This is a genomic window from Algoriphagus sp. UBA3586, from assembly GCF_002376385.1.
GTDB lineage: Bacteria > Bacteroidota > Bacteroidia > Cytophagales > Cyclobacteriaceae > Algoriphagus > Algoriphagus ornithinivorans.
Window position 1 is genome coordinate 1 of record NZ_DFMT01000045.1, and the last position, 57,671, is coordinate 57,671.

At 38.9% G+C, this 57,671-nt stretch carries 46 protein-coding genes, 2 tRNA genes and 1 pseudogene (1 of these 49 running past the window's edge); 24 read left to right on the forward strand and 25 right to left on the reverse strand.

The features are described from left to right. Nucleotides 1-317: 317 nt before the first annotated feature. The gene (locus B2906_RS15630) at nucleotides 318-449 is read right to left on the reverse strand and encodes a hypothetical protein (RefSeq protein WP_286941542.1); all 132 of its coding nucleotides are present in this window, start codon (nucleotides 447-449) and stop codon (nucleotides 318-320) included. A gap of 444 nt (nucleotides 450-893) precedes the next feature. Between B2906_RS15630 and B2906_RS15635 the strand changes: the two are divergent. Further along, nucleotides 894-2,285 (forward strand): annotated as a pseudogene (locus B2906_RS15635) (Gfo/Idh/MocA family protein). A 172-nt stretch (nucleotides 2,286-2,457) separates the two neighbouring features. Here B2906_RS15635 and B2906_RS15640 read toward each other — a convergent pair. Next, the gene (locus tag B2906_RS15640; protein WP_286941543.1) at nucleotides 2,458-3,690 is read right to left on the reverse strand and encodes a M48 family metallopeptidase; all 1,233 of its coding nucleotides are present in this window, start codon (nucleotides 3,688-3,690) and stop codon (nucleotides 2,458-2,460) included. Nucleotides 3,691-3,699: 9 nt separating this feature from the next. Beyond that, nucleotides 3,700-4,746 (reverse strand): PorP/SprF family type IX secretion system membrane protein, encoded by a 1,047-nt coding sequence (locus tag B2906_RS15645; protein ID WP_286941545.1) that lies wholly within the window; start codon nucleotides 4,744-4,746, stop codon nucleotides 3,700-3,702. Nucleotides 4,747-4,829: 83 nt separating this feature from the next. Here B2906_RS15645 and B2906_RS15650 point away from each other — a divergent pair, with 83 nt between their 5' ends. The 5 genes from B2906_RS15650 to B2906_RS15670 all read left to right on the forward strand — a co-directional run bounded on the left by B2906_RS15650 (nucleotide 4,830) and on the right by B2906_RS15670 (nucleotide 18,980). Then, on the forward strand, nucleotides 4,830-10,349 hold the full coding sequence (locus tag B2906_RS15650; RefSeq protein WP_286941548.1) for a gliding motility-associated C-terminal domain-containing protein: 5,520 nt from the start codon (nucleotides 4,830-4,832) through the stop codon (nucleotides 10,347-10,349). Continuing rightward, a complete protein-coding gene (gene yaaA, locus B2906_RS15655; RefSeq protein WP_286941552.1) occupies nucleotides 10,349-11,101 on the forward strand; it encodes a peroxide stress protein YaaA in 753 nt (250 codons plus the stop codon). The genes B2906_RS15650 and yaaA overlap by 1 nt, the downstream gene beginning before the upstream one ends. Nucleotides 11,102-11,206: 105 nt before the next feature. Continuing rightward, the gene (locus tag B2906_RS15660) at nucleotides 11,207-14,713 is read left to right on the forward strand and encodes a gliding motility-associated C-terminal domain-containing protein (protein WP_286941554.1); all 3,507 of its coding nucleotides are present in this window, start codon (nucleotides 11,207-11,209) and stop codon (nucleotides 14,711-14,713) included. 179 nt (nucleotides 14,714-14,892) lie between these two features. Further along, on the forward strand, nucleotides 14,893-17,640 hold the full coding sequence (locus tag B2906_RS15665) for a hypothetical protein (RefSeq protein WP_286941556.1): 2,748 nt from the start codon (nucleotides 14,893-14,895) through the stop codon (nucleotides 17,638-17,640). 107 nt (nucleotides 17,641-17,747) lie between these two features. Beyond that, a complete protein-coding gene (locus B2906_RS15670) occupies nucleotides 17,748-18,980 on the forward strand; it encodes an MFS transporter (protein WP_286941559.1) in 1,233 nt (410 codons plus the stop codon). Nucleotides 18,981-19,011: 31 nt separating this feature from the next. Here B2906_RS15670 and B2906_RS15675 read toward each other — a convergent pair whose 3' ends face one another. Both B2906_RS15675 and B2906_RS15680 read right to left on the reverse strand, forming a co-directional pair. Next, complete coding sequence (locus tag B2906_RS15675; protein ID WP_286941561.1) at nucleotides 19,012-19,269, reverse strand: hypothetical protein; 258 nt, start codon at nucleotides 19,267-19,269, stop codon at nucleotides 19,012-19,014. A gap of 344 nt (nucleotides 19,270-19,613) precedes the next feature. Further along, a tRNA-Arg gene (locus tag B2906_RS15680) sits at nucleotides 19,614-19,687 on the reverse strand. A gap of 271 nt (nucleotides 19,688-19,958) precedes the next feature. On the opposite strand from B2906_RS15680, the gene B2906_RS15685 reads away from it, so the two are divergent. After that, entirely contained in the window at nucleotides 19,959-20,705 is a 747-nt protein-coding gene (locus tag B2906_RS15685; protein ID WP_286941564.1) for a porin family protein, read from the forward strand. 49 nt (nucleotides 20,706-20,754) lie between these two features. On the opposite strand, the gene B2906_RS15690 is transcribed toward B2906_RS15685, so the two are convergent. Both B2906_RS15690 and rpoN read right to left on the reverse strand, forming a co-directional pair. Continuing rightward, a complete protein-coding gene (locus tag B2906_RS15690; RefSeq protein WP_219956757.1) occupies nucleotides 20,755-21,375 on the reverse strand; it encodes a PA-phosphatase in 621 nt (206 codons plus the stop codon). Further along, nucleotides 21,375-22,829: an RNA polymerase factor sigma-54 gene (gene rpoN / locus B2906_RS15695; protein ID WP_219956758.1), complete on the reverse strand. Its 1,455-nt coding sequence runs from the start codon at nucleotides 22,827-22,829 to the stop codon at nucleotides 21,375-21,377. The genes B2906_RS15690 and rpoN overlap by 1 nt, the downstream gene beginning before the upstream one ends. A gap of 175 nt (nucleotides 22,830-23,004) precedes the next feature. Here rpoN and asnS point away from each other — a divergent pair, with 175 nt between their 5' ends. Then, a complete protein-coding gene (gene asnS / locus B2906_RS15700) occupies nucleotides 23,005-24,456 on the forward strand; it encodes an asparagine--tRNA ligase (RefSeq protein ID WP_286941567.1) in 1,452 nt (483 codons plus the stop codon). Between the two features lie 67 nt (nucleotides 24,457-24,523). On the opposite strand, the gene B2906_RS15705 is transcribed toward asnS, so the two are convergent. The 9 genes from B2906_RS15705 to B2906_RS15745 form a co-directional block, all read right to left on the reverse strand. Further along, on the reverse strand, nucleotides 24,524-25,366 hold the full coding sequence (locus B2906_RS15705) for a DUF3667 domain-containing protein (RefSeq protein ID WP_286941570.1): 843 nt from the start codon (nucleotides 25,364-25,366) through the stop codon (nucleotides 24,524-24,526). A 68-nt stretch (nucleotides 25,367-25,434) separates the two neighbouring features. Further along, nucleotides 25,435-26,622, reverse strand: coding sequence for an MFS transporter (locus B2906_RS15710; RefSeq protein WP_286941572.1), 1,188 nt, complete (start codon nucleotides 26,620-26,622; stop codon nucleotides 25,435-25,437). Nucleotides 26,623-26,683: 61 nt separating this feature from the next. After that, nucleotides 26,684-28,156, reverse strand: coding sequence for an NAD(P)H-hydrate dehydratase (locus tag B2906_RS15715; protein WP_286941576.1), 1,473 nt, complete (start codon nucleotides 28,154-28,156; stop codon nucleotides 26,684-26,686). Nucleotides 28,157-28,159: 3 nt separating this feature from the next. Then, entirely contained in the window at nucleotides 28,160-29,473 is a 1,314-nt protein-coding gene (locus B2906_RS15720) for an MFS transporter (protein ID WP_286941580.1), read from the reverse strand. A gap of 143 nt (nucleotides 29,474-29,616) precedes the next feature. Then, on the reverse strand, nucleotides 29,617-30,081 hold the full coding sequence (locus tag B2906_RS15725) for an ExbD/TolR family protein (protein ID WP_091648824.1): 465 nt from the start codon (nucleotides 30,079-30,081) through the stop codon (nucleotides 29,617-29,619). 1 nt (nucleotide 30,082) lies between these two features. Next, nucleotides 30,083-30,712, reverse strand: coding sequence for an ExbD/TolR family protein (locus B2906_RS15730; protein ID WP_091648820.1), 630 nt, complete (start codon nucleotides 30,710-30,712; stop codon nucleotides 30,083-30,085). A gap of 2 nt (nucleotides 30,713-30,714) precedes the next feature. Then, complete coding sequence (locus tag B2906_RS15735; RefSeq protein WP_091648817.1) at nucleotides 30,715-31,044, reverse strand: hypothetical protein; 330 nt, start codon at nucleotides 31,042-31,044, stop codon at nucleotides 30,715-30,717. A 56-nt stretch (nucleotides 31,045-31,100) separates the two neighbouring features. Next, the gene (locus B2906_RS15740) at nucleotides 31,101-31,907 is read right to left on the reverse strand and encodes a MotA/TolQ/ExbB proton channel family protein (RefSeq protein WP_091648814.1); all 807 of its coding nucleotides are present in this window, start codon (nucleotides 31,905-31,907) and stop codon (nucleotides 31,101-31,103) included. Nucleotides 31,908-32,365: 458 nt separating this feature from the next. Continuing rightward, nucleotides 32,366-32,593 carry a DUF3820 family protein gene (locus B2906_RS15745; RefSeq protein ID WP_286941584.1) on the reverse strand — a complete coding sequence of 76 codons (228 nt, stop codon included), beginning with the start codon at nucleotides 32,591-32,593 and terminating at the stop codon, nucleotides 32,366-32,368. 303 nt (nucleotides 32,594-32,896) lie between these two features. Here B2906_RS15745 and B2906_RS15750 point away from each other — a divergent pair, with 303 nt between their 5' ends. Further along, nucleotides 32,897-35,113: a carbohydrate binding family 9 domain-containing protein gene (locus tag B2906_RS15750; RefSeq protein ID WP_286941587.1), complete on the forward strand. Its 2,217-nt coding sequence runs from the start codon at nucleotides 32,897-32,899 to the stop codon at nucleotides 35,111-35,113. 35 nt (nucleotides 35,114-35,148) lie between these two features. On the opposite strand, the gene B2906_RS15755 is transcribed toward B2906_RS15750, so the two are convergent. The 3 genes from B2906_RS15755 to B2906_RS15765 are packed head-to-tail and all read right to left on the reverse strand — an operon-like array spanning nucleotide 35,149 to nucleotide 36,618. Continuing rightward, nucleotides 35,149-36,096 carry a HipA domain-containing protein gene (locus tag B2906_RS15755; RefSeq protein ID WP_286941589.1) on the reverse strand — a complete coding sequence of 316 codons (948 nt, stop codon included), beginning with the start codon at nucleotides 36,094-36,096 and terminating at the stop codon, nucleotides 35,149-35,151. Further along, the gene (locus tag B2906_RS15760; protein ID WP_286941592.1) at nucleotides 36,093-36,407 is read right to left on the reverse strand and encodes a HipA N-terminal domain-containing protein; all 315 of its coding nucleotides are present in this window, start codon (nucleotides 36,405-36,407) and stop codon (nucleotides 36,093-36,095) included. The genes B2906_RS15755 and B2906_RS15760 overlap by 4 nt, the downstream gene beginning before the upstream one ends. Beyond that, complete coding sequence (locus tag B2906_RS15765) at nucleotides 36,379-36,618, reverse strand: helix-turn-helix transcriptional regulator (protein WP_091648791.1); 240 nt, start codon at nucleotides 36,616-36,618, stop codon at nucleotides 36,379-36,381. The genes B2906_RS15760 and B2906_RS15765 overlap by 29 nt, the downstream gene beginning before the upstream one ends. A 486-nt stretch (nucleotides 36,619-37,104) precedes the next feature. On the opposite strand from B2906_RS15765, the gene B2906_RS15770 reads away from it, so the two are divergent. From B2906_RS15770 to B2906_RS15840, 15 genes are all read left to right on the forward strand, one after another. Then, nucleotides 37,105-38,436, forward strand: a complete 1,332-nt coding sequence (locus B2906_RS15770) for a site-specific integrase (RefSeq protein ID WP_286941595.1) — start codon at nucleotides 37,105-37,107, stop codon at nucleotides 38,434-38,436. A 50-nt stretch (nucleotides 38,437-38,486) separates the two neighbouring features. Beyond that, complete coding sequence (locus B2906_RS15775) at nucleotides 38,487-38,681, forward strand: hypothetical protein (RefSeq protein ID WP_286941598.1); 195 nt, start codon at nucleotides 38,487-38,489, stop codon at nucleotides 38,679-38,681. Between the two features lie 122 nt (nucleotides 38,682-38,803). Continuing rightward, nucleotides 38,804-39,463 carry a hypothetical protein gene (locus tag B2906_RS15780; RefSeq protein WP_286941600.1) on the forward strand — a complete coding sequence of 220 codons (660 nt, stop codon included), beginning with the start codon at nucleotides 38,804-38,806 and terminating at the stop codon, nucleotides 39,461-39,463. 121 nt (nucleotides 39,464-39,584) lie between these two features. Next, a complete protein-coding gene (locus B2906_RS15785) occupies nucleotides 39,585-39,875 on the forward strand; it encodes a helix-turn-helix transcriptional regulator (RefSeq protein WP_286941602.1) in 291 nt (96 codons plus the stop codon). Next, a complete protein-coding gene (locus B2906_RS15790; protein ID WP_286941604.1) occupies nucleotides 39,872-40,420 on the forward strand; it encodes a hypothetical protein in 549 nt (182 codons plus the stop codon). The genes B2906_RS15785 and B2906_RS15790 overlap by 4 nt, the downstream gene beginning before the upstream one ends. Continuing rightward, on the forward strand, nucleotides 40,417-40,905 hold the full coding sequence (locus B2906_RS15795) for a hypothetical protein (protein WP_286941606.1): 489 nt from the start codon (nucleotides 40,417-40,419) through the stop codon (nucleotides 40,903-40,905). The genes B2906_RS15790 and B2906_RS15795 overlap by 4 nt, the downstream gene beginning before the upstream one ends. Beyond that, entirely contained in the window at nucleotides 40,889-41,614 is a 726-nt protein-coding gene (locus tag B2906_RS15800; RefSeq protein ID WP_286941608.1) for a hypothetical protein, read from the forward strand. Before B2906_RS15795 ends, B2906_RS15800 begins: the two co-directional genes overlap by 17 nt. A gap of 439 nt (nucleotides 41,615-42,053) precedes the next feature. Then, the gene (locus tag B2906_RS15805) at nucleotides 42,054-44,852 is read left to right on the forward strand and encodes a DEAD/DEAH box helicase family protein (protein WP_286941612.1); all 2,799 of its coding nucleotides are present in this window, start codon (nucleotides 42,054-42,056) and stop codon (nucleotides 44,850-44,852) included. Nucleotides 44,853-44,856: 4 nt separating this feature from the next. Next, nucleotides 44,857-46,122 (forward strand): DUF6161 domain-containing protein, encoded by a 1,266-nt coding sequence (locus B2906_RS15810; RefSeq protein ID WP_286941615.1) that lies wholly within the window; start codon nucleotides 44,857-44,859, stop codon nucleotides 46,120-46,122. After that, the gene (locus B2906_RS15815; protein ID WP_286941617.1) at nucleotides 46,119-47,660 is read left to right on the forward strand and encodes a restriction endonuclease subunit S; all 1,542 of its coding nucleotides are present in this window, start codon (nucleotides 46,119-46,121) and stop codon (nucleotides 47,658-47,660) included. Before B2906_RS15810 ends, B2906_RS15815 begins: the two co-directional genes overlap by 4 nt. Further along, nucleotides 47,657-49,282, forward strand: a complete 1,626-nt coding sequence (locus tag B2906_RS15820) for a hypothetical protein (RefSeq protein ID WP_286941619.1) — start codon at nucleotides 47,657-47,659, stop codon at nucleotides 49,280-49,282. Before B2906_RS15815 ends, B2906_RS15820 begins: the two co-directional genes overlap by 4 nt. Nucleotides 49,283-49,284: 2 nt before the next feature. After that, complete coding sequence (locus B2906_RS15825; RefSeq protein ID WP_286941621.1) at nucleotides 49,285-50,799, forward strand: HsdM family class I SAM-dependent methyltransferase; 1,515 nt, start codon at nucleotides 49,285-49,287, stop codon at nucleotides 50,797-50,799. Nucleotides 50,800-50,926: 127 nt separating this feature from the next. Then, nucleotides 50,927-51,655 (forward strand): DUF2971 domain-containing protein, encoded by a 729-nt coding sequence (locus B2906_RS15830; RefSeq protein WP_286941623.1) that lies wholly within the window; start codon nucleotides 50,927-50,929, stop codon nucleotides 51,653-51,655. A gap of 22 nt (nucleotides 51,656-51,677) precedes the next feature. After that, nucleotides 51,678-52,196 (forward strand): hypothetical protein, encoded by a 519-nt coding sequence (locus tag B2906_RS15835; protein WP_286941624.1) that lies wholly within the window; start codon nucleotides 51,678-51,680, stop codon nucleotides 52,194-52,196. 100 nt (nucleotides 52,197-52,296) lie between these two features. Beyond that, nucleotides 52,297-52,707 carry a terminase small subunit gene (locus B2906_RS15840; RefSeq protein WP_286941626.1) on the forward strand — a complete coding sequence of 137 codons (411 nt, stop codon included), beginning with the start codon at nucleotides 52,297-52,299 and terminating at the stop codon, nucleotides 52,705-52,707. Between the two features lie 144 nt (nucleotides 52,708-52,851). Here the strand turns inward: B2906_RS15840 and B2906_RS15845 are convergent. The 6 genes from B2906_RS15845 to B2906_RS15870 all read right to left on the reverse strand — a co-directional run. Beyond that, nucleotides 52,852-52,939: transfer RNA gene (locus B2906_RS15845), tRNA-Ser, on the reverse strand. Nucleotides 52,940-53,034: 95 nt separating this feature from the next. Further along, entirely contained in the window at nucleotides 53,035-54,102 is a 1,068-nt protein-coding gene (locus B2906_RS15850) for an asparaginase (protein WP_091648789.1), read from the reverse strand. Next, nucleotides 54,092-54,874, reverse strand: a complete 783-nt coding sequence (locus B2906_RS15855) for a TatD family hydrolase (protein ID WP_286941628.1) — start codon at nucleotides 54,872-54,874, stop codon at nucleotides 54,092-54,094. Before B2906_RS15855 ends, B2906_RS15850 begins: the two co-directional genes overlap by 11 nt. Next, on the reverse strand, nucleotides 54,871-55,974 hold the full coding sequence (locus B2906_RS15860) for a glycosyltransferase (protein WP_286941631.1): 1,104 nt from the start codon (nucleotides 55,972-55,974) through the stop codon (nucleotides 54,871-54,873). The genes B2906_RS15855 and B2906_RS15860 overlap by 4 nt, the downstream gene beginning before the upstream one ends. Further along, the gene (locus B2906_RS15865) at nucleotides 55,975-56,598 is read right to left on the reverse strand and encodes a polysaccharide deacetylase family protein (protein ID WP_286941633.1); all 624 of its coding nucleotides are present in this window, start codon (nucleotides 56,596-56,598) and stop codon (nucleotides 55,975-55,977) included. It abuts the gene before it with no gap. Further along, nucleotides 56,598-57,671, reverse strand: partial view of a PP2C family protein-serine/threonine phosphatase gene (locus B2906_RS15870; protein WP_286941636.1) — the 3' portion only. Its footprint extends 150 nt past the window's final position; 1,074 of the gene's 1,224 nt are visible here — the last part of the coding sequence; its start codon lies beyond the right edge, outside the window — the gene reads right to left on this strand; its stop codon occupies nucleotides 56,598-56,600. Before B2906_RS15870 ends, B2906_RS15865 begins: the two co-directional genes overlap by 1 nt.

Sequence of the window (57,671 nt, forward strand, 5' to 3'; positions counted from 1 at the left end):
CCTATTTTTGGGGAAGCTTACAAATCCACTTACAATTACTTTCGAAAAAATAAGTTCTTCGCCATTTGAGGAACTGAGGTCATGAACAAAGAAACCTAGTAAGCAGAGAAAAATTCCACCTAATAATTTACCTAATTGTTTTTTCATAATAAGATTATTTAATTTTTATAAAATAATAAAGAAAAGTAATTCTATGTATTGCTACCTCCTCCACAAGTTGCTGCGAAGCATTCATCTGCATTAATATTTGCACAACAATACCTCGTTCCAGAAGAATTCCCCATTAAAGGGCCGCAAATATCTGGCAACTTCTGTTGCTAGAAACCGCTACTAACCACATTGGCTAAGAATAAACCCTTTTCACCTTCTGGGTTTATCAATTCCATTGTTAACATCAGGATAATAGATAAGCCAATCATACCTGACAATTGAAATAATCTCTTTCTCATAATTAATAATTTATAAGTGTAACATACTTAATTATAGCTACTTAAAACTAACTCTCCAAATTTACTAAATTCTAGATCCTTTTGTTTTAGTTAAAATTGTACTTTTGTAAGGGTTGAATTCAAATGAATATTTTGTTTTTTTAGTTTACCCCCCCTCTGACCAATTAAAGTGACAGTTAAAATGCCTTAAACAAAATTTTAAACTAATTTTCATTTTTTATAAATTATTTTCAGTGCAATTTTAATTAGTTTGAAATTGCCTCTCTAATCTAACTCGCTTCGATATCGATTCCGCTGATTTCCAAAATGCAATGACCGATTTTAATATTTCCTTCCTAGCTTAGAATTGCTTATAGAACGAGAAATTCGATCCTCCAATTCCCCAAAGAACCTAATAGAAAAACCAATCGAAAAAACTTTCTCAAGACCGGAGCCTCTGCTGCTATGGGTCTTTCCGGACTGACGCTGATCTCTCCTCATGTACAAGGCAAATCCATGAGCTATGCAGCTCCTTCTGACAAAATTAATCTTGCCTGTATTGGAATTGGCAATCGAGGCGCTGAGATCATCAAAGAACTTTATACGACTGGTCTTTGCAATGTCGTAGCTCTTTGCGCCGTGTATATGGGAGCCAAGCAGACTCTTCAGATCATGGAAATGTTTCCTCAGGCCAAACGCTTTATGGATTTCAGAAAGATGTTTGATCAGATCAGAGGAGAGTTTGAAGCAGTAAGCATTGCCCCGCCGGATTTTTCGCATTTTCCGGTGACTATGATGGCCTTAAAAGAAGGCAAGCATGTTTATGTGGAAAAGCCAATGGCTCGGACTTTTCAGGAAGTCGATCTGATGATGGCCGCCGCGAAGAAATACCCAAAACTGGCGACTCAAATGGGGAATCAGGGACATTCAGAAGGAAATTAATTTTAGTTTAAAGCCTGGAAGGACGCCGGAATCATTAAAGATGTGACCGCTATGACTGCCCATATGAATAGCAGAAGGAGAAAGCATGATTGGAATACCATTATTAAATATTTTCCAGCGGCAGAGCCCATTCCCTCAACGATGATCTGGGATGTTTGGACATCCCAGGCTCAGCCGCATGCTTTCAACAAAGATTTTCACAACGGACAATGGCGCTGCTGGTATTACTTTGGAATGGGAGCCTTGGGTGATTGGGGAGCGCATATCATAGATACCGCACATCAATTTCTAGATTTAGGATTACCATATGAAATCAATCCGACCAAACTCAGCGGACACAACTTGTTCTTTTTCCCGATGTCCACTACTTTGGAATTCAAATTCCTTTCTCTTGGCACAATGCCTCCGATGACCATTACCTAGCAAGATGGCTTGGAAAATATCCCGTCCATTCCGGATGGCTATGGCGTCTCCGAATTGGATCCGAATATCCCACCACCAAGCAACGGAAAGATCCAACCTGCAAAACTGAACCCGGGAAAAATCATTTACAGCAAAGAATTGATTTTCAAAGGAGGTTCATATGGAAGCACTTTATCTATCATTCCTTCAGAAAAAACAAAAGAATGGGAATCGAAACTCCCTGAAGTCCCTCAAAGTCCATCCAGCCATTTTGCCAACTTCCTAAAAGCTTGTAAAGGTGAGGGCAAAACAAGATCTCCTTTTTAGATCGCCGGACCTTTGAGTCAGGTATTTTGTCTAGGAGTGATGGCCCAGCAAATGGGTACCAAATTAGAATTTGATCGGGAAACTCGTCAAATCACCAATAATCCACTGGCAAATCAAGTCTTATCCGGAATGCCGCCAAGAAAGGGGTGGGAGGAGTTTTATAGAGTTTGGAAGCTAGAGTCTTGAATCTAGACCCAAGAATCTAGAAGAAGAATTAGAATCAAAGAAGCCATCTGGATAGTGATCTGGGAGGTTATTTTTTGTTTTTACTGGTACAAAGTCAAGATTATAGAAATTCAATTTTAAAAAAACGATTTGATCAAAACCTTATCACTTTACAACTTTCCCACCTTACAACTCACTTCTCCAACTTTTCCAATCTATCCAAAAGAGGCGGATGAGAATAGTTCACAAACACGTACCAAGGATGAGGATTGATATTGCTTAGCGTTTTTACTGAAAGAGTTTTCAATGCTTCTGCCAAAGGCTTTCCTTCAAAAGTTTCTTTAGCAAAAGCATCTGCTTCAAACTCATTCTTTCTACTAAGCCAATTCATCCCAATCCCAATTATCATGGAAATAGGTGAAAATAACATGGTAAATCCTATGATATTCAATTGGGCAGACCACCCTGACCCACCTAATGCTAGGCTCATATTTTCTGAAAAAATAAATTGAGACAGCAAAAATAACAGTAAGCCAACCTGCAATACAGAGGTCAACATGCCCAAAATGATATGCTTTTTCTTGTAATGCCCAACTTCATGAGCCAAAACAGCGACCAATTCATCTGGAGGATGCTGTTCTAATAATGTATCATACAGGACTACTTTTTTTCTCTTGCCAAAGCCTGAGAAAAAGGCATTGGCTTTGGCTGATCTTTTACTTCCATCCATCACCAGAATATTTTCCAGAGGAAAAGAAACTGATTGGGCATAATGAATGATTTTTTGCTTCAATTCTCCATCTTCCAAAGGAGTTAATTTATTGAAAAGGGGAAGTATCCAAGCAGTATAAAATAAATTGACCAAAACCATGAACACAGCTGCCACTGCCCAGAAAATCCACCAAAAATGAGGTCCCATCTGATGGATTAACCATAAGAAAACTAGTAATAAGCCACCGCCAACAATCAGGGAAAGAATATATCCTTTCAGCTTATCTGAGAAAAAAGTACCTAAACTGGTTTTATTAAAACCGTATTTTTCTTCAATGACAAAGGTGCTGTAATAATCAAAAGGCAAGCTGATCAAATCAGATCCAATAAATATAAGGGCAAAAAAGGCTACAGAATGAAAAAGAGGATTGCTGATATAGTTGCCAATCCAATCATCAATCCAGCCAAACCAACCCATATAGATAAACAGGATTGTCAAAGCGAAAGAAAAAATACCTGTGACCAGGCCAAAGTTGTAATTTTCACGCTGATAGGCTTTGGCTTCCAATAACTTTTCTGAACTGAGATACTGTCCCAAAGTTTCTGGTACTTTGGGTACCGGTCTTTGGATATTGAGGTAGCTTAAAATTTTCTCAAGCAAAAAGCCAAAGCTCACCACTCCTATCAAGAGGTATTTTAAAGTCTCAGGACTCATGTAAAATGTTTAGAATTTAGGACAAGGCAGGATGGTATCCCTTCTGGAGGGCTTGCCTTGGTAATTATTAGGAAGTGTCCACGAAAGGCTTAATTCGTGAGCTCCTCCAGACTGTATTCCCAATTGAGATACAGTGTAATCGAAACTATAACCGATATTCAAGCCGCTCAGTAGATTTACTCCCACCATCAGTACAACTGCATCACGGTTGCTTTGGTTATTAACTGGCTTATAAGGAAGTCCTCTATACCACAAACCCAAGACTAAGGGCTCTACATAAAAATAAGCTCCTACATCCAACTGCTCAAAAGGCCCCTGCCTTTTGTAATTGAAGGTGGGAGTCAGATAGCGTTGCTTTCTTATGTGGGTAAAATCCCCCCGGAAACTTCCCTCACCCAAGGAAATTCGATATCCTCCGTGCAAGGAAAATTTTGCAGGCAGTGGACTCAAACCATCTATAAATGACTGATTGGGCTCATTCACATGATGTGCAGCCAATCCAATCCAGAAGTTTTCTGTAAAAAACATCCCTCCCAATGAAAGAGAAAGCATACTAACAGGATCACCAAGACCCGGAATATCAGATCCGGGAAGGGTTGGGCCAAAAGGATCACTAGGATTGATCTGGTTGGCAAAGATGAGGTTTTCATAAAAACCGATTTCCCTGCGAATATAACTTGCTTGAAAACCAGGTCTGAAATAAGAATTTTCTCCCAACTTCAATTCATAAGAAAAAATACCGGAAATAGTCGTAGACCGGAGTTTAGCGGCTCCTTCCGTATCCTGCATGACGTGAAAGCCTACCCCTGCATTATAATCCGGAAGATAAGTATCATAAAATGCAGAGAAGGTGGTGAACTGGGCATCTATACTTGGCCATTGGTTTCTGTAATTGAAACCTACCCTACCCGTGAGTTCTCCCCCAGCCATCGCGGGATTCAAATAAAGAGGGGCTGCATAATATTGGCTATATTGCGGATCCTGCGCAAAGGCAGAATGGCTCAGGCTTAAAACCAGAGTTCCAAAAAAAACTATAAGCAGCGAAGACCGTAACAAGGATTTGTTCGTTTATTTGAATATTCAGTCAGCATCTAAAACGTTTCTTCTTCTAGGTTGTTTTAGATAGCAGTTCGAAAAATATGAAAAGCAACTCGTATTCCATACATAAAATCCTTTTTTTCACCTTATTAAGCGCATTTTTCTGGGCTGGAAGTGCAGCTGTATCTCAAGCTCAAGGTTTTAATGACAATGAATGGATTTTTGGATACTGCGGTTCTGGCACTCCAAATAATTATTTATCCTTCGGAAAAGGACAAAATCCAACTGTTCAAAGTCTTCCCGGCTCGATCATTTTGGATAAATTCAGCAATTCTGTCACGATTGATCCTATTACAGGTCAACCCTTGTTTTATTCGAATGGCTCCATCGTGTATGATTACAGTGGAGCACCTATCCAAGGACAAGTGGGCAATCTCAATGGCCCAATTGATACTCGACAGCAAGTGGCTTCAGGTTTTTTGGAATACGAGCCGGATGGCAACAAGCTCTTTTATTTGTTTTATGTGTCTCCGGGAGGGCAGCTGCTCTATACCTTGATTGACATGAATAGGCCCGGGCAAGCTACCGGAAATGAACGTCCTTTGGGTGAAATCGTGGAGCAAGATCAAGCCATAGGCAATGCTCAAGGAGCAATTTTAGTGGTGAAATCTCCTTCTTCCCCCTCTTATTTGATCAGTTTCAATGGAGGGAATCTGATCTCTAGGAGAATCGAAGGTACAGCAGGTAATTTCACCCAGACAGACACTCAAGCCTTACCATTCACTCCAAAAGCCATCGTATTTGATGTCGATAGTGGTAAGTTAATTTTAATTCCAGAAAATCCGGGTGAGGATATTGTTGTCATGGACTTTGATACCTCTTCAGGTAATTTTGGCAATGCAACTCCCATTTCTCAATCGGGGGGGTCTGACAGCATTGAAGGAGCGACCTTTTCTCCAGATGGTAATTTCATTTATTTCTCCAGAGGAAGTCAACTTTTCAGAGTTCCAAGCAATGATCTCACGGCAACTCCAGAGGAAATTCCTTTAGATCCTCAACCTTCAACAGTTTATGATTTGAAAGTTGGGCCTGATGGAGAACTCTATTTTATTTATGAAGAAACCACTGGAGGACCACAACTCATAGGGAAAGTTACCAATCCAAATGAAGAGGAGATTGATGACATCAATGTAGAAATTGATCCTTTCGCCGGTGCTGACTTTTGTGGTACTATCTTTCCAACTTTTGCTCCTAACGCAGATATTGATGCAACGGTGGACTTTGACTGGGATCCAGATATGCCTTGTGCCAACAATCCTGTTCAGCTGACCAGCGAAATTACGCCGGAAAATTACAGACCTGTTTCTTTCAGTTGGGAATTCAATCCTCCTCTAACTGATTCTGACGGCAATCCTTTACCTGCAGATTATGCGCAAGAGCACTTTTTGATTCCAGCGGATGCTGCTCAAGGACAAAGTGTGTCAGTGACACTTACGGTAACATTTGCAGATGGGGAAAGTCAGACTGTTACCAAGGATATACCATTGACAGAAAATAACCTAGAGGCAAACTTTACGCCGCAAGACACCACCATCTGCGAGGGTCAATGTGTGGATATTGCAGCACTTCTTGAGGCTCAAAACTCGGCTGGTCAACAGGACGGGGAAGCACCTCCGGGCGGAGGTGATCAATACGAATATTTCTGGTCAAATTACCGGGATGAAGGCTGGGGTACAAGGCAGGAGAATGAAGTATGTCTTCCAGGGCTATACTGGGTTTTGGTGAGAGAGCCAGGTTCGGAATGCTATGCCTATGCCGAAATCCGAGTCAAGGTCTGGGACCTGCAAGATCAAAGCAATAATATCTGGTATTTTGGAGATGGAGCAGGGATAGACTTTAATCCGGATCCAAATGATCCGAATGCACCTGTTCCGAGACCCATCGCCCAAAGGCACCCTCAAAATATTCCGGCAGGTACAACCACCATTTCAGATGAAGCCGGTCAGGTATTGTTTTATACAGACGGGGAGTCTGTCTGGGATTTAAACGGAGACTTAATGGCTAATGGAGATGCCATTGGTGGAGATAATGGATCTAGCCAGGGTGTCATAGCCGTTCCTGTTCCAGACGAACAAACTTTATTTTATCTCTTTACTACTCAAAGAAGTGCAAATGGAAGTAACCAGGTAAAATTCTCCTTGGTAGATATCAAATCAGATAACCCAACAGGAGTGGGTAATGTGGTTACAAAGGACAATTTCCTATTCAGTCCCTCCACCGAGCATTCTGCAGCTTTTAACAACGGGGATACTACTTGGGTACTTTTCCATGAATTGGGGAACAACACCTTTAGAGCTTATCCTGTATCCTCACAGGGAATAGGACAACCTGTGCTCAGTTCGGTAGGAAGTAATCATGGATTCAACTCAGGGGTCGGCGCCATGAAATTCAGCCCTGATGGAAGTAAAGTAGCTGTCACAATCTCAGAGGGAGGCTGTAATAAATTAGAAATTTTTGATTTCAATGCTAGTACAGGCAGAATGACAGAATATGCCCGAATCGATTTGGGCTGTAATGGAGATGTGTATGGCTTGGAATTCTCAGACAGCGGGGAAAAAGTCTTTGTGTCTTACAGAAATGGAGGACCTGGAGTGGAAGAATTTACCATTCAACCTGTGGATAATGATGATCCTAATGCTGCCACATGTCCATCCTGTTTTGGTAATGCAAATACGCGCCCTCAAAGAGAAGCTTGTATTCTTTCCACTCGAAACCAAATAGGGGGCACTTCCGGGCTCAACTTGGGAGCCCTACAAATCGGTCCTGATGGCAACATCTATGTTGCTGTAGTAGGAAGCAATCAAATTGGACAAATTGCAGTTGGCGCAGGTTGTAATTCCAGTAGTACATTCAACCAGAATTCAGTTGAGCCCATGCCAGGGACTGCAAATTTGGGACTTCCTTCCTTTGTCCAAAATAGCGGAAGCTCAATTCCTGAACCTTCCTTACTCGCACCAGAGAGATTATGTCTAGACCCTGTGAATGGAGCTGGAGCATTGATTGAGGGTGGCGGAGAACCTGACATTGATTCCTATTTCTGGACGATTACCAGAGATGACGGCACAGTGATTTTGGATAATTTCGGTGGCCCTGGAGATCAGTTTCAGAATTTGGATCAACTATTCGATGAGCCTGGTTTGTATACAGTAGAGTTGAATGTAACCAGATGTGCGACAGAGAATTACTTTGTAGATAGCTTACAAATTCAAGTGGATGCTCCACCAACTTTAACATTGGAATCTGATGCCACTTTATGTTCTGGAACTCCAGTAGTTTTAACAGCAATTGATGGTTATGATCCAGCTGAAGGATTGTATGATTTTCAGTGGACCAATGCAGCAGGTCAGGTATTTGGAGATCAAAATTCCAATACAATTACGGTTGATGAGGAAAGTATCTACACAGTAGTAGTAAGCTATAGAATTCCTGACGGATTAAGTGATGATGAAATCGCCCTTTATGAAACATGCCCTGCCACGGCTGAGGTGTTTGTTGGTCCTGCCTTTGAATTTGATATCAATCAGGATGCCCAAGAGGTTTGCTTTGAAGATGTGCTTGTCAACTTTACACCTGACACACCAATCAGCGGAGAATGGTATTATGAAAGAGATCAGGATGGAAATAGAGTTCTTTTAGGTGAGTTTTTTGAATTGGAATTATTTGTTAATACTCTTCCTGGTCCTGGAAATTATGAAATCATTTTTATTACTGAAGACCCGATTTTAGAAGGATGTCAGGTTGAGAAAAAAGTTGATCTAATAGTTAACGAGCTTCCGCTATTTACGGTAGTTCAAACGACTCCAGCAACTGATTGTACAACTGCTGATGGGTCCTTTGAAATTACCATGCAGGCAAATGCTGCTACAGTCACTGTCCAGGAAACCGGGGAAGTTTTCACCAATGTCAATGCTGGTGATGTGATCGCAGTAAATAATTTATTACCGGATGTATACACCATTGAGGCAGAAAATGTCTTCGGCTGTTTTTACATTGCCACTGTGAGCATTGAAAACAGTAACCCTCCAGCAGGATATGAATTTTCAGTGACCTCAACCGATGAAACATGTGGCCCTAATGGAGTTGAGCCAGGATTAATTTCAATCACTTTTACTGGCGGGTCTCCTGTAAATGGTAGTTATCAAATTACCCGACAGGGAAATGGTCAAGTCTTTTCCGGAACTTTAGCAAATGTGAATTCTGTGGACATTCCAGTTCCATACGGGGAGTATTCGGTTGAAATTATAGACCCTAGTAACTGTGCTATTCCAGACCCTCAGTTGTATACGGTTGAACAAAAATTCTTGGTACAGTTCTCAGCACCAAGCAATTTTACAGCGTGTGAAAGCTATACCTTCAGCCCTACCCCATCCGATGGGCTTACTTTCACCTTGACTGGCCCTGGTGGCAATACCATACAACCAGATTCAGATGGGTCTTTCACTATCACTCAAACAGGCACTTACACCCTTCTTGGCCAAGATCCAAGTGGAGAAGATTGTCCTAGGGAGATAAACATCAATGCTACCATAACTCAGCCCATTGACTTTGAATTGGTAGGTCCGATTGACGATTGTCAGGTGGGCATTAGATATGAAGCACAATTGAATAACGCGGTTCCAGCTGATGTCATCTTTTTATGGAAAGATGCCGGGGGAGTGATTGTAGGAAGGCAACAAAGTTTTGCTCCACCGAGAGATGGAGACTATAGCTTAGAAGTACAGCCTAGGAGTGGAGGTTTATGTACCACACCTCCGATTAATTTCACAGCTGAATTTCGAGAGCTTACTGTAGATGTGGAATTGGATGTAACTCCTTTCTGTATAGATCAGGCATCTACCAACCTAACAGTTGTAGCTGATCTAAGTGATGTTGCGAACATTGAATGGTATTCTGTTCAAGGTGGGACTAGAACAAGGTTGTTCCAGTTTGACGACCTACCAATTATTGAAACCAGCTTAGAAGGGACCTATGAGGTTTTATTAAGAAGTGCCGCGGGATGTGATCTTGGCAGAGCAGCCGCTCAGGTTGCAAAGTCCATTATTATCCCACCTGTGGTCCCTACTGAGTTTACTATCTGCGCCGTTGAAGGAGTAACCCAAAGCATTAATCCGGGAGATTATGATAATTATTCTTGGGTATTGAATGGAGAGGAGGTTTCTCAGGATGCAATTTTCACACCTACTCAACCAGGTATATACGAATTAACAGTATCTGATAATTTGGGTTGCTTTTACGTCGAAACCTTTGAGGTTTTAGAAGACTGTTCTTTGAAGGTTTCTTTCCCAACAGGTGTTGTTTTAAATGACCCATCCAGAAACTTCATTCTTTATGCCAATGAATATATTGATGAAGCGGAAGTATTTGTATTCAATCGATGGGGAGAGCTTATTTTCTATTGTGAGCATCAAAATCTTGAGCCCGCTCAGCCGTTCTGTCCTTGGGATGGTGTTGTAAATGGAAAATTCGTTCCAAACGGAACATATGCCATAGTTGTAAGGTTTACTAGTGTAGATCAGAACAAAACCGAACAAATAACCAAAGCAATAACGATTATACAGTAATGTTAATTTTAATTTCTCCTGCAAAAACTTTAGACTACAGCACTCCAAATTTCCAAGAATACAGCCAACCAGAATTCACTTCTGATATCAAATCTTTGGTATCAGTAATGAAAAAGAAAAGTTCGAAGGACATCGCAGACCTAATGAAAGTAAGTGATAGCTTGGCGAACTTGAATGAAGAGAGATTTAAAACCTTTCAAAAGGAGTTTACTCCTGACAATTCCAAGCAAGCGCTTTTAGCATTCAAAGGAGATGTTTACACCAAAATTGATGTTGACAATTACAGTGAAGAGGAATTCGAATTCGCTCAAAATCATTTAAGAATTCTTTCAGGATTATACGGGCTATTAAAACCTCTAGACTTAATTCAGCCTTATAGACTGGAAATGGGTACTCGACTGGAAACTAAAAAAGGAAAAAATCTTTACGAATATTGGGATACTAAAATTGCGAAAGCAATCAATCAAGTAGCGGCCGGAAAACCGGTTGTTAACTTGGCCTCTCAGGAATATTTCAAGGCAGTTGATTTAAAGACCTTGAAATCGCCAGTAATCAATATTCATTTCAAGGAACATCGAGAAGGAAAATACCAGGTAATTGGCTTGTTTGCAAAGCAGGCAAGAGGTTTGATGACTGACTTTGCCATAAAAAATAGAATTACATATCCTGAAGATCTCAAAACCTTTAATGTAGAAGGCTATGAGTTCTCAGAGCCTTTGAGTGATCATAGCGATTGGGTATTTGTGAGATAGTGAAATGAATAAACCTTAAATTCAAAGTTAATCGAGGCTTAATTTTTTGGTAGTCAGGGAATTTGGTAGATTTACGTTCCAAAATAGTGGTTGACTCCAATAAAAATGCATCTGAATAAATTGAAAGACTTACACTCCAACTATAGAGCAACAATTTTGCTCTTGTTAGGAGTGTTTTTTTTTTCAATTATACTCACACCTAGCAGCGCTAATTTTTCAGAAGATGAATTTGATTTCCCATTAGTAAATCAACCCGATCTTCAAGGTCCTGAAACACTATGTTTTCCACTGGGCGGAGAAAGTGTAATTGGAACTTTTTCTGGGGGAGGTATACCGGCTGCTGATGTTTATTCTTGGAAAATATTTGGCCCAAACAATTCTCTATTACTATCTATTTCTGGGGGTGCTCTCCTACAAACAATCAATTACACCTTTTCAATTCGAGGAGTTCATCGGGTAGAACTTTCTGTGAGAAGAGGCGTCTTGGTCTTTCCTCTTCAAACTCTCAATGTATTAGTCCAGGACAGACCCACTCCTGCCTTAAAAGCTAAATATTCTCTTTGTGGAACAGACCCATTAAATCTTACAGCCATTAATCCTTCATCTCCAAACTTTGCCTCTTATGAGTTTATTTGGAGAGATGAATCGGGAAATGAAATTGGGAATGCTAATAACTTAACTGTCGTTAATTCAGGAAAATATTTTGTTATTGTATTCGTCCCAAATAGTTCTGGGAAATCTGAATGTGTCACTAACCTTTCGACCGAAGTTAACAACTCATCTGATATAAAAGTTGAACAAAGTTTAAGTTCTATTTGTGAAGATCAAGGAATTACTTTTTCAACTAATCCAAGTAGCGTTGGAAACTGGTATTTAAACAAAGTTGGGGAAAGCTCAAGAACATTTTTAACCACAAGTGAATCTCTCTTTATTTTTCAAAACCAACTTAATGATGGTTTTGGAGATTACGAAGTCACCTATGAGGTTATCAATCCTGATGCAGTAGATTGTGAAATATTAATCCAAAACACATTCACATTTAATCCAATCCCAGACTTTACAATCATAGGCTCAATTGGATCGAGTGGTTGTAACATACCCGATGGAGGAGTTCAAATTAGGGCAAACACGAAGATCGATTATATCATTGTAGAAGGAACTTCTGTCGTGTCTCCATCCCTTGAGCCGGGGGATATATATACTTTATCTGGATTAGAGTCAGGGGCATATAATTTGATAAGCTTTTTAGGAAATTGTGGGAATTCTTATGCCTCAGTTGTCCCATTAGATAATCCTCCAACCGAACTAAATTTCCAAATAACAGATGAAAAGGGGGAAACATGTACGCTTGATGGAAAGCTTAATGGTAGCTTCAAGGTCAACTTTCTCAATGGCCCTATAGATGGTTTTTATCGAGTTTTAGGTGAGAAAGGAGCTATTTATAAAAATGAATCCTTTTCAGATAAATCAGATTTATTGATAGATGTTCCGGGAGGAAAATTTGTCTTCGAACTTTATAATCAAGATTCCTGCTCACTACCCAAAAAAGAGTTTGTTGAAATTCCCGGAAAAGAGCTTGTTAATTACTCCATCCCAGGTGATCTTTTTATCTGTCAATCTTTTGAACTCACTCCTCAAACTACCCAAGCACTAGAATTTGAGTTAATCAGTCCCTCCAATAATTCAGAGTTCAGGAACGTAAACCAGCCATTCACTATAACAGAAGAAGGAACTTATAAGATTATAGGGCGGCTTCCAAATCAGGATGATTTATGTCCTGTTTCCCAAACTTTCCAAGTCACTTTGGTAGATCCTGTTGAATTTGAGGTGGTACTTAACGAAGAAGACTGTTTAGGAAATAGAACCTATAAAGCTGAGATTTATGATAGGGACTCTACCTCTGTAATATTTACTTGGTACAATGAAAATGACGAGGTGGTAGGGAATAACCAGTTTCTAAATCCGACAAGCACCGGTACATTTAAGCTAGAAGTTCAACCTGCCAATAGCTCCTCTTGCCCTATTCCACCCAAAGAATTTGAAATAGAAGATCCTGTTTTGTCGGTAGATGTTACACTAACTACTACCAAGCTTTGTGAATTCGGCCCTGAAGCCATGATTACTTTGGAAACTACTTTTCCAGATGCAATAACAGATATTGAATGGAGGCGATTTGATGAAAATGGAGATATTATTGAGCTACCAGAATTAAAAAATCAAACTGAAATTACTACTCGAGTCGGGGGAACTTATGAAGCTTCAGTGTTCAGCATTATTCCTGATATAAACAAAAATTGCGAACTTGGAAGATCCTCTGTTGAACTAGATCTTACTCCGGAAAAAGTTCTTTTCGACATTCCTCAGGAAATTACAATATGTGAAAGCTACAATCTTATCCCAACCACAAATCAAAATCTGATATTTTTCGTAACCACGCCTTCGGGTGAAGAGCTAGAAGGAAATTCAGGGGACTCTTTTGAACTTATCGAGCCAGGAACTTATACCTTCTTGGCATTTGACAGTGATAGTCCTACTCCATTTTGCCCAGAACAAAAAGAAATTGAAGTAAGTATTGTAGAGCCAGTAATTTTTGAGCCCATATTATTCGAGGAAGATTGTTCTGGAAGCCGAATTTATCAAGCCTCCTTATCAAATTATCAAGCCAACGAGGTAGAAATTTTTTGGCGAGACGCTAATGGGACAATTATCGGAGGAAATGAATTTCTTCAGCTATCTAATCCTGGAGCTTATAGCTTAGAGGTTCAACCTGTGAATTCAACCACTTGCCAAATTGAACCGATTTCTTTCGAGTTTGAGCCTCCAGTTCTTTCTTTGCCTCTGGCTCTTGAATCTGACCCTTATTGTCCAGATGCAAGCTTAACAAACATTAGGCTAGATACAGATTTTGATGAGGTTTCAAGAATTGAGTGGTGGTTTACAGATATTAATGGAACAGCAACTCAACTCAGCAACTTTACCAATCTTAGAGAGATTTCAGTAACCAACGAAGGAAGCTACGAAGCAAGAATATTCAACTCAATCCCATGCCTTTTAGGTACGGAAAGTGTTTTGATTCTGAAAAGTCAGGATGTAGTCAGACCTGCTTTAGAGGAGAATTATCTAATATGCCCAAGATATGAAATAGCTCCTGTCTTAAATCCTGGAAACTTTGCTTCCTACGAGTGGTACTATGGAGAACAGTTAGTCTCTACCAGCCCAACATACAAGCCTAATCTGATTGGAAATTATTCACTGACAGTTACGAGCCTAGAAGGCTGCTCCTATTCCACTTCCTTTACAACAGAAGAAGAATGTGAATTAAGAGTAAGTTTCCCTACAGCACTTACGCCAAGTAACCCAGATAAGCAATTTTTGATTTACACCAATTATCTGATTGACGAATTAGATGTTTGGATTTTCAATCAATGGGGAGAATTAATTTTTCATTGTGAAAATAAAAATCTTATTTCCGAGGAGTCAACTTGTCCATGGGATGGGACCTACCAAGGAAGGAAGATTCCAAATGGAGCATATACCATCCGGATAAATTATTCAAATACAGAGAGGAATATAAATCAGACGACAATAGGCTCCCTGCTGGTTGTTGAATAAATCCAGCCTACTTACCATCTTTTTAAGGATGGCAAGTTTCTCATCCAGATTTTTATATTTAAGAAACAATTAACCGTATTCCTGATTTTGGTTGGATTTTTGATCTTTGAATGATGAATTAAGCTAAGCTTATTTCCTCAAAATCAAGTAAATTAGATATCACCCAACGAAAGGAATCCGTGAAAACAAATGCTCAATTTCCTAAGTGGAAGATTGGGGTATTGTTTATTCTGTTTTTGGTTATGACAGGCGGCCTTGCCGCAAAAAAAGTCATAACTGAAGCAATTCAACCTAACTCTTCAAATCATGCTTATCAAGCTGACCCCAACTTGGTAGGCCCTGAAAATCTATGTATTATTTTCGGTGGAGTTATCGGTACTTTCAGTGGAGGAGGTGATCCTCAGGATGTTTATTCCTGGGAGGTTACAGATCCACAAGGAAATGTGATTTTTGACCGAACCGGTGGAGGCCCTCAGTTTGAAACCGTTAAGGTAGCATTCAATGAAATAGGACTTTATAAGGTAGAGCTTAGCGTTAGAAGAGCTACATCTATCATCTACCAAGATGATTTGACTGTAAATGTCAAGAAAGGGCCAGAATTAGTTCTTTTGCCTGATTATTTGATTTGTAGCTATACCCCTGTTCAGCTAAGTGCAATTGATCCAAATACTTCTACTATTTCAGATTATACTTTTATCTGGAAAGATTTTAATGGAAAAGTAATTGGAAATCAAAACACAGTCACTGTTCTTGATGAAGGCTTTTATCAAGTCGAATTATTTTTGACAAATAACACCTCTGGAGCGGCAGAATGTTTAATCACCGGAACTACCTATGTAGGACCATCGCTCGACTTTGAGATTCAACTAAGTAAAAGTTCCATTTGTCAAGGCGAAGCCCTATCTGCTGGGTTAGATACGCCTTATCCTGGTGATTGGAGCATTATCAAACCTGGCTCAAACGATAAAACAGATTTAGGGTCGGCTTTTGAAATCCCTTTAAGCAACACCGACATTTCAAGTCCAGGAGAGTATACAATAATTTTTAGTGCTATTGACCCAAATTACCCTGGTTGTAGATCAGAAAGAAGGAAAATATTTACGGTAAATGAATCACCGAATCTAAACTTTACAATTCAAAACAGGCCTGATAACTGTGTTGTAAATAATGGTGCATTTACCATCAATGCTTCAACAGATTTAGACTCATTGATAGTGGTAGAGATTGGTTTCTTCCAGTCTAATGTGCCGGAAAATCAAGCAGTTTCGCTTTCAAACCTTGAAGCTCAGATCTATACTATTTCAGCCTACTCCAATGGTTGCAAATTAACTACTCTACTGGACTTAGCTCCTAAAGATCCCCCTATTAACACAGGTGATGTTCCTGATATCAATGAACCAACTATTGAAGTTGAGCCTGAAACCTGCGGTGCAATTGGAGTTAACCCAGGAAAGTTAAAACTGACATTCAACCAAGGAAATGTGGACGGTGAATATAGAGTAATGTCTAATGGAATTGGTACCATAGTAAAAGGATTTATCCAAAATCAGCAAGTTGTAGAACAGACATTAGCAGGGGGGACATATTTTTTAGAATTAAATATTGACGGCTGTGCCTACCCTACCCAAGAAATAATCATCGAGTCAAAAAATCTTGTAAACTTCAGCGTTCCCAAAAAAATCAATATATGCGAAAGCTTTGAATTGATTCCTGAAACTTCAGAAGATTTAATCCTTACCCTGACAGACCCTTCAGGCAATGAGATCACAAAAAACTCGGGAGAGCCATTTATCCTCACCAAAGGTGGGAGTTATTCACTTTTGGGGAAAGCTGCAGATAGCTCCACTGGAGGCTGTCCAAAGAGAACTACTTTTGAGGTCAATGTGATCCCTAAAATCAATTTCGATCTAATCCTTTTAGAAGAAGATTGCTTTGGGAACAGGATTTATAAGACCGAAATCGCAGGTTTAAAACCCGAACAAACGTCTATCCGCTGGCTCAATGAATCTGGGGATATAGTGGGAAGAGGAGAATTATTTTACCCCACCTCCAATGGGAGATTTACTTTAAATGTTCAGCCATTAGAAACTGGAAGTTGTCCAAATGAACCTATAGCATTCGAAATAGAACCTCCTGTCCTATCTGTTCCAATGGATTTGAGCGCATCTAAGATCTGTCCTGAGCCGGGCACATCAACTATTACTCTTAGCACAACAAAAAGTGCTGTAAACCGGCTTGAGTGGATTTACTTTGATATCAATGACAATAGAGAAGATTTACCCCAATTTCAGAATCAATTTGAAATAGAAGTCACTAGAGAAGGTAGCTACGAAGCCGTCGCTTTCAATAAAATAGGCTGCGAGATTGGAAGAAATTTCATTCAAGTTGAAAAAAGCACCCTTTTAACACCTCCAAATCTGGAAGAGGTCTATACAGTTTGCTCCAAGAAAAATAATCTTCCCGGTATAGATCCCGGAGATTTTGCAAGCTACGAGTGGTATTTTGAAGAAGATTTAGTTTCAACAAATAGGATTTACAAACCAGACCAAGTAGGGACTTATTCCTTAATTGTTACCACGGTTGATGGCTGTGAATTTTTCTCCACCTTCACGACTTATGACGCATGTAACTTTAAAGTGGTATTCCCGAATGCTATGGTGTTGAATGACTCCAACAGAGACTTCAGGGTATTAGTATCCCAGGGGGTAACAGAAGCGGAGGTTTTTATTTACAACCGAACGGGAGAATTGATTTTTCATTCTTTCATAAATGAAATACCAATAGAAAAACCTATTCTTAACTGGGATGGAAGAACTCTGCAAGGGAGTAAAGTTCCGTTAGGGACCTATGCAGTTGTACTTGCTTTGAGAAATAAAATTTATGGTTTTGAGGAAAAAATAACCAGCTCACTTTTTGTAATCGAATAGGTAGGATTAAAATTTTTATTGGCGGAAAAGCCCGATTGCAATATTTTTCCTATTTTCAAACGTTTCAATCGAATGCATATCAATCCTAAATCCAAAAAACCTATTCTATGACTCAAGCTATTAACCGTAACGCGCTCTTCAATGCAAGCTGTCTCGCGCTGATTACCACGGCCTTTACCTTTGCAATCCGTGCTGGAATTCTTCCGCAACTCGGAGAGGAATTTGGGCTTAGTGCCGAGCAACTTGGTTTCATCAACTCCATGTGGTTCTTAGGCTTCCCAATTTCAATGATTCTTGGAGGTCTATTTTACCACTCAGTTGGTCCAAAAATCATCATGAATATTGCCTTCTTAACCCACACAGTGGGTATTCTGATGACAATTTTTGCCGATGGGTATACTACTCTATTGATTTCTACATTATTTATCGGATTCGGTAATGGATGTACAGAAGCGGCTTGTAACCCAATGATTGCAGATATGTACACAGGGGTGACTATGAATAAAATGCTGAATAGGTTCCATATGTGGTTCCCTGGAGGTATTGTTCTTGGCTCTCTCATTTCAAAGTTCATGACCGACGCAGGATTTGGCTGGGAAGCTCAAATTTGGGTCATGATGGTACCTACCGTTGCCTATGCCGTTCTATTCTTTGGAAAAGCCTTCCCTAAACCAACCGTCGAAGGAGTTACTTCTGTTACCAGCAACTTAAAGGCAATGATCAGCCCGCTTTACATCTTCCTTTTCATTTGCATGGCTTTAACAGCTATTACTGAATTTGGAACTCAGCAATGGGCAAATGTGGTACTGGATAGCTCTGGAGCAAGCGGTATGTTGATTCTAGCTCTTACAACCGGAGTAATGGCTGTAGGTCGATTCTTCGCAGGTCCAGTGGTAGGTAAATTGGGTCAGACCGGAGTACTTCTAGGAGGAGCAATTTTCGCAACTATTGGTATTTACTTGTTTAGCATTGTTACTGGCCCAATGGCTTACGTTGCGGCATTTATCTTTGCTATTGGAGTATGTTACTTCTGGCCTGTAATGGTGGGTGCAGTAGCCCAAAGAGTACCTCTGAGTGGGGCCTTGGGTATGTCTATCATAGGTGGTGTTGGAATGTTCTCTACTGCGATTTGGCAACCTGTCATCGGCAGCTGGATTGATTCTGCAAGAGCCTCCAATTTAGCAGCGGGTCTTAGTGGTGCTGAATTAGAATTGGCAACCGGTCAGGAAACTCTTCTCAAGCTTACCATTTTCCCATCCATATTAATTGTGCTATTCATTATCTTATTTATCTGGCAAAAGAACTCCAAAAACGTTCCTTCTGTCACAGCAGCACACTAAAATTTAAAAGCAGCCTTCGGGCTGCTTTTTTTTATTGACAGGAATAACTTTCGTATTCTTCCCTAAAAAGAGACCATAGCTTTCCATTTTCATCTCTATAAGTTATTGCCTCAGTTCGAATGGTCACTTCCAAACTATGGGGGGTTTCTATGACAGTACCATCTACCAACAAAATGGTACATGGCCCGTCAATTCGCTTAATATCTTTTAAGCCGATATCTTGCAGCCAGCTGTCGCAAGATGAAAAAAAGAGAATAAAAAGAATGATGAAATTTCTCGCTATGCGCATATACTTACTAAACTACTCCTAAAGTAAGTAGAACATCTGAAAAAAAGAAAATAGCCTATTCAGTGAAGGGCTTTATGAAACCTGCCCACATTGAAAATTTCTTAGCTTCGCATCACGTCTTTCCAAAATAAGATGCTCTAGGCATCTGAAAAATTTAGCAGTGCTAAAAACATAAAGCCCAACCTTGATGGGTTGAGCTTTATCGTGACCTCGTCAGAGCCTGTCCCGCAAAGCGGGAATTCAAACTTGAAACCTCCTCCTTTAAAAATCAAAAATATCCTACCAGATAAAAAGGCTTCAGGTTGAAATAAAAAAGCCCAACCTCGATGGGTTGAGCTTTATCGTGACCTCGTCAGGATTCAAACCTGAAACCTCTTGAGCCGTAATCAAGTGCTCTATTCAGTTGAGCTACGAGGCCGAAATGGTTTGCAAAGGTACTTATAAATCGATTTTTTCCAAATATCTCTCTGAAGCTTTTTTACAAAGGTAGAGGAGGAACTCATTTCGACACTTAAGAATTATTAAGAGCAAAAACAGGTTAATTCCTCAGGGATTTTCTATTTTTGCCCGCAATACATTGTAATTAAGCACTCTTTTAATTCAATTGGGCACAAAGGCAGTCAAACCATCATTCAAGACTACCCGCCATGCAAGATTACATGTGACTATTGAAAAACATTAACCAATACATGAAAAAATTATTTATAGTCCTTTTAGCATTTTCAATTGGCCCATTCGCGCTTGCTCAAGAAACAGTACAGAAACCAAAAGTTCCTGTAGGTGGAAGACCCAATATTCCCGCAGATCTAGTTGTGGAATTTGGATTCAATGTGCTCAACAACCGACCTGAGGATATGAGTACAGGTTTTTTTGGATCCCGAACGCTCAATATCTACTACCAATATCCGATTTCAGTATTCGGTGCTAATTCCGGTTTCACTTTAGACCCTGGATTTGGTATTGGCACAGACAAATTGGCTTTTAACGATGAGATGAATCTTTTCAATGATCCATCTAAAGGCCCTGAATCCAGTGATTTCCTGGAGTTGACAGATGTATTTGGGGATGATATCTCAGTAGACAAGAATGTTTTCTCGCTGAACTATTTCGAAGTACCTCTTGACCTGACTTACCATGTCAATAGAAATAATTACACTAAAGGATTTCGGGTAAGTGTAGGTGGAAAAGTTGGCTTTCTATATAATGCCCATTCCAAAATCAAATACACAGATGAAGATGGTTTGACCAGAAAAATCAAAGACTCTCAGAATTATGGTTTAGAGAAATTGAGATATGGCCTAACCCTAAAGGCAGGTTCTCCAGGATTCTATGCTTGGAGCTATTTTGGACTGAACAGGTTATTCCAAGAGGGACAAGGTCCGGCTGCTAACCAATCACAGCAAATTAGTTTTGGAATTGCAGTGAATCTATTCTAAGCTTTGAATAAATTGTAAGAAGAAACCGGGTTTTTCAATCCGGTTTTTTTTATCCCCAAACCCAAAGAAATCCCCAAAAGCAGGTAAAAAAACCATAGAAAAAGCCAATATAAACCTCCATGGGATTATGGGCATTCAAAAACAATCTTGAAGTACCAACTACTCCAGCGAGCAATAAAGCAGCTAATAAAGGGTAAAGTATGGCGAAATTCGGAAAATTCATTCCTAAGACAACTACCAACGCTAAAAGCCCTCCTACCCCAGTCATATGAGCTGACATCTTCCAAAAAAAGGTGACTATCGTTAAGATCACCACAACCGCAGTAATTACTGCCAAGGATTGCCATAATATGGGGTCTAATTCAGACATCTCAAACATGAAATAGACCGTCATCAAAAAATATACTGAAGTCACACAAAAAGGAATCAGTCGGTCTTTGATATCGATCATATGAAGACTCTTCACTGTACCACTAAGTCTCAGTCCAAGTATCGTAATCATTGGAATAGCTAAAGTGGATAACATGATCAAATAAAAGATCCTGACTTTAAATTCAAAAGGAACACTACTTGCCTCGGGTACCACAAAAAGAATCATACCAAAAACCAGTGTTGGTATAATCAATGGCTGGAAAATAACCGAAATAATCAGCGCTAGACTTCTCCCCACTACAGTTCTTTTCTAAGTCTCGCCACTGGAATCTGTAATTGCTCTCTGTATTTGGCAACAGTTCTTCTGGCTATATTATATCCTTTTTTATTCAGCATTTTCACAAGCTTATCATCTGAAAGCGGTCTCTTTTTATCCTCTTCATCTACCATAGCCTGCAATACAGATTTCACCTCCCTATTGCTGACATCTTCCCCACTATCAGTAGCAATACCTTCAGAAAAGAAATACTTTAAAGGATAAACGCCAAATTCTGTTTGAATGGATTTACTGTTGGCAACTCTGGAAACAGTTGAGATATCCATGTCTATTTTTTCGGCTATATCTTTCAGAATCATCGGACGTAAGTTCGTTTCATCCCCATCCAAAAAGAATTCTTTTTGATATTGTAAAATAGCCTCCATGGTTCTCAATAAAGTATTTTGACGTTGTTTGATCGCATCGATAAACCATTTAGCAGCATCTAATTTCTGCTTAACAAAAGTGACTGTCTCCTTCAGTTTTTTGTCCTTTTTATCAGATTTATCATAGGCATCAAACATATCCGCATATGATCTGGATATTCTTAACTCAGGAGCGTTCTTGGAGTTCAAACTTATTTCCAATTTCCCTGAATTATTGGTCAAAATAAAATCCGGTATGATGTATTGCGTACGAACTAATCCTTCGGAAACTCCTCCCGGCTTAGGATTTAACTTAGTAATCAAGTTGACGGCATCCTTGATCTCGTCTTCATTCAAATCGCATTTCCGCTGGATTTTAGAGTAATGCTTTTTGGTAAATTCCTCAAAGCAATCATGCATGATTCGTAAGGCATGCTGAACTGTGGGATCCTCAGGATGCTCTTTTCTTTCTAATTGCAGAATGAGGCATTCCTGAAGGTTTCTTGAAGCAATTCCCGCAGGATCAAAAGTTTGAATCTTTCGCAGAATTTCCTCTAACTCATCTATATCCGTCTCTATATTTTGGCTAAAAGCCAAATCATTGATAATGGCCTCAAGATCCCTTCGGATGTATCCATCATTTTCAATACTTCCAATAAGCTGTTGCCCGATTATTTTTTGTCTCTCATCCAACTTTAAAAAATTGAGCTGCTGAATTAATAATTCGTGCAAAGAAGCCTGAGAAGAAATAGGAATCTCACGATCTTCTTCATCTGAATTATAATTTCCATCACCCTGCATTTTGTATCCGCCATACTCATCGTCTAGATAGTCATCCAGGTTAAGGTCTCTGTCATCAGATCCAAGGTCCTCCTCATAGGAGTCTTCATATTCATCTTGAGAAGTATCCTCTTTCTCCTCCTTTCCTTCTTCCAGTGCTGGGTTAATCTCCAATTCCTCCTCAATTCTAGCATCCAATTCTGCTGTAGGAACCTGCAATAGCTTGATAAACTGTATCTGCTGTGGAGAAAGCTTCTGTGAAAGTGACTGGCTAAGATTTAGCTTTTGCATTGGAAATTGAGTAAAACCTGCATTTTGGGTTCAAAAAAGGACTTTTTCAGAAAAAAAGCCCTGAATTCAAAGTTAGGAAAAACAAGCAAATTTTTGATAAAAAGCTTATTTAATCGTTTTTTTGCAGACTATAAAAAATTCGGCTATCAGCCTTATTTGAAACCAAAACGAAATCATGGCATTCAACAAGCGGGTAAAAATCAAGACCATCCTAGAGCAGGGTCTAATAGGTAGTGAAATCACATTAATGGGTTGGGTTCGTACCAAGCGATCCAACAAGAATGTTTCTTTTATTGCCATGAATGACGGGTCTATCATTACCAATTACCAAGTGGTGGCTGATCCAAATGTCATTTCGGAAGATATTCTGAAAAAATGCACAACCGGAGCCTGTCTCAAAATCACAGGAACGGTGGTTGAATCTCAAGGTGCGGGGCAGTCTTCTGAATTGAATGCGAAGAGCATAGAAGTTTTGGGCGAGGCGGATCCAGAGAAGTATCCTTTACAGCCAAAAAAACACTCCCTTGAATTCTTGCGTGAAATCGCTCACTTGAGAATGCGTACAAATACATTTGGTTCAGTTTTCAGAGTAAGACATGCTTTGGCATTTGCAGTGCACCAATATTTCAATGATAAGGGTTTTTTCTATATCCATACTCCTATCATCACCGCTTCTGATGCAGAAGGTGCAGGGGAAACATTCAAAGTAACAACTCTGGATATTGGAAATCCTCCAAAGACCGAAGAAGGGAAAGTGGATTTCAAGCAAGACTTCTTTGAAAGAGAAGCTAATTTGACTGTATCTGGCCAATTGGAAGGAGAGCTGGCAGCCATGGCACTTTCTGAAATCTACACTTTCGGTCCTACTTTCAGAGCGGAAAATTCCAACACAACTCGCCACTTAGCTGAATTCTGGATGATTGAGCCTGAAATGGCTTTCTATGATGCGGAAGACAACGCAGATTTAGCCGAAGACTTCCTTAAATATTTGATCCGATATGCTTTGGATCATTGCCAGGAAGATTTACAATTCTTGGAATCCAGATTATTGGATGAAGAAAAATCTAAGCCGCAGGACCAGCGTTCAGAAATGAGCTTGCTGGAAAAATTGAAATTTGTAGTAGACAATGAATTCGTTCGCATTTCTTATACAGAGGCTATCGATATTCTAAGAAACTCCAACCCTAATAAGAAAAAGAAATTCCAATATCTGATTGAATCCTGGGGAGCTGACCTACAATCAGAACACGAGCGGTATTTGGTAGAAAAGCATTTCAAAAAACCTGTAATTCTGACAGACTATCCGAAAGAAATCAAGTCATTCTACATGCGTCAAAATGATGATGGAAAGACAGTAGCGGCTATGGATATTCTTTTCCCAGGAATCGGGGAAATTATCGGAGGCTCTCAAAGAGAAGAAAGACTTGATGTTCTCCTGCAAAGAATGGATGAAATGAACATTCCAAAAGAGGAAATGTGGTGGTTCTTAGATACAAGAAGATTCGGAGCTACACCTCATGCAGGCTTTGGATTGGGCTTCGAAAGAATGGTTCAGTTTGTAACGGGAATGGGAAATATCCGAGACGTGATAGCATTCCCAAGAACTCCAGGGAACGCAGAATTTTAATTCAAAAGCTACACCCTTCAACAAAAATCCTCGGCAAAAATGTCGGGGATTTTTTTTTAATATTTGATTAGGTAACAGTCCAAAAAGTAACCCAAAACAATATATATCGATAAATAATAAAACTTGGGATGATAAATATGCCCAAGAGTATCCCTCTCCATAATGCGCCTTTATTAGAAGTCTCATAAGCCCTTTTAAGCATTGTAAACATATAGCCTATGATGATCAGCATAAAAATTATTGATAAGCTCAACTCGTTGATGCTTGATGCTAAACCGAATGAGAATAAACTCGAAAACCAATTGAATAATGTCGGAAAAAGCACTAAAATAAATAAGGTGTAAAATCCATAGAAGTATGCAGATCCGGCAAAAAAATCAATGAGATAAAGCTTTTTATTTCTTAAGAAAAGAAGTTTTAAAAAAAGGCCTTGGAGTACTACCAAAACTATTAAGAGTAATTTACCATTGGCATTGGAGGCTCGTTCATACTCGACTTTGAATACATCAGGATCGTCTTGCGTAATTTCCAAATACCGCTCCACAACCGGTCTCACTGATGAGCTATAGGGAAGTTGGTACATTTGTACATCCAGAGTAGTATTGAATGTCGAGATGACTGGAAAGATGAAATAAATCAAATTAGCGAAGAAAAAGAGCTGAAGAGGAGAAAGGTATTTTTTTCGAATTCCGGCGACAAAGCTACGAGTCAATTCACCAGGCTTTGTTATTGAAAGCTTGATCGTTTTGAAAAACTTTCCATCAGCAAAAAAAACTGAGGCTACAAATTCCTCTAAAAAATGAATTAAGCTTTTATCCTTTTGATCAATTTGCTTCTCTCCGCATGAATGGCAGAAAGTACCCTGAAGCTCTGTTCCACAATTTACACAAGAAGATTTTCTTTTTTCCATTGAAGAGAATTCATCCCAGGCTTTCAATATCTCGAATTATTCCATGAATTCAAATAACAATGGCTTTCCTAACTCACTACCTTAACCCTTCTGGCCAAAGGGATGCACAGTAGGCTGAAGAAAATGGCGATATATCCGACCAAATTAAAATTAGTCAATTCACCTGCTGCATTTTCTCCAATAATTAGCCCTGCAATTAAAGATGCCAAACCCGTGGCCAATTGTTGTATCGCTGAATTAAAGCTCAAAAAACTCCCTCTATTTTCGGGCCGCGCGGTGCCCGTAATAATTGCTGCAGCAGGTACATACCGTCCATTGGAAGTAACAAAAAACAAAGTCGACACTAATAACACATAAGGTATCGGTGTAACTCCCAAATTGGTAATAATCGCAATTGGAACCACATTAAGGGTCATGAAAATCGTAAAAATCCGGAGTTTCCCATACTTGTCAGACATCTTCCCAACCCAAGGAGAGGTAAAAATGGTAAAGGCTCCACCAGCCATGTAGATATAGGTTAACTGCATTTCCGTAAAGCCAACATTAGCCACTGTATACGGACTCAAAAAAGGAATGATCATAAACTGCCCAAACATCATCATTACAGAGAGAGTGATTGCCCGCATTTGATTAGGGTTGCTTGTCACTCTGCGAACTACTTCCAAGGGATGAGGCCTGACAATTTCTTTTCCAAGATGCTCAGTAATATTGGGAACGTATTGGAAAATCATTCCTAAGCTAATTACAGACAAGCCTGTTAAGATATAAAATGGGGTATGCCAGTCCGACAAACTAGCTAAAAACAAACCTAAAGGAACACCTAAAACAGAAGCAACTGAAAAAGCCGCCATGACCAACCCCATGGCTCTTCCCCTTCTTGCATCTGGGATAACATCGCCAATAATAGCTAAAATCAGAGCGGAAGTCAGTCCTCCAAAGAGGCCAGAAACAATCCTTGCGGATAACAAAATCGGGTAAGTTGGTGACAATGCGCAACCAAGGGTAGCAACAGAGAATCCTACATAAACCCAAAGCAAAATCTTTTTTCTATCGAATCGATCTAGAAAGAATGCTCCAAAAAAACTGGAAATACCTGCGCTAAAAGTATAGGAAGATACCAGCAGTCCAAATTCCCGGGGCGATATATCAAACACACGCATCAACTGCGGACCTAAAGGCATCAAAATCATAAAATCCACGATGTGGATAAAATTGATAGCTGCCAAAGTCCAAAGCAGTAATTTTTCCTTCTTCATCAAAATTGCTTTAGCCTTGAACCACAAGAAAAAAAATTAAGTTTGCTTTTACTATGTTAAATCAGGAAATACCCAAATAAAAATAGGTTTCCGGGATCGACTCAATGATGTCACCTGCTATGGTTCCTCTACCTTTTCGTTTTCCCGCCAACTCACCAGCCAATCCATGATGAAAAACCCCGCAAACTGCCGCTGATTCCGGACTATATCCCATTCCCAAGTAAGCAGTAATCATTCCAGTGAGAATATCACCTGCTCCTCCTGTAGCCATAAACTGAGTACCTGTGCTATTGATCAATTGCCTTCCATCAGGCATAGAAATCACTGTATTTGCACCTTTTAGGATTAAGATCAACTCATGCTTTATAGCAAAGTCTTTTGCTTGATTCATTCTTTCCTGATGATTGGATGCTGGGCCAACCAATCTTTGAAACTCTCCTATATGCGGAGTAAGAATTGAGTTCTTGGTCACCAAAGGAATCAATTCCGGAAATTTTGCCAAAATATTGATCCCATCTGCATCCAAAACGATTGGGAAATGAAAGTCTTTCAGCAAAGCCTCCAATTGATTCTTTCTACTTTCTATGCCCCAGCCCGGGCCTATTCCAACAGCATCATAATAGTCAGCATTGGGAATCAGCCCCCAATTACACATCGCCTCTGGTAAAGCAGCCTGAATACTGAGTCTTTCGCTTTCTTCTATATGACAAGTGACTAGTCCTGAACCTGTCCTTAATGCACTCTTTGCCGCCAAAATAATAGCTCCCATTTTTCCATGTCCGCCTCCCACCAACAGGATTTTCCCAAAATCTCCTTTATGGGAAAACCGATGGAATTTTTTATGCAAAGCAGGTATATCTTTCGCTTGAATAAAATAGAGGCTTCCTTCAAACTCCCCATACGTAGTATCTGGAATACCAATATCACATACTTCCAAATCCCCTACCGTTTCCGCATTTTCAGGAAGGATCAATGCAAGTTTTGGAAAAGCAAAGCTTACTGTCACATCTGACTGAAAAGAAAGCTCTGAACCCATCTCTTCCGAAGGAAGACCCGACGGAATATCTATAGCAATTTTTTTCCCCTGAAGAGAATTCATCCTTTCTATAATTGGTTTTGCGCTATCACGTAAGGGACCGCTCAACCCAACGCCTAGAAATGCATCAATGATAATACAAGGCTCTGTAGGCGCCTGAAACTCCTTAAAAAAGACTTCCTTAACTTTAGTCGGAAGCATTTCAAGATTTTTGCCGGCGTCTGCACTTAATTTTGAATTATCTCCAAAGCATTTGATTACTAAAATCTTGTGATTCTTTTGAGATAATAATCTTGCTATCGCAAAACCGTCACCTCCATTATTTCCCGATCCACAGAATATCAGAATTGGAGATTCTTTTGAGAATTCTTGCTGGTAAAACCATTTTTCAAATTCTTGTGCAGCTTTTTCCATCAACTCGTAGGAACTGATATTAGCGCTATTACAATGGAGTTGATCCAGTTTGGAAACACTTTCTCCTGCTAAAATCTTGATCATGATCTATACCATTGAATGAGACAATTCCTGCTTTGGAATACTTACCAATAGCAAAAAGCCTAGGCCTACTAAGAAAAATATACCTAAAGATAAGGCACTGTTCCTCATATTCCCAGTCAGCTGTTCAATGACTCCGTAAGAAAAAGTACCCAAAACGATAGCCATTTTTTCCGTCACATCATAAAAGCTAAAAAAAGATGCGTGATCAGTGGTATTTCTTGGAATGAGCTTGGAATAAGTAGATCTCGATAAAGACTGAATTCCTCCCATGACCATTCCAACGACAAAAGCCAAGGCAAAAAACTCATAAACCGTATACACGTAATAAGCCGCAGCACAGATCCCTGTCCAGATCAATACCATAATCACCAAACTAACCTTATTTCCATATTTTTTGGATATAAAAGCAAACAGATAACTACCTATTATGGCTACAAATTGGATGATAAGAACAGTCATGATCAATTGATCTCCTGGTAAGCCCAACTCCTTGTCGCCAAAAGTAGCCGCCAAATACATAGTCGTTTGTACCCCCATGGAATAGAAGAAAAATGAAGCCAAGAAGCGAATCATGACTTTAATTTCTCGTATCTGAAAAAACACTTTTCTTATCTCCTGATAACCATGAAAGAGCAATTCCCTTTTCAATTTCCTGTTGTATGGATTTTTTGGAAGAATTCTGAACGGTATTTGAGAAAAGCCAGCCCACCAAATTCCCGTGATTAAAAAAGATAACCTTGCAGCTACACCTCCATCAGGGATCCCGAATAAATGTGGCATTTGGATCATTAAAAGATTTACGACCAAAAGTATTACTGAACCTACATACCCTAAGGCAAAGCCTTTGGCACTCAGTAAATCATATTCTTTCTCCTCAGAAATTTCAGGCAAATAGGCATTATAAAACACAATACTTCCTGCATATCCAATACTTGCAGTGATACTGCAGATGATTCCCCATTCCACATTACTTGCATCAAAAAAGTACAATCCAACACAAGCTGCTGACCCTAAATAGGCAAAGAACTTCATGAATTCAAGTTTCTTTCCACTTGAATCAGCCATACCCGAAAGTAAAGGGGAGATAATGGCAATGATCAAAAAAGAAAAAGAGATAGAATAAGAATACAGGACTGTATTAATGATCTCAAAACCAAAGAAAGATACGATATCTGAATCATCCAATCCTTTGGTAACGCTATTGTAATAAACAGGAAAGATGGTTGAAGTAATGACCAAACTATAGACAGAATTAGCCCAGTCATACATAGCCCAAGCATTTTGGACTTTCTTTTTATTTTTCAGGTTGGCTAGCATTGATCGCAGGTATGAATTAGAAAAATACAATTTATTAGAGGATATTCTAATCTATTTTTTGTGATCGGAGACAAGAGCAATACCAAAAGGGCAAAAAAAAAGCTGCCTCATGATTGAAGCAGCTTTTTTAAATATTGGGTTTTTTAGTCCTTTTGAACTTTACCCACAGAAGCATACAATACCCTCCGGGCATCAGCCTCTCTTAGTTCTGTTTGAACGTCCGAAATCGGACCCATTTTTACATCTCTATCAATTTTCATAGAAATAGTAATCATATTTCTATCAGCTTCTGGAAGCATATCTCTTTCTTGGTTTACCCACTGAACGATGTCAGCAGGAGTAAGCAAAGCATCATTGGCTTGAACTCTAGGTTCAGAGCCATAAAGGCCTGTATTTTTTGGCTTACCAATATAGATATAAGAAATCAATGTCTTCTTCTGCAGCTTCTGAAGCTGGGTAGCCTGAGGTATCTTCTGCTCTACCAAAATTTCCTGCTCCCTCAACACGGTTGTTACCATGAAGAAGAATAGAAGCATGAAAATAATATCTGGTAAGGCAGAGGTTGGGATATTCTCAGAAGTCTTGGTCTTTTTGCTAAACTTTGCCATATCAACTACCAATTTTATCAGGTTCTGCAATAGAAATCGCCATTGGGATTCCTTCTTTTCCTCGGTCAATCAAAGACTGCTCAGCTTCATCTTTACCTGTTAAGGCACGATACTCTTCCGTTCTGAGATTTACCCTTTCAGCATAAATTTCGAAGTAGGCTTTCTTTGCTAAGTCAAAAACCTCCAAATATCTATCATAGCTAGTTCCACGGTTGGTCTTAATAGATACTACCGCTTCTCCTGGATGATCAGATGATTCAGGGTCTCTTCTAGACATCGCTTTCAGAGAAGCTGGAAGCGAATTATACAAACCTTGAGCTTCTTCATTTGGCTGACCAAAGTTTAAGACAAAAAGCTTAATCTTTTCATCCAAACCGTCTGCTTCAGCATATTCACCTTCTACCAAAAGCTGATCATTTGCGTTGATCAATATCGTAAAGATATTACGCTCGTTTTTATCAATTTCTGGCGGAGGATTATTAGGATCGAGTTTCGGAGGAAGTACGTTTAAGATACCTTTATCCGAAGCGATCGTCGTAGTAACGAGAAAGAAGATTAGGAGCAGGAAGGCGATGTCTGCCATCGAACCTGCATTAACCTCCTGGCTCATTCTATTTTTCTTTCTGGCCATAATTACTTAATAGCTTTATTGAATTCTGTAAACACAATGCTCACAAGAGCAAGGATTGCGAGAATATAAGTTGTGATCAGCATACCACCTACAAACTGAGAACCAGCAGGGGTCAAGTTAAAAGGGTCTGCCTCAAATTTTGGAAGTACTTCGTTGCTAGAAATAGAATAAGCAATGAAGAACAACACTACGATTCCAATGATGCCAGCGGCTGTCTTTGCCAAGCTTTTTGGATTGTCCAAAGATTGGATCAAAGGCATCAGGATGGATACGACAGCTCCTACTGCAATGAGTAGATAGCTTCCGTAAAGTAAAATATCATAAGTATCCATAATATGTCTTCTTTGGGATTAACAATTGATTGAAATTCAGCAAATGCCGGTAGTTATTACTTACCAGTCAATTTGTGCTTCACTAGGATATCTACCAATGTGATAGAAGCATCCTCCATGTCATTAACCAAAGAGTCAATTTTAGCCACGCAGTAGTTGTAGAACAACTGTAGGATGATCGCTACGATCAAACCAGCTACTGTGGTCAAAAGGGCGATTTTAATACCACCTGCTACAAGGGATGGAGAGATATCACCAGCAGCTTCGATAGAGTCGAATGCACCGATCATACCAATTACTGTACCCATGAAACCCAACATCGGAGCAAGGGAGATAAATAGGGAGATCCAAACAAGACCTTTTTCCAAACGTCCCATTTCTACTGAACCGTAAGAGATGATAGATTTTTCTACCATTTCGATACCTTCAGAGTATCTCATTAGACCTTGTGTAAAGATAGAGGCAACTGGACCCTTAGTACTTTTAGTAACGTCCTTAGCTGCTTCAACTCCTCCAGAAGAAAGAGCATCTTCAACTTTAGCCAACAATTTTTTAGTGTTGGTAGTAGAAAGATTCAAAGTGATGATTCTTTCCAATGCCACTGCAAGACCTAAGATCAAACAGATCAATACTGGAGTCATGTAAAGAGGATCACCTTCGATAAATTTTTCTTTAACTACTTGGTGAAAGCCTACTTCCTCCTCTACGATCTCATCGTCTACGATGGCCGGAGTTGCAGCAGGTTCTGCTACAGGGGTTGTTTCTTCTTGTGCTGCAGAATCTGATTCTGCTTCTTGTGCGTTAGCGAAAACAGGCGCGAATAGGATACCTGCAAGCATGAACAAAGCGATTAACTTTCTCATAATGTGATTTTTAAATAGACTTTTGATAAAGGTTAAATGGTTTCTACACTAAAATCGAGTTTTAAAGTTATCATTTTTTATATTCAAAAAACAATGGACTCTTTTAGATTTTTTCGAAAAATTCCGCTTTTAGAGCATGATTAAGCCAATTTTTACACGAGCGGGGAATTTTCTTGATTCTTCAAAAAGACCCGTATTCTTCTAAACTCGGCGAAAGGTTCACATTTTTAGCCAAAAGAAAAAACAATTCAACGAAAGAATTGTACCAAAAAAGGTATTCAATAAATTCTTTGGTAAAATCTGAAAATTATTTACTAATGTGCTGAAAATCCTTATCTAAAAACTAACTCAAGCTCTTTAATAGCTGAATAAATTATTGGCTTGAACAATTTTTATGGATTCTGTACTCCTCCTTTTTTAATCTCATATATTTAAAATTTCGAAGAGTAATCAGTCTCCTAAACTCTTCCAGCATACTTTCTTTTTAAATCTGTCAAAATTTGCTCCAGCCCATTCAATCTGATTTCATAAAGGGTATGTAACCACATTCCCAATTTTCCCTCAGGAAACCCCTGTCCATGCATCCAAACCAAGTAATGCTCTGGCACATCACAAAGTAGACGGCCCTTATATTTTCCAAAAGGCATTCTCTTGGTCACTAAATCAATCAGTATTTCTGGGTTCATCCAATAAAACTAAGTGGAAGAAAGAGAATAGGTGGAAATGAGAAGTAAATATTTTCTTCCCTGAGGCATTTTTTTTAAAGTCAAATTCCTTTTGAAAATGAAGTTTGTGCTTATACCCTACTCAATCACAGCTGGAATAAGCTTGCTTTTTTAGAGTTTAAAACTTCAGCTATGATTTAAAAATAACATATCAGCCCAAAGTTTGGTCAATAATAATATTCAATAACACCCAAGCTATAGACAAGAAAGTACCGCTGATATAAATAAGATTCTCCCCCCAAATAAGCGGCCGTACTTTGCACTATGCTAAGAAAAATTCTATTTATTTTAGTTTTTAGTTTGAGTATAGGTGGACTTTCTGCTCAGAATATTGTGTTCAAAAGGGTTGAACAACCTATACAAATAGACGGGGAGATTGATGAGGCGTGGAACCTAGCGGATTCTGCCTACAATTGGGTGCAATATTTCCCTTTCGACTCTTCTTTAGCGGTTAATCAATCGGTAGCCAAAGTTCTTTTCGATGATAAAAATATCTATGTACTAGGAATACTTTACAGCAATAACCAGGATAGAAAGTATGTCACTCCTTCCTTAAGGCGAGACTTTCGGGGAGCTGCAAATGATAATTTTACAGTCATTTTTGACACATTTCAAGATAGAACCAATGCATTTACTTTTGGTATCAATCCTTTTGGCGTAAGAAGGGAAGGTTTGGTCGCAAACGGAGGAACTGGTGAGAGTTCTTTTTCACTCGATTGGGATAATGTATGGAAAGGGGAAGCAAAACAATACAGAGGCTATTGGGTAGCGGAAATGGCAATTCCGCTGAATTCCTTACGATTCAATGAAGGACAGAAGGAGTGGAATATAAACTTTTATCGAATTGACAGTGAAAGTGCCGAAAGGTCAACTTGGGCACCAATTTCCAGAAACTTCACGCTCTTTAATCTAGCAGTATTGCGTGTTGCACAATGGGAAGAACCCACCAAGAAATCAGGAAAAAACCTTTCATTTATTCCCTATATATCAGGCAACTCCAGTAAGAATTTTGAAAATAAAACTGATGCTGTAACGGGCTTCAACGCAGGGTTTGATATCAAATACGGCATCACTCCCGGGTTGAATCTTGACTTAACTGTAAACCCGGATTTTTCTCAGGTTGAAGTTGATCAGCAAGTCACCAATTTGGATAGATTCGAGATTTTCTTTCCTGAAAGAAGACAGTTTTTTCTGGAAAATGCAGACTTATTTTCGAATTATGGAAATAGAGGTACCCGACCTTTTTTTAGCAGAAGAATTGGTGTATCCAGAGATGAAAGCACCGGACAGAACATTCAATCTCCCATTCCTTTTGGAGCCAGAATCAGTGGAAAGGCCAATGACAATCTCCGCGTAGGAATTCTGAGCATGCAGGTCTCTGATGATCAAGCTGCAAGCTTGCCATCCTATAATTATTCTATGGTTTCTTTACAGCAAAAGGTATTTACCAGATCCAATATCTCAGCCTTCCTTGTCAATAAGCAAACTTTCCAGAGTCGCGAAAAATATGCTGACAGTTTGTATAATGCCTATGACAGGACCTTTGGGGTGGATTATAATTTAGCTTCAGCAGATAACCGAATTACCGGGAAGTTCTTTTATCATCAGAATATCAATGAAGTAGCAAAAGACAGTGCCTTCGCAATGGGTGTGGAACTTGAATATAATGTCCCAAAATGGTCTTTGGAAATGCGATCTCAATCCGTTGGCACCAATTATGCACCGGAGGTAGGTTTTGTTCGGAGAACGGACATCCGACAATTAGCTATGACTTATCGCCGAAGCTTCTTCCCTTCTACTGGAGGAGTTCAGCGACACGGACCAGGATTCGATTTTGATGTAGTCGGCAATAAGACCTATGGATTTTTGGACTGGGATGTCAATTTATTATATGACATCAATTGGAAATCCTCAGCGCGGTTTTCATTGCGGGCGCGAAGACAATACACCTATCTCTTCAGAGGCTTTGATCCCAGTGGATCAGATGGGCTCGCTTTACCGGCCAATACCGAATACACCAATAACTTGATCATTGCACGGTACAGTTCTGATGAAAGAAAAATCATTTCTTTCAATCTCGGTACTCGATCCGGCGAATATTTCAATGGAACGAGAATCAACTTGGAGGGGAGCGTTCAGTGGAGATATCAACCTTTGGGCTTTACCAGTTTGGATTTCGAGTTCAACAGAATCAGACTTCCCAAACCCTACAATGATTCCAATCTTTTCCTGATAGGTCCAAGGTTCGATTTTACATTCAGTAAGCAGCTTTTTTGGACCACTTTTGTCCAATATAACAGCCAAATCGAGAATGTAAATATCAATTCCCGATTGCAATGGCGCTTTGCTCCCGTGTCGGATATTTTCTTGGTTTACACGGACAATTATTTGGCAGAAATGAACCCTGATGGATTTATTCAGTTTGGAAGCTCCAAGTCAAGAGCCTTAGTATTTAAAATGACTTATTGGTTGAATCTTTGATTCAAACTGCGAAAAATAAAAGCCAACCGTTTAAATCATAATTTCAATCCCAGTCGACCCGCCCTTTCTTGAATTAAATAAGAGAATTCCAACTTAGTGTTTTTGGTCAAAAAACTTTTGTCGATTATCTCGGACCAACTTTGAACCCCACTTTCGACTCTACCCCAAAGATTTTCGATTGCTTTGGCAGGAATGCTGGATTTTGACATGGCACTATTAAAATCCTCCCTTGATAGTTTTCTCTTCTTACCATTAAGATTCAATGCTAACTCCTCCGGATCGTCTTTTATCAATAAGCTCGTGGCAATCATATCATAAGAGGGAGATAATTGATATTCACCATTTTTAAATGCTATCAAAGAAAAATTCTTAAAGTGCATGTCATTATTTCCTATCAAAAATGAGACGATAACCTGTTGATAGAATTTCACTACTTCCAATAATGGGTTATGACTAAAGTTGATAATGGCTTTTGCAATCTGCTCATAGGAACCCCTGTATTTATGTTCGGTAAGTCTTCCTGTAAATTGACAGGCATCCTCCATTGGAAACTTCTTATTGGTTGGACTTCTATCTATTCGCTTTGTGAGGTAGGCTAATTCACCACCTAGCATAGGTATTAGCAAAAAGGGAACTGTTTCTATTCCAGCCTCTTTGGCCATCAGCATCGATAAAGCCTCGATTTCCGGCATTTGAGGATAAAGATCAAATGGAGGCTTTAATATGTATTTTCCATTCAAGGCTCCAACAATCGTTAATCTCTTCTCTTTTTTCTCTTCGATATAACCCAGTGATAGTTTTGGCTGTACTCCTGTCACAATTATCCTCTGAGAAATGTTTTCTCTTGCAAGTTCTTTAATATTAGCCAAGTCCAGATTAAGACTTAAAACAGGTTTATCTTCCTTCCAAAAATCTTTGAGGCACTTTTGATGATATTGAGCTTCTCCATTTAATGCCAGATTACATGCAAGACAAAAATTCATATTTCAATCACACTAATATTCCCTATACAATCCCTGCAAGTTTTTAATAACAAACCCATTCTATCTCTTGGATTCAATTTCCAATTTTGATGTGCAACATCCAATAACCATCCTTCAGGAATCAGTCCGTCAAAAAAAGGAAATAAAGTTTCTGATTTATATGATTCTGTTTGCAATGGCAATGTCAGCGAAACTGGCAATGGGTTCTTTGATTTCAGGTACTTGTCTAAATAGGTAAATGTATACCCATCTTCACCTTCTTCCAGAATTCCTGCCAATTGATTAGCTACCCAAATTTCTCCTTGTCTCATCACTTATTTCAGTTGGAGTTAATGTGTGACCAAAAAACAATAAAACCTGATTGATTTTATCCGCCATCAGATTCGGTTTCCCTTGTTCTAATTCTCTTATAAACCGTATTCCCACACCAGAAATATCAGCTAGTTCCAATTGAGTTAGCCCAGCTTCCTTTCTTCTCCTTCGAACAAATTCTGATATGGCATTATTTCTATTCCAAGTCATATATTTATACCCTTATGGGTACAATTTAAAGAAATATTACCAAATTACACCTAAAAGGGTATAATTATTAAAAAATAATGATTATAATACCCTTGCGGGTATATTTTTTAATTCAACTTTCTATTACTTCATTTAAGTGTCGTTTCTACTCATTGCCTTATAAAATGAGATGGAGTGCTATTCTGGAAAATTTATTCCGAGGCTCTTTTTAAAAAAACGGACGACTTCGCAACTGGTTAAATTAAAAAAACCCTAATTATCTAAAATTCTGATAGTTAGGGTTTTAACTTGCAGAGAGGAAGGGATTCGAACCTATTTTACCGATAACACCAAAAATTACTTCAAAAGTCACCATAATTGGGTTTTAGAAAGGGTTAATTAAAATATCAGCAAATGGAAATCAACCTAAATAAAAATATTTTGCACCCCAATTAACACCCCAAATGATTATTTCACTACATTGTTAGTGTTTTAAATGGGGAAAACATGGCAAAACTTACTATTCGGTTCGAAATCCGACAGGATAAATTAAACCAAGACGGCAACGCTCCTATTTCATGTATAATGTCAGTTTCGCAACAGCGGAAGAGAATTGCAACAGAATTAAGCATTCCTGCTGCCAATTGGGACAAATCTGCACAGAAAGCTATTTATAGAAATAGAAAGGAGTTTTCGAAAATATCAGGTGGAAACAAACCATCCGTATTATTGATGGAGTCAGATATTGACCGAATCAATGGACTTTTGGAAAAAATCAGGTCAAGGCTAAATTTCATAGAAGACGGATTCAGACTAAATGACAAAACCTACACTGTTGAGAACATATTTTCAAAATACCAAGAAAGCCTTCCATCGATAGGTAAAAAAATGGTTGAAAAACAGAAACGTTATATTCCGACCGTCCCAGATTTCATCAACACCTATATTGAAAGAAACAAAGCAAGCCGGGCAAAAAGAAGCTTAGGCGTTTACTCCCAATTGAAAAGCCATTTGGAAGATTTCGAAAAGTGGTCCTTCAAAAAGGTGACGTTTGATAGAATCGGACTTTCTTTTTTTGAAGAGTTTCAAAATTACCTAATTGAACATAAGGCATCTTTAAACAATATTACCATTGCCAAACAGCTCAGCACCCTAAAAACCTTGTTAGGGTATGCAAGGAAACACGGAATCGAAATGAATCAATCATTCAGGGATTTCACAATCAAACGTCAAAAACTAGAAGTCATTACCCTGTCTGAGGGAGAATACCGAGCATTAAAGGAAGTAGACCTAAAAGGAGTTAGTAGGCACGAGAAAGCAAGGGATATTTTCATTTTCCTTTGTGCTACCAGCATGAGGTATTCCGATTACGATCAGTTCAAACGGGAGCATATTAAAGGACAGACGATCCAGCTTACTATGAAGAAGGGGAGTAAATTGTGGGAGATCCCATTGAACCCAGATTCCATTTCAATTCTGGAAAAATACAAGGATTTAGCAGAGCCTCTTCCGAAGATTTCGAACCCCAAATTATCGAAATACATCAAGGAGATTTGTGCTGTTGCAAAAATTAATGAACCAGTTGAAATTGTCCGATACAAAGGAGCCGAACCAATCAGAAATGTATACCCTAAACATAAACTGGTTTCAGCACACACAGGGAGAAAAACATTCTGCACTTTATCCCTAGAACGTGGCGCATCTGTGGAAACGGTAATGAAGTGGTCTGGCCATGAATCCTACGCAAGTTTCAAGCGATATGTCAATCTGAGCAGAACACACAGCATCAAGGAAATGGAACGTGTTTGGGGGAAAACAGAGATTATGAAGGCGGTATAAAAACTTGTCAAAACTACACATTCCAAAACACACTTTAAATCCATACAACAATGACTAAAATAACACTCAAATTCGCCAATCAAACACAACTGTTTCACTTTCTGGAGAACATTGCAAATGCCCAACATGCTCTGGCAGACAAAGCAGAACAAGACGGTACCAATTCAGAAACAATGTTTTCAATCATGGCATTAACCAAAATTCAAACTGAAGCATACAAACAGTTAGCAGATAATCAATCCTAAGAGTCAGCATCGAGCATGATCAACCATGTACAAGACAACAAATGGTAAATGTTAACAAAAGCCAACATTTCCCAAATGTTGACAAAAGTTGACATTGAAACAAAAAATTTTGGGGAGAGAACATGAAAACAGACAATGGATATCCGTACAATTTTGATCTAGAGGAAATACAGGAAATGGTTGATTTTTTCAGAAGGAAAGGTCAACCAGAAAATGCCTTAGCTGAACTTGATGAAATTGAAAACTCTTACTTTAAGAACAGAGACAAGATTGATCGAAATAAACCTGAAAATTGGCATTTGATGCAATATTCAATTCAAGGGCTCTTTTTGGAATCCTCTGATCCGACCAAGGTCACTGATTTTTTTCATTACAAGCTCAGGGAAATAATTAAGCAGCTTAATCAATGGTCCAGACATAGTGAAGAAAATGCAAAAGAATCCAATTCTCGGGTTAATGGAATTGTCCTTCATTATTTAATGGAGTCAGGCAATACCAAATTTCCCAAAACTGCAAATTCAATTGAATTATCGGGGTATCTAAAACTAATCGAAATTAAAGGCAAAGGAATATCTGCATACAATAAGTCAATAGTCCATTTAAGAAAAAAAGAAGGGTGGACACCTGGAGTTTTTTATAGAGGAGATTTTACAGAAGCATTTGAGATTTTGAAACGAATCGATCAAAAGGCGTATGAACTTGCTGTCAATGAATTTGATGATCAAATCTCTCAGGATTACAATTCTAAAGAAGGTAGATCAAGTGAATTTTTTCGAAAATAAAATCATTGATTATCAAATGATTAAAAATTTTATTTTACCCAATTTTAAGTTTACCCACTTTTCACCCAGGTAAACTGATAGTGTGGCCCCATGAACTTTCGAAAAAACAAATCAAAGTTTCATGGAAAAACCATTCATTCTCATCCCAATTCCATTTCATCGGTTTAAAGATGAAATGGCAAAATTGATTAAAGAGCAACTTGAATCTGGTCACTCGCTCACAAATCAACAGCAATCACAAACTATCCTTGACACCGATCAGCTAATGGCAAAACTCGGTGTCACCCGGCCCACCCTGTCACGGTGGAGAAAAGAAAATAGAATCCCTTTCATCCAGGTAGGTTCTGTAGTTCGGTATGACCTGGACAAAGTATTAGAAGCATTGGAAAACAAAAAAAGGAGGTCAAAATGAAAGAATCCATTCAAACCTCCCGGAAAGTCTCTTTGGGGAAAAGACTTGACGAAGATACGAATATATTCAATCCGATCTGCTACAAAGCCATTGGAAAAGGCAATTGGTACCAACAGGATTTGGAATATATCACTAAGCCTGCTTTCAGACTTGAACTTCTTCCTGCCAATGTTCAGCTGGAGTATTGTTACAAGGCAAAAATTGTGGCCGAATACCTTTTGACATTCCAAAACAAAGAAGGCTACGTGAAAGCTCTGACTGGACTGCGAAAGACTATTTACACAGATTGGCATTATGGAGACCTGAGGACTTTTATGGACTGTAAAACAATCCTAAACCTAGTCTTGATTCAATTTAGCGTAGACAGATCCAATTTCAGACTGTATCTTTTTGAATCCTACTATCCAAAAGGAAATAAAAGGATTACTACTGTCAACAAGATCATACAAGAAATTAATACTACTGGACAACCTCCTAGAAAGGTCCTGAAATGTTGTAAATGTACATCCAAGATCATTGAACAAACCAAACCAATACAGGTATGAAAACAATGATTCAGGTTTGGGATAGGTATTCTCAAGAACCACCACTGAAACAACTTACAAGACTGATGGAGGTGGATATGACAAAATCCTATCCGTCTGTTCCTTCCCATGCAAGAAGGAAAATCACTTTTCGGGATCATACAGCCAATGATTTGACATCTTCAATTATTGCCTTCTTCAATTTACAAGGCGGATTTGCGGAAAGGATCAACAACATGGGTCAACAGCTAGATCGAAAGGGAGAGCGAATTTGGGTTAAGGGGAATGGCAAAGATGGCACAGCAGATATTTCAGCAACATTTAACGGGATCAGTGTCAAGGTTGAAGTGAAAGCTGGAAATGACAGACAGAGCGATGCTCAAAAGGAATATCAAAGACGCATAGAGGCAGCTGGTGGTATTTACATAATTGCCAGAAACTTCGATGGGTTTATCTATGAGTTTTTCAGAAGAATAGATCAAAAAGGAAATGAAAGAGTCAAGTAAGTTCTTCAACTTCCCCATTCAGTTGCTACATGGATTCATGAATAACTCTAAAGAATGCTTTGCAAACATTTTTGACTATTCAGTTTTTCAAATGGTTTATTCGGAAGATGCTATTTATGATGACTTGGATGAATTTATGGAAGAATGGAATATTAGTATTCCAAAATCTAGAGCAAACAGAATTTATTCCAATGGCAAACTACTTTATGATTCATTTAATAGTTTCAATTTACCTTGGACAGGGATACATAAAAAAACTTATTTCAAGATCCGTGATGAAACTGATGAGTTCAAGTTGATTTGCTTTCTTGCATATTCTGCATTTAAATCAATCATCCAGAAAAAGCAATGGTGTAAGGTGCCAAATGACTTGATCCTTGCAAGAATGGCGGGGCTTTCAGGTTACAAGAATAAAGGAAGGGCTGCAATTATTCCGAGTAAAATTGCTTATTGGATGAAATCCAAAAGCCAAAGAAGAAAGCGAGTATTTCAATATTTAGAAACCTATAACGGCTTAGTATATTTGCCGAAATCAAGAGGGATAATTTTTTCTTTGACGTGTTCTTTCAAGGAATTGGTCTACTATGTAGAGGAGAAAAAAGTAGTCAAGGAGATTTCGGAAAAGGATAGGATGGCGAAAAAAAACCAAACTCTCAATGAAGTAAAAGCAGAAATGAGGGAACTAATTAGGAATAGAAATAGGAACTAATTCGATTATCATTACTATTACCTTGATACGAACCTATAAATAAGGCTTCTTTAAGGAATACTATCTAAGAAATACTAAACAAAAGAAAACTTCACATGGAGTCGAAAACTAAATTTTCGACTCTTTTTTTTCTGGAATTTGCTGGATTCCAAGATTAAGTGGTTTTCGCAAGTGAATGCAATACTTTATGCCTATGATTTGTTTTGATCAACTTTAATTGAAAAATCAAAGGATCAATAAAATTCTAGCAGTTTTATGAAAACGCAATTTTTTTTTAGAATCTATAAATGCGAACCTAAAAGGCTATTTTTTAAATGTCGGTTTGCATTGAAAATCAACTTCACCAGAAAAAATCAAACTAACTTCAATAAACGATTTTAATTTCCTTAACATTTTTCAAATTAAATCTCTAATTTGAAATTCTTTTTAAATCTTTTTCATGACTCCTAGTTCCAACCAAAACCCAGAACAAATCGCAAGAGATCTGATTGATAGCCAATTGGAGCAGGCTGGTTGGTTGGTGCAATCCAAAAATGAAGTAAACCTTTCAGGTGGAAAAGGGATAGCAGTCCGGGAATATCAGACTTCTTCAGGTCCTGCAGATTATGTTCTGTTTGTGGATCGCAAGCCAGTTGGAGTGATAGAAGCAAAGCGAGAAGAAGAAGGAGAACGATTGACTGTAGTTGAGGATCAATCTTTTGAATACGCAACCAGTAAACTCAAATACTTGAATCAAGGCAACCTTCCTTTTGTATATGAAAGCACTGGAGCCTTGACTCGGTTTACAGATTACAGAGACCCGAAACCTCGATCAAGGCCGATTTTTCACTTTCATAAGCCAGAAACATTAGCGGAATGGAATGGACAAGCTGAAACCCTACGTGCACGATTGCTGAATATTCCTCCTTTAGATGAACAGGGATTACGTCCTGCGCAGAAATCGGCAATCAGGAATCTGGAGAAATCATTCCAGGCAAACAATCCTAAGTCATTGATTCAAATGGCAACAGGTGCTGGCAAAACTTTTACAGCCTGCACATTTGTGTACCGTTTGTTGAAGTTCTCCAAAGCAAAGCGCATCCTGTTTTTAGTAGATACTAAGAATCTGGGCGAACAAGCAGAACAGGAATTCCTGAAGTATCAACCGACTGATGATAACCGGAAGTTTACCGAATTATACAATGTGCAGCGATTGACTTCAAGCTACATTGCTTCAGATAGTCAGGTCTGTATTTCTACCATACAACGCCTGTATTCAATCTTGCAAGGCAAGGAATTGGAAGAGTCCGCTGAAGAAGAGAATCCAAATGAATCAGGCTGGACTTGGCAGAAAAAAGACCCTTTGCCTGTGGCATACACTCAGAAAAATCCTATTGAACAGTTTGACTTTATCATCATCGATGAATGCCACCGATCGATCTACAACCTCTGGAAGCAGGTATTGGATTATTATGATGCATTCTTGGTTGGTTTGACGGCAACGCCTGACAAGCGAACTTTTGCATTTTTCAATCAAAATGTGGTATCTGAATACACCTATGAAGAGTCAGTCGCAGATGGAGTGAATGTCCCTTACGATGTTTTTACCATTGAAACAGAAATCACCAAAGCAGGGTCGGTGATCAAAGCAAAAGAGTTTGTAGACAAACGGGAAAAACTTACTCGAAAGAAACGCTGGGAACAGCTGGATGATGACTTGGTTTACACGCCTAACAAGCTTGACAAGGAAGTAGTGAGTCCAAGTCAGATCCGAACGGTTGTTCGAGCATTTAAAGAAGCCTTACCGACGATTTTCCCAGATCGGTTTGATGAAGATGGTGAATTTGAAGTGCCCAAAACATTGATTTTTGCAAAGACAGATAGCCATGCAGATGATATCATCAATATCGTGCGAGAGGAATTTGGGGAGGGTAATGATTTCTGTAAAAAGATAACCTACAAAATCGAAGAAGATCCCAAATCAGTTTTAAACCGTTTCCGGAATTCCTGGGCACCGAGAATTGCTGTTACAGTGGATATGATTGCAACTGGAACGGATGTAAAACCATTGGAGGTTTTGCTGTTTATGCGAGATGTGAAAAGCAGCAATTACTTCGAGCAGATGAAAGGGAGGGGCACACGCACGATCAACTTTGATGATCTGCAAAAAGTCACCCGAACTGCCAAACATACCAAAACACACTTTGTCATTGTCGATGCGATTGGAGCTATCAAATCCAAGAAAACAGACAGCAGGCCACTGGAGCGGAAGCCAACAGTGCCTTTAAAGGATTTGTTGGGAGCAGTGAAAATGGGTGCACAGGATGAAGATTTGTTTCTATCTCTTGCAAACAGATTACTTCGCCTAGAAAAAGAATTGAATCCTTCAGAGAAAGAGAAATTTGCTGAACTGGCAGAAGGAAAGAGCCTACAAACCGTAATCAAGGACCTACTGAATGCCTATAATCCTGACGTGATAGAAGGAATAGAACAAAAAGTGTCTCAGGAAAAAATCGGGCAGGCACCAGATGAAATTTCCAAAACCATAGCTCAGGAAGTGGATCAGCTTCGGACTTCTGCTGCAAAAGTATTCACAGGAGAACTCACCGAGTATGTAGAGAAAGTACGAAAAGCACACGATCAAGTCATTGATGGAGTGAATGTGGACAAAGTGATCCGAGCGGAGTGGGATACCTTCACCACTGAAAAAGCAGAACAGGTCATTCAGGATTTTACTGAGTACATTCAAACACATAAGGATGAAATTATCGCTTTGGAGATTTTCTATGATCAGCCTTACCGAAGAAGAGAACTGACCCTGAAAATGGTCAAGGATCTGCTGGATCGAATCAAACTGGATAGACCCATGCTAGCACCTACTTATATCTGGGAGGCCTATCAACAACTGGATCAGGTGAAGGAAAATTCACCCAAAAATGAATTGATCACCTTAGTTTCCCTGATCCGCAAAGTGGCAGGAATTGATACTCAGCTTACATCTTATGATGCAACGGTGAATGAGAATTTCCGAAAGTGGATCTTCCAACAAAATGCCGGACAGCATAACAAGTTCACAGAAGAGCAACTGGCTTGGTTGCGAATGATTAAAGATCATATCGCTTCCAGCTTCCATATTGGACTGGATGATCTGGATTATACACCTTTTGATAAAAATGGAGGCAGGGGCAAGATGTGGGCGCTGTTTGGAGCTGATATGGAAAAAGTGATTCAGGAATTAAATGAAGAATTGGTAGCGTAATAAAATGAACTTAAAAGAAATAAAAAAAGAAATTTCTGAAGCAACGAAGAAGGATTTTTTCGTCAATCTTGAAATTCAAGTTTCAGTGCCAAAAACTGGTATTAATCGAAAGCTAACAGGAGTTTCAGCCTTCTATGATTATTTGGAGAATCAAATTAAAGGGTTTCAATCATTGGAAGGTGATTTGCCTAATGAATTCAAGGATTCATTGAAATTATTTGAAGACCTGAAAAAGAGGGTTGTTAGCTTTATAAATAGCTATAAATCTTCAACTAATGAACCTGGTTTTAAATCTGGCTGGACAGATCAAGTAGGAAGATTCTTTTCAAATAGTCAAATCATATTTGAATTTGATGCGCCAAATACAGATTTCTTACTCGAAATCTTTCGAAGTAAAAAGCAATATTATTCTGGTGCTGTTAATTATTTAACTGGTAATATTTCTCCGGGAGGCATACAGGATAGGAACTATTTGAATGGAGTTATTCTAGCATACGAATACTTTCAAAAAGGAGAAACTGAAATCAAAAAAAGGAGGGATAATGAAAAATCATCTCTATCAAGATTTAGAAATCACATAGATGAATACATTTCTAAATCAGAAGGTGATTTTATTTCTCATTCAGGAGATTTAAAAAAGAAAACGGATGATACAATCGATGAAATAATTAAATACAAAGAGTCTAAGACCAAAGAGTACGAGGACTGGTTTGGAAAAACTTCAAAATCATTCTCAGAATTTGATGCCTCATCTCATGAGAAAATTACATACTTAGAAAATCTTTATCATGAAAAGCTAAAACTTGAGGCTCCTGCTCAATATTGGAATAAAAGAGCAAAATCATTGAAGACTGAAGGTAGATGGTGGCTTGTAGGATTAATTTTATCAATAATTGCTGGGGTTGGAATATTTATTTATGCTTTACAACTTTTGTCGGATGGGACTTTAAAAGATATTTTTGACGATACTGCAACGGCAGTGAAATGGTCTGTTATATTTATTACCCTTGTTTCTTTTTTAGCCTTTTTGATAAAAACCCTATCAAAAATGACATTTAGTACCTTCCATCTTTCCCGTGATGCAGAGGAAAGGGAGCAGTTGACATACGTGTTTCTTGCCATGCAAAAAGAAAAGGCTATTGACCCAACAGAAAGACATTTAATTATGCAGTCCTTGTTTAGTCGAGCAGATACAGGACTTTTAAAAGATGAAGGTTCTCCAACTATGCCAGGAAATATTTTTGATAAGGTAATTGCTAGTGGGAAATGAAAATTGAAAACTGGAGTTTTGCAAAACTTGATCAAATATCATCGAAAATAACTGATGGTTCCCATAATCCTCCTCCAAAAATGGAAATTGGATTACCAATGTTAAGTGCCACAAACATACTTAATGGAGAAATTATATTCGATAAAATTCGGCTAATCGATCCGTTAAAATTTGAAGGAGAATATAAGAGAGCGAATGTCGAACCTAATGATGTTTTATTAACAATCGTTGGTACAATTGGAAGGTCAACTGTGGTCCCTTTAAATATTGAAAAGTTTACCCTTCAAAGAAGTGTTGCTTTGATTAAGCCTCTTGGGGTAAATCCAAAATATTTATCTTTTACACTTAGATCACCTAATATTCAAAAAATTTTTGATGCCAATTCAAAAGGAACCGCCCAAAAAGGTATTTACTTAGGTACCTTAAAGAAAATTGAAATTCCCTTTCCTCCCCTCCCCGAGCAGCGAGCGATTGTAGCCCGGATCGAGGAGTTGCTTAGTGAGTTGGATCATTCCATCGCCAACCTCAAATCCGCCCAAGCCAAACTCGAAATCTACCGCCAAGCTGTACTGAAAAAGGCGTTTGAGGGGGGATTTACTGAGCAGTGGAGAAAAAGCCAAGTAAATCTAATTTCACAAGAAGATTTGCATACATCAATCATGAAAGGGCGTTCGAGTTTTTTGGAGCGTCAAGTTTTAGAATGGGAATCAGATTTTTCACTATGGAAAGTAAATGGAGAAAAAGGAGACAGGCCAAAGAAACCAAGACCATTGACAGTACCGGACCCTCCAAGCCCTGATCATGAAGTAAGAAAATGGGATTTACCGAGAAGCTGGGTTTGGACTCAATTGGGAACTATTTGTTTTGTCACCAAGCTAGCTGGCTTTGAATATACAGACTATGTGAAATATGATACTGAGGGTGATCTTCCTGTTCTTAAAGCTGAAAATGTTGGATTATCAGGATTTAGGAAGACAGAGTTTTCGAAAGTCAAAACTGGGTCAGTCAAAATGCTTACTAGATCACAATTATTTGGAGGAGAGCTTTTAATAGTATTTGTTGGGGCAGGAACTGGGAATGTGGCGATGGTACCTTTAAATCAAAAGTATTTTCTTGGGCCTAATATTGGTATGGCTAGACCATATCTTAAGTTAAATTCTCGGTACATCGAATTATTTTTTCAATCTGCTAAAGGGAAAAATTTAATGATGGCAGCTGTTAAAGCAGTAGCCCAACCATCCTTGTCGATGGCTACAATTAGACAGGCACCGATTGCTTTACCATCGTTAGAAGAGCAAACTCAAATCGTCCAAGAAATCGAATCTAGGCTTTCGGTTGCTGATAAGTTGGCCGATACCATACAGTTCAATCTCCTGAAATCAGAATCACTGCGACAAAGTATATTGAAGCAAGCCTTTGAAGGAAAGTTGCTTACGGAAGCGGAGTTGGAAGCCTGTCGCAGGGAAGTGGATTGGGAGCCAGCTGAGAAGTTGCTGGAGAGGATTAAGAGTGAGAAAACAAAAGCTAAGAAATCATGACTTTTTCTGAAATAGTAAAGGAACTTAACCAGAGGATAATAGATGGCGACTCCATCCTTAAAAATCTACAACCAGAAAGGGCTGAGAAATTAGGACTACTAAAGGTCAGCAAAAAGTTTTTTAATGACCAGAAGGAGCTTTTAAATGCCAGGTATACCTATCACTACGGAGGACTGAAGGAATTTCAATTTAACATTGCAGAAGAACCTGACTACGAAGGGAAACCGATTTTTAGATTCGGCCTTGCATTCAATTTTCAACCCAGTCGTAACGATCCAGATCCAGTCACAACATTGGAAAATCAGGTGTCTAGGTTTAATCAATTATTGAAAGAACATCCCGGAGTTTTATCAGAAGAGAGTTTTTGGGTTTGGAATGGTTCAGATAGAACTGAGAGTGTTCCAGTTGGAAAAATTTCCGATAAACACCGGGTTCTCGGTAAATTCCTTTTTGTTGGAAAATCAATTCCCAAACCAGCAAGAAGCATTTCTGATGAAGACCTTGAATTGATAATTGAGGAATTGGAATATCTCTACCCAATTTATCAATATGTGCAGCTTGAAATAGATCAGGCTATAAAACTGGACAAAGTTGCTAGGATTTGTTTCAATACAGAAGGGTGGGTAAAGCCGTCTGGGCATGTTGGCAAAAGTAGGACAGCAAATACCCACGAAGCTAAAGCCGGATTCGGACACGAAGAATGGTTACTGGATTTTTCAAAACTTATTCAAGGATATCATTACGCATCGCTTGAACCAATTCATAAATACAGAAATAAGTACATAGGAAGTGTGTTCAATATTCATTTATATACAATCAATGGGACAACAAAACGGAGGTTCTGGATCGGTGAGTTGAAAGATGTTGAGGTTATTGATTATGAACAGACTAACAAAATTATTGCTGAATACAAAAAAAGAGGATGGTATAATGAAATGGAGAATCAATTGGTTGATTTGGGATTAAACCCTAAAGATCTAAATAAATGGACTGAGGATATCCTTTTTAATATTAGGTTTAAGCCTGAAAATGCCCTGATTTATGACAATAGTATTGAGGTGGAGATTGGAGATGCTTCAATCCCCAGCACTAGGTATAATCTTTTGAATTTTAAGGAGCTTCCTAGTGAATTGGCTGAAGTTTTAGAAGATGATGAGTTTGGTCCATCTTCAGAAAATTATAAAGCGCCCAAACTAGCTGATTCTTCAAAAAGGATTAGTGGACCAAAAATTTCCGAGATACCGCATATCCATTACAGGATTACAGAAGAGCTTTTCAAGTATTTAAAGAAAAATGGTTTTGAAAATGTAGAATATGAAAGGAGAATTATGGGATCCTCAAAGGTTGATATGATAGGCTGGAAAGGAAAGAAGGCCACATTCTTTGAAATAAAAACCTATCCTAATGCTAAAGCCTGTATCAGGGAAGCACTTGGGCAAGTTCTAGAATATGCCATGTACCCAGCGGACTTCAGAGCAGATAAACTTGTAATTGTATCCCAAAATAAAACCTTACCCTCAGATCAAGCCTACATAAAACACCTTAGAAAATCCCTCAACCTTAAGCTAGAATATTGGGCGTTTGACTACGAGAAAAAAGCTTTGTTAGAAACTGTAAAATAAAAATGACCGAATCAGCATTAATATCAAAAGTCTGGAATTTCGCAAATGTGCTCCGGGATGATGGAGTTGGCTATGGGGATTACCTGGAGCAGATTACTTATCTGCTCTTCCTGAAGATGGCAGACGAAATGTCTAAGCCTCCCTATTCCAAAAATATTCAATTCCCACGCATCAAGGATACCGAAGGCCGGGAAATCCCCAATGGGGAATTTTGCAATTGGGAAACACTGTCCATGAAGCGTGGAGCCGAATTGGAAGCCTATTATTCCCAAATGCTTCGCTCATTGGGTACGGAGAAAGGAATTCTGGGACAGATCTTCACTAAGTCCCAAAACAAAATCCAAGACCCTGCCAAGTTACTCCGGGTGATTGATTTGATTTCTAAGGAGAACTGGACCTTGGTCGGCGCAGATGTAAAAGGCGATATCTACGAAGGCTTGTTGGAAAAGAATGCAGCAGATACCAAGTCGGGTGCAGGACAGTATTTTACTCCAAGAGCCCTGATTAGAGCTATGGTGGAGTGTTTGACACCAAAGCCTGGCAAGACCATTCATGATCCCAGTTGTGGCACAGGAGGCTTCTTTTTAGCTGCATACGACTATATCACTTCTCATCATCAATTGGATCGGGATCAGAAGCATTTCTTGAAGAACAGCACATTTTCGGGGAATGAAATTGTGGCCAGCACACGCCGCCTATGCCTGATGAATATGTTCCTTCACAATATTGGAGAGATCGATGGAGATACGTTCATTTCGCCTAATGATGCTTTGATAGCAGATGAAGGAATTCGGGTTGACTACGTACTTGCAAATCCTCCATTTGGGAAGAAAAGCAGCATGACGATTACCAACGAAGAAGGAGAACAGGAAAAGCAGGATCTTAGCTACAACAGACAGGACTTCTGGGCCTCCACATCCAATAAGCAGTTAAATTTCCTACAGCATATCCGTTCATTGATGAAAATCAATGGTGAAGCTGCAGTGGTTCTTCCTGATAATGTACTTTTCGAAGGAGGTGCGGGTGAAACAGTTCGGAAAGAACTACTCAAGACAACGGATTTGCACACTATCCTTAGACTACCGACAGGAATATTTTATGCCCATGGTGTAAAGGCAAATGTTTTGTTTTTCGAAAACAAACCAGCTTCGAAAGAACCCTGGACAAAAGAAGTTTGGATCTATGACTACCGAACAAACATCCACCATACCCTGAAAAAGGGAACGATGAAGTTGGAGGACTTGCAGGACTTTATCAACTGCTACAATCCATCCAATCGCCACAAGCGAACAGAAACCTTTAGCGAATCAAATCCAGATGGTCGTTGGCGCAAATTCAGCTATGAGGAAATCATAAACCGTGACAAGACCAATCTGGATATCTTCTGGCTCAAAGACAAAAGTCTAGCAGACCTTGATAACCTTCCCGATCCGGATGAATTGGCCGAAGAAATTATCGAGGATGTGGAGGCTGCATTGGATGGGTTTAGGGAGATAATGGGGATATTGGAAAAATGATTTTATGAAAGCATATCATTATACTTCCGGTCAAGGGCTATTTGGGATTTTGAACTCCCAAGAATTGCGATGCACAAATTTACGGTTCATGAATGATCCATCAGAAGAGTTTTACTTTGATCAACTCATGAAACAGATTCTTGAAAAGAAAGGAGATAAGTTTAAATCCGTTCATGACGTTCTTTTCAGTGAATCATACAGAAATGCTGTTCTAAGTCCTACAGAGAGACATGTTGTTTCATTCAGCAAAAATGGAGATTCCTTATCGATGTGGAATTATTATTCCAAAGGGAATGGATACAATCTTGAAATAGACCTAAATAAAGTGATAGAATTAAATACAACTTATGATTTGTATGTCGTAAAGGTTGAAATTAATTATGATGAAAATCAACAAATTGAACTTTTGGAGAAATTGATTTCTGACTTCAAAGAGAAGTCAGAAAGATTTAAAGAAGGAAAAATTAGGATGAAATATGCGATTTCCGAAAATGAATATTATGAAATTATGGGAGAAATTGATCCAATCGAGATGGATTACAATGAAAGGCTCGAAGAGTTGAAGATTGCATTTAAACACCCAGCTTATTCCAGAGAAGAAGAGGTTCGATTAATTGTTTCGGAAGTGCCTGGCCAAAATGAAGGGGAAAATGTAAAGTTTAGAATTTCAAATACTGGAATATTTGTAAGCTATATTCCATTGAGTTTAGGTTCTTGCGATAGTGTCTCAAGAATTACTACTCATCCGCTCAATGGTGAACTTCATAGAGTTGGCATTGAAGAATTTTTGAAGAGTGAACATAAGTTAAAACATATCGAAGCAATTTCTTCGAAAATTCCTTTTAGGGAGGTATAAGAAAATTTGAACTATTATTGAAATGTGTGAAGACTTAGAATTTTTTGGTCATGATTTTGAAATAGAATCTGAGAAACAAAAGCAACGGCGACTTCACCTCGATCGACAGTATGAAAAATATAGTCGGCTAGGGATAAAAGGAATAAAGGGGATAACACCGATTTGGGCTACAGACGATTTGATTTTTCAAAACATGATGAATAGTCCTAGCCCTTGGAATAACCTTATACATGTAAAAGTTAGCACCAATGATCTTGTAAAACTGATTGATTTTGGTGAATTGAATCCCAGTACTCTTTTTAGTAATGATCGAGCAAGTAATATGCGGTTTGTTACAACATTGGATTTGTGGGAAAAGGCTCAACCTGTAGATCCTCCAACCGTAAGCCCAGAGAATGTGAATGGTGAATTCAGAATTGGAATTTCAGATGGGAGACATAGGACAATTTTAGCATATCATATCGGTGCAGATTGTATACCAATCTGTTTTAATAAATATCATGAGAAAACAATTTTAGCTTTAGTCAGGCAATGCAATTAAGGGTCATTTCCAATAGGGCTTGGATATTTGGTCTTTAAGTGTTTGATTCTACACTAATCGGTCATTGATAATTGTCATCAAAATTTCCAAATTAATCGGAATGACTCAGAAAGAAATCACTTTTGCTAACTATTACCTTGCAACGTTCAATGCTACGGAAGCAGCCAAACTTGCAGGATACAGTGATCATACAGCAAGACAGCAAGGGTCTAGATTGTTGTCAAATGTTAACATCGAAAAGTATATCCAAGAAAGGTCGGAAACAATCCTAGATAGGCTAGGAGTTACCCAGGAAAGAGTTTTGTTAGAACTTTCCAGGATTGCTTTTGCAAATCTCACAGACCTGTTTGAGGATGATTGGAAGTTGAGAAATCTGTCAGATATTCCCAAAGAAACCTCTGCTGGAATTAAAAATTTGACAAAAACAGAAACTGGGGTTAAAGTAGAAATGTATGATAAATTGGGGGCCTTGTTGAAGCTTTGGGAATTGTTGAAAGACAAAGCGAAATAATCATACTTTTTTAGACTTTGATAATTAGCTGTTTTTGAATCAATTCCACCCTTCAAAACCTAAGGATTAACACCCCTATTTACACCCTATCGAAAAATAAAAAACCTAACCATCTTCAAATCAGATGATTAGGTTAAATTATTGCAGAGAGGAAGGGATTCGAACCCTCGATACCCTTTAGGGGTATACACGCTTTCCAGGCGTGCTCCTTCAACCACTCGGACACCTCTCTAGGTTGATTATCCCGATCCATTTCTGAATCGGAGTGCAAAGAAAAAAATTATTCCCCCCGATTCCAAATTTACCTCGAAAATTGCAGCATTTTTATCAGCCTGTCATTTCCCCTGCCAAAGGGATGGTCAACTTCCTTCTAATTTCTTCAGTGGATTTTTCCTGCCCTAATAAGAACATCAATTTAGTAATCGCAGCCTCGGTAGTCATATCTGCACCACTCACTACACCCACATTCAATAACTCCTTCGATGTCTCATAGCGCCCTTGAATGACTCGACCACCATTGCATTGGGATACATTTAAAATGATCAGGCCTTTTTTGATTGCCCGCTCTAAAGATTTCATAAACCAAGCCTCACTCGGACTGTTTCCAGACCCATAGGTTTCCAAAACAACACCTTTCAGCCCTTCTATATCAAAGCATGCATCCATCACTTTCTCCGTAATTCCCGGAAAAAGCTTCAGGATCATCACTCGGTTATCCAAATCATTCAGATTAACCAATTTTCGATGTGACTCATAAGGTCTAATCGCTGCCGTATTATAATCGATGACAATCCCGGATTCGGCCAAATTTGGATAGTTTTCAGACTCAAAGGCATCAAAATGCACACTCTGAACCTTCTTAGCTCTATTACCTCTAAGAAGCATGTGGTTAAAGAAAATACAGACCTCAGGGACGATAGGATAATCATCAATCTTAGCAGTAGCAATTTCCAAACTGGTCATCAAGTTTTCCCTTGCATCAGATCGCATTGCTGAAATAGGCAACTGAGCTCCGGTAAAAATTACAGGCTTATTCAGTCCATGAAGCATGTAACTCAGCATGGAGGCAGAATAGGCCATGGTATCTGTTCCATGCAATACAACAAAGCCATCGTAGCTATCATAGTTTTCTGTAATGATATAAGCCATATCCTTCCAATGATGCATAGATACATTGGAGGAATCAATGGGCTCCGGAAAAGAAATCACCGTAATGGCAATATCCATATTGGAAAGAATCGGGATTTTTTCCAGAATCTGACCAAAATTAAAAGGCACAAGAGAACCACTTTCATCATAAGCCATCCCCAAGGTACCACCAGTGTAGATAATCAAGACGGAAGAAGTTCTACTGGACTTTATCCGTGTATTGAGTCGAACTATCTTATAATTCATAGCTAAATTCCTTAAATAAGCGAAGGGCATTCTGTTTGGTTTTTAATGCCACTTCTTCTTTACTAAGCTCCAACAAATCCCCTACTCGCTCTGCGATATAAGGCAAATAGGCAGGTGTATTTCTCTTTCCCCGAAAAGGAACGGGAGCCAAGTAAGGCGCATCCGTTTCCAAAACCAGATTTTCAATGGCGATGTGAGGCAAAACTTGATCCAAGCCTCCATTTTTATAAGTACTTACCCCACCTATTCCCAGCAAAAAACCCATTTCGATAATCTGATTGGCCTGTACTAAGTTCCCCGTAAAGCAATGAAATATCCCTTTCAATTTCCCATCATGTTCTTCCCGAACAATCTCTATGGTTTCATCCATTGACTCTCTACAATGCAACACAATAGGAAGCTCCTTTTCTTTAGCCCAAGCTATTTGAACTCGAAGCGCCTCTTGTTGCTGCTCGAAATAGGTCTTGTCCCAATACAAATCGAGCCCGATCTCTCCTACCGCTGCAAAGGGCCTTTTGTCTAACCATCCCTTCATCTCATCCAATTGAGCTAAAAAGTCTTCTTTGACATCACAGGGATGCAAACCCATCATGGGTATACATAGTCCAGGATAACGCTTTTCGCATTCAAGCATTCTGTCTATGGTGGCTACGTCCACATTGGGCATGTAGATTTTCTCAACACCATTATTTCGAATTTCTTCAATAACAGCGTCTAAGTCAGAATCAAACTTGGTAGAATAAATATGGGCGTGAGTATCAATCAGGTTCATCGGTATTTTCTTGATTTCCATTTTACAGGAGAAGGCCAAAAGTAATAAAGAATTGTCAGGAGGGAGATAGGAAAAAAGTAAAAATCAAAGCTTAACAGCTTCCAAAATGAAAGCTTACGTCCTGCTTTTTTTGCAAAAGTATAGTGAAACAAGGCCTGGAAAAAGGATTTCGTGCCTGCAACCAGCAAAATCCACCAGCCTATGGAGCTGTATAAAAAGATGATGGCAGGAAAATAAAAAAACTGTAACCCCAGGATCACTTTCCAAAACCATGGCAGGGTCATTACTCCAAACATCCAGCGCTTTCTTTGCGCTAATAGCGTCACCAAACTTGATTCAGCTTTGGTAAAGGCCAAAGTATTCGGACTTACTTCTGAAATCACCTCATAGCCCAACTTGCTGACGGCCTTACTGATTTCCAGATCTTCTGTTAATGAGAAAGGTATTTCCAAAAACCCTCCACTTTCTCTGTAAGCAGAAGCTTTGATAGCCATATTATTCCCCAGACCAGTGGTGGATAATTTGATATCAGAGGCAACTTTGACAAAGCCCTGAGTATTCCACCAATCAATTTCCTGAAAAAACGAAGATATCCCGGCCCCAGCTACTTGGGTGATACCTAGGGCTATTCCTGTTTTTTCTTGAAAAGAAGAGATCATTCCCTTGATCCATTGAGGATTGACTTTACAGTCAGCATCTGTAAATAGAAAATAATCACCTTGTGCTTTTTTTGCTAAAAGCCCAAGTGCAAAAGCTTTAGGATTTTTTTCAGTTGATTTTACCTCCTGAACGCTGAGGTAATTGGCATTTTTCTTTTTTTGACACCAAGAGTCTAATAACTGAGGCGTCTGATCAATGCTTTGATCATCTGCAAATAAAAATTCAACTTGGTCTTTTGGATAATCCAACAAATCAAAAGATGCTAATAATTGGGGTAAATGTTGTTCTTCATTTCTTGCTGCAACAAGAACAGAAACTTTTGGAAATTCCTTCATCTTTTGAATATTCCCATAGGATTTCCAATAGTGATTAATCCGAATGATCACCACTATAAATTGATGAATTAAAAAACTGGAAATTAGGGCAGCAACTAGGAGCATTTAGAGAGAGGCTGTTTCCCAGCCTTGATCCAGCACATAATCTAAAAAATCCGGAAGGAAAGCAGGCAAAACTTGCCGAGTTTTTTCTTGATCGTGAAATAATACGATAGACCCCGGTTCCGTATGCTTTTTAGCTATAGATAATATTTGAGAAGCACTTAGCTTAGGATCGTAATCAGCCGAAAGCACATCCCACATGACGATTTGGTGTGTTTGGGAAACTTTTCGGGCTTGGGTATTAGTCATCCAACCATACGGAGGCCTGAATAAACCAACTTTGACCCCTAGGCGATCCTCCAAGATCTCATCGCATTTCTGAACATTCTCCAGATAAGTTTCAGAAGAATATTTGATTCCAAAAAGATGATTAAAGGTGTGATTTCCTATCCCATGTCCTTCCTGAATGAGATTATTTGCCAGTTCAGTATGCTTTTTTACATTATCCCCCACTACAAAAAAAGTAGCTTTTTGCCCTCTTTTTGCTAGCTCATTCAACACAAAATCCGTAACCCCGGGAACTGGTCCATCGTCAAAAGTCAAATAGACTAAGGGAGTATCTTTCTTCCAAATCCTTTTAGGAAAAAGTAGTGGAGCAAGTTTGGGAGTTTTGGGAAACCAAGGCATTATTTGAAACGCAAACTGAACAATGTCAAATCATCCCTCAGTGGAACTTCTCCGGTGAAGGCCTTCAAAACGTCTAGAAACTTTTCATGAAAATCTCCGGGATCAATGCACAAATGATCCTTCACAAAATCCGATAATCTATCTTCTCCAAACTCTCTTTCTTCTTCGTCCAAGGTTTCTGTCAAACCGTCAGTATAGAGATGCAGCGTAAAGTCAGCCGATAAGTCCCTATTTCCGATTTCCAAAAATGGCAGCTCTTCAAAAGCCCCTAAAATAGTGGTTCCCGCTTCCAGTAATTCTATTTCATTTTCATCCTCCCTACATAAAATCGGTGGATTGTGTCCGGCATTGACATATTCTAACTTTCTGGTTTTATGATTGAATTTACCCAAAAAGAACGTGATAAATCGCTCCCCATGAGTATTGTCAAAAAGTGTGTAATTCAACTGCTTAACAATTGTCGGCAAGTTGGCATCACTTCTCAAAAGAGTTCTCAAGGCAGCCTGAAAATTAGACATCAATAAAGCAGCTGCAATTCCTTTCCCCGAAACATCCGCGATACAGAAATAGGACACATCCTCAGACTGCTGAATGAAATCATAATAGTCGCCTCCCACCATACTGTGAGGGAAATAGGTCACTTTTGCCTTTAATCTTTCCTCATCGGGCAATTTTGAAGGAAAGAGCATTTGTTGAACCTTAGACGCGATAGAAATTTCACGATTGAGAACTTCCTGCTGAAGTTGTTTTCTTGCAAAACGCTTATTTTCCAAAGCCACCACCAGAATATTAGTCAGTGCTTGAGTAAAATTCAGATCTAACTCCTCTTCCCTATCCTTTCTTCTCAGAAAAAGAATGGCAAGCATCTTTTCCTTATGATATACCGGAAGGTAGGTTTCCAGTTCTTCAAAAGAGAATTCAGCATTGAGTTCTAAGCGCAGCTGCCCAGATTTTTTTTCATCTTTAACCTGATCTCTCGGAATGTATGCAGGCACTTTACCTTTTACTCCATGCGCTATCTTTTTTTCAAATCCTTCTTCCTTCGATACATATAGAAGGAGAGATTTTATATT

Bases quoted from the DNA above. Each gene is read 5' to 3' on its own strand.
- B2906_RS15760 (WP_286941592.1), bottom strand. From the start codon at position 36,407: ATGAGACAAGGAGAAATTTGGGTAGCTAATCAATTGGCAGGAATTCTG.
- B2906_RS15730 (WP_091648820.1), bottom strand. From the start codon at position 30,712: ATGGCCAGAAAGAAAAATAGAATGAGCCAGGAGGTTAATGCAGGTTCG.
- B2906_RS15740 (WP_091648814.1), bottom strand. From the start codon at position 31,907: ATGAGAAAGTTAATCGCTTTGTTCATGCTTGCAGGTATCCTATTCGCG.
- B2906_RS15725 (WP_091648824.1), bottom strand. From the start codon at position 30,081: ATGGCAAAGTTTAGCAAAAAGACCAAGACTTCTGAGAATATCCCAACC.
- B2906_RS15815 (WP_286941617.1), top strand. From the start codon at position 46,119: ATGAAAATTGAAAACTGGAGTTTTGCAAAACTTGATCAAATATCATCG.
- B2906_RS15785 (WP_286941602.1), top strand. From the start codon at position 39,585: ATGGAAAAACCATTCATTCTCATCCCAATTCCATTTCATCGGTTTAAA.
- B2906_RS15670 (WP_286941559.1), top strand. From the start codon at position 17,748: ATGACTCAAGCTATTAACCGTAACGCGCTCTTCAATGCAAGCTGTCTC.
- B2906_RS15805 (WP_286941612.1), top strand. From the start codon at position 42,054: ATGACTCCTAGTTCCAACCAAAACCCAGAACAAATCGCAAGAGATCTG.
- B2906_RS15850 (WP_091648789.1), bottom strand. From the start codon at position 54,102: ATGAATTATAAGATAGTTCGACTCAATACACGGATAAAGTCCAGTAGA.
- B2906_RS15810 (WP_286941615.1), top strand. From the start codon at position 44,857: ATGAACTTAAAAGAAATAAAAAAAGAAATTTCTGAAGCAACGAAGAAG.
- B2906_RS15710 (WP_286941572.1), bottom strand. From the start codon at position 26,622: ATGAAGAAGGAAAAATTACTGCTTTGGACTTTGGCAGCTATCAATTTT.
- B2906_RS15825 (WP_286941621.1), top strand. From the start codon at position 49,285: ATGACCGAATCAGCATTAATATCAAAAGTCTGGAATTTCGCAAATGTG.
- B2906_RS15795 (WP_286941606.1), top strand. From the start codon at position 40,417: ATGAAAACAATGATTCAGGTTTGGGATAGGTATTCTCAAGAACCACCA.
- B2906_RS15840 (WP_286941626.1), top strand. From the start codon at position 52,297: ATGACTCAGAAAGAAATCACTTTTGCTAACTATTACCTTGCAACGTTC.
- B2906_RS15855 (WP_286941628.1), bottom strand. From the start codon at position 54,874: ATGAACCTGATTGATACTCACGCCCATATTTATTCTACCAAGTTTGAT.
- B2906_RS15865 (WP_286941633.1), bottom strand. From the start codon at position 56,598: ATGCCTTGGTTTCCCAAAACTCCCAAACTTGCTCCACTACTTTTTCCT.
- B2906_RS15835 (WP_286941624.1), top strand. From the start codon at position 51,678: ATGTGTGAAGACTTAGAATTTTTTGGTCATGATTTTGAAATAGAATCT.
- B2906_RS15860 (WP_286941631.1), bottom strand. From the start codon at position 55,974: ATGCTCCTAGTTGCTGCCCTAATTTCCAGTTTTTTAATTCATCAATTT.
- B2906_RS15630 (WP_286941542.1), bottom strand. From the start codon at position 449: ATGAGAAAGAGATTATTTCAATTGTCAGGTATGATTGGCTTATCTATT.
- B2906_RS15650 (WP_286941548.1), top strand. From the start codon at position 4,830: ATGAAAAGCAACTCGTATTCCATACATAAAATCCTTTTTTTCACCTTA.
- B2906_RS15830 (WP_286941623.1), top strand. From the start codon at position 50,927: ATGAAACAGATTCTTGAAAAGAAAGGAGATAAGTTTAAATCCGTTCAT.
- B2906_RS15790 (WP_286941604.1), top strand. From the start codon at position 39,872: ATGAAAGAATCCATTCAAACCTCCCGGAAAGTCTCTTTGGGGAAAAGA.
- B2906_RS15770 (WP_286941595.1), top strand. From the start codon at position 37,105: ATGGCAAAACTTACTATTCGGTTCGAAATCCGACAGGATAAATTAAAC.
- B2906_RS15745 (WP_286941584.1), bottom strand. From the start codon at position 32,593: ATGAACCCAGAAATACTGATTGATTTAGTGACCAAGAGAATGCCTTTT.
- B2906_RS15675 (WP_286941561.1), bottom strand. From the start codon at position 19,269: ATGCGCATAGCGAGAAATTTCATCATTCTTTTTATTCTCTTTTTTTCA.
- B2906_RS15800 (WP_286941608.1), top strand. From the start codon at position 40,889: ATGAAAGAGTCAAGTAAGTTCTTCAACTTCCCCATTCAGTTGCTACAT.
- B2906_RS15640 (WP_286941543.1), bottom strand. From the start codon at position 3,690: ATGAGTCCTGAGACTTTAAAATACCTCTTGATAGGAGTGGTGAGCTTT.
- B2906_RS15735 (WP_091648817.1), bottom strand. From the start codon at position 31,044: ATGGATACTTATGATATTTTACTTTACGGAAGCTATCTACTCATTGCA.
- yaaA (WP_286941552.1), top strand. From the start codon at position 10,349: ATGTTAATTTTAATTTCTCCTGCAAAAACTTTAGACTACAGCACTCCA.
- B2906_RS15750 (WP_286941587.1), top strand. From the start codon at position 32,897: ATGCTAAGAAAAATTCTATTTATTTTAGTTTTTAGTTTGAGTATAGGT.
- B2906_RS15660 (WP_286941554.1), top strand. From the start codon at position 11,207: ATGCATCTGAATAAATTGAAAGACTTACACTCCAACTATAGAGCAACA.
- B2906_RS15715 (WP_286941576.1), bottom strand. From the start codon at position 28,156: ATGATCAAGATTTTAGCAGGAGAAAGTGTTTCCAAACTGGATCAACTC.
- B2906_RS15820 (WP_286941619.1), top strand. From the start codon at position 47,657: ATGACTTTTTCTGAAATAGTAAAGGAACTTAACCAGAGGATAATAGAT.
- B2906_RS15765 (WP_091648791.1), bottom strand. From the start codon at position 36,618: ATGACTTGGAATAGAAATAATGCCATATCAGAATTTGTTCGAAGGAGA.
- B2906_RS15775 (WP_286941598.1), top strand. From the start codon at position 38,487: ATGACTAAAATAACACTCAAATTCGCCAATCAAACACAACTGTTTCAC.
- rpoN (WP_219956758.1), bottom strand. From the start codon at position 22,829: ATGCAAAAGCTAAATCTTAGCCAGTCACTTTCACAGAAGCTTTCTCCA.
- B2906_RS15685 (WP_286941564.1), top strand. From the start codon at position 19,959: ATGAAAAAATTATTTATAGTCCTTTTAGCATTTTCAATTGGCCCATTC.
- B2906_RS15705 (WP_286941570.1), bottom strand. From the start codon at position 25,366: ATGGAAAAAAGAAAATCTTCTTGTGTAAATTGTGGAACAGAGCTTCAG.
- B2906_RS15755 (WP_286941589.1), bottom strand. From the start codon at position 36,096: ATGAATTTTTGTCTTGCATGTAATCTGGCATTAAATGGAGAAGCTCAA.
- asnS (WP_286941567.1), top strand. From the start codon at position 23,005: ATGGCATTCAACAAGCGGGTAAAAATCAAGACCATCCTAGAGCAGGGT.
- B2906_RS15780 (WP_286941600.1), top strand. From the start codon at position 38,804: ATGAAAACAGACAATGGATATCCGTACAATTTTGATCTAGAGGAAATA.
- B2906_RS15720 (WP_286941580.1), bottom strand. From the start codon at position 29,473: ATGCTAGCCAACCTGAAAAATAAAAAGAAAGTCCAAAATGCTTGGGCT.